The organism is Niallia sp. Marseille-Q9988 (assembly GCF_976954375.1).
Genome location: NZ_CDRJSZ010000003.1, coordinates 115,343 through 173,013, shown reverse-complemented (window position 1 = coordinate 173,013; position 57,671 = coordinate 115,343). Strand labels below are relative to the sequence as shown.

Below are 57,671 nucleotides of genomic sequence, written 5' to 3'. Positions count from 1 at the left end.
CCAACTCGTTTTACTTGTATAACAAGTTATACTAATTATACTTATAAATAATTCCCTTGTCAATAATTATTTGAGTAGGCCGACATTCAAAGAGAGTTTTCTTCTCACTCGGCAGCCTTCTAATCTGAGTTATATTTCTATATCAATCTCAACATCCGATTTGAATTCAACGGTGAGTTTATCATCAAAAACTGTTACCTTTTCAATAAGCCGCCTTACTAATTGCTCATCATATTCCTCCAACTCGCAGGATTGCTCATTCAAGAAATCAGTCATTTCAGCGATTCGTTGCCTTTTTCCTTCTCGCTCTGCATTTTCAACAAGTGCTTTTTGCTTTAATTCTTGAAGTCGGTAAATTTCATCAGCAACATCTTCATAGTCATTCTTGGACTTTGCTTGGACAAGAAGCTGTTGTTGTAATTCTTCCAATTTGCTATCAATGTCATCAGTGATATTATCTTTTTCTTCATTAAATACAGTAGCTATGTTTTTCTGTAGCGCCTGGATGAAGGGTTCTTTGTTAGCCAAAAGTTCGTTAATAGCCTTAACCACTGCTGTCTGCAATGTTTCCTCGTTTATGGTAGGGGCAGTGCATTCAGACCCTTTTTCCTCCAAACGACTGACACATCTCCAAACAATAGACTTGTAACCTCGGTTATTCCAGTGTACTCGTCGGTAAATATCACCGCATTGCCCGCAGTAAACAATACTTGATAAGGCATACTTACTACTATAAACTCGCTTTTTACCGCCCTTGCCGCCGCGAAGATTTGCTCTTCGAACCATCTCTTCTTGAACCTGCATAAAAAATTCACGTGGGATGATAGGCTCATGGCTGTTTTCTACGTAATACTGGGGAACGATGCCGTTATTCTTGACCCGCTTTTTAGAAAGGAAATCAACTGTGTATGTCTTTTGTAGTAGGGCATCACCGATATACTTTTCATTCTGCAGTATCTTTTTCAGTGTTTCCGGTCTCCATTTTGCTTTGCCTGCTGCTGTAAGAATACCGTCTGCTTCAAGTCCTCTTGCTATCTGCAAAAGGCTGGCTCCCTCTAGGTACTCCCTATAAATCCGTTTAACAACTTTAGCACCCTCTGGATCAATCACTAATTGCTTGTTTTCATCCTTAGTGTAACCAAGGAAACGCTTGTGGTTGACTTGAACCTCACCTTGCTGATATCGATACTGAATACCTAGCTTAACGTTCTGGCTTAAGGACTGGCTCTCCTGCTGGGCAAGTGATGCCATAATGGTAAGTAGGACTTCACCCTTAGAATCCATGGTGTTGATATTCTCTTTCTCGAAGAACACAGCAATGTTTTTATCCTTTAACTGCCGGATGTACTTAAGACAATCCAACGTGTTTCTGGCAAATCGGCTTATTGATTTTGTGATGACCATGTCAATATTGCCTGCCATACACTCCTCAATCATGCGGTTAAATTCATCACGCTTTTTCGTATTGGTACCAGTGATACCGTCATCCGCAAAAATACCTGCCAATTCCCATTCCTTGTTCCTCTTAATATAGTTTGTATAATGCTCAATCTGAATTTCGTAACTTGAGGCCTGCTCATCACTATCTGTTGAAACTCGGCAATAAGCTGCCACTCGTATTTTGGGTTTACTCTCACTATTTTTATTATTTCCGATTCGTTTAATTGCTGGAATTACTGTTACATTCCTGCTAACTGCCACTGGTTACACCTCACTTTCTATCAAACTGTAAGCATATTCTGCCTGCTTATATGGATCGTCATATTTTTGTACCAGAGGTTTTGCTTTGAACTTTACAGGATAAGTCGTTTCCGGCACATCTTTGGGCTCCCATATCCTTCCGAGCTTTTCTGCTCGCTTTCGTTTTTCTAACCTTGCTTTTTCAAATGTCTCCTCATCAATAATTGGAGGGTAGAATTCATCGCCAAGGTAATGCTTGTTCTGCAACATCTTACTTACTGTGGCATGGTAGCAGTCTATCCCAGCTTGTTTAGCAGCATCCTTCAAAGAAAGTCCTGCCAAATATCCTGAATATAATTCTTTTACCTGCTCTGATGATTTTTCATCCACAACAGCCTTTCCATCTTCAATTCTATATCCATAGGGTGTGTGCCCCATCTAATTCACCAACCTTTCCTTCAATGTGATTCCACATTTTAATTCAAATCCGACTTCCTCTCGTGAAAGGACAATAATCTTCTCTACGTATTCTTCAAACAGCTCATCCCCATAGGATGTGAGCATTTTGGACTTAGTGGCAAACTTAAGTAAATGGTCAACCTCGTCTACTTTTGCAAAATTGCCATTGACAGAACGAGTAAGTTGATCCTTTTCAGCAAGAAGTCTTTCTCTTTCTGCTTCCAGTGAATTCTTTTCTTTATTAAAAAGAGCAGGTTCCAGATATCCTTTGGCCATTAAACCCGTCAACATCTGGCTCTGCTCCATGTTATTTTCAATCTTAGTCTCCAACTCTTCAATTCTGCGAAAACTTGCCGCATTGTTCTGGTTACGTAACCCATTCAAAAGTGGTCTTAATATGAATTTCTGACCGAAAATGAGTTTATTCATCATCGTGACAAATGCAGTCTTTATATCTTCATCTCGTATGAACTGCATGGAACATTCCGTTATATTGCTTATATGCTTACTGCAACACCAAGCAATGTATTTTCTTCCAGATGAATGAATCCGTCTTTTAAAGGTACTGCCACATTCCGAGCAGATGATTTTACTGGAGAAAGAATATCGGTTTAAATATTTGCTGTTGCGCTTTTCGATGCTTTTTTCCTTTGCTCTCTGATTGAGAACGGCATCTACAGCTTCAAAATCTTCATGGCTGATAATTGCCTCATGATGGTTTTCTACTAGATACATATCTTTCTCACCATAATTGGTGTGCCTATTAAAATGGCTGTCCGTATAAGTCTTTTGCAAAATAACATCACCAGTATATTTTTCATTAGTCAGAATCCCTCTAATCGTAGTAGCTGTCCAACGACCACCTCTTTTTGATGGGATACCCTTTTGATTAAGATCATTTGCAACTTTCTGTGTGCCTTTGCCCGATAATACCTCTGCAAAAATATACTTCACAACTTCAGCCTGCTTGGGGTTTACTATCATTTGACCGTCATTATTTTGATAACCATATGGCGGGTAGGAAATTTTAAAGGTTCCGTTTTGAAATCGTCTTTGAATGGCCCACTTCGTATTTTCTGAAATGGAAATTGACTCACTTTCTGCAAGCCCACTTAAAATGGAGAGCATCAACTCGCTTTCCATTGAACCCGTATTGATATTTTCCTTCTCAAAATAGATATGAACCCCAAGGCCTATCAGTTTTCGAACCATCTCCAAGCAGTCTGTAGTATTTCTCGCAAATCGGCTGATGGACTTTGTAATAATTAAGTCAATCCTTCCAGTTTCACAGTCTGATAACATTCTAAGCAGGTCAGAGCGGTTTTCCTTTTTCGTGCCACTGATTCCCTCGTCATAATATAAGCCTGCATATTCCCATTCTGGATTCGCCTTTATATAAGTCTCATAATGAGCCTTTTGCGCTTGCAAGCTGACTAGCTGTTCATTACTATCTGTTGAAACTCGGCAGTAGGCAACCACTCGTGTTTTTGGCTTAATAAAAGAGTTGGCTAGATTCCCTTCTATTTTCGTTATCTTTTTCATCCTCTCACCTCCTTCTTGGTAGGTCACATATTACCTCTGAAACCCTTATATATCAACGATTTCATGGCATTATCTCTGCTAAAAAAGGGGAGAAAGTTTGGCGATTTAGTGCGTCTATCTTGTGGAATTCTATTTCAGTTATTAAGCCTTTTCCGAGCATCTTTCTAAGTAATTTTTCTGCCTGGATATAATCAAACTCACGCTGTAGCTGTTCCTGTGATACTTTCTTTAATTCAACGCTTTTGTCTATAATCTCATCTGAAATCTTTGTAATTTTTTTATCCTCGTGCTGATTCACTAGGAATCACCTCCTACCTAATAGCCGTGGGAACAGGTCGAAGTTGAGGATTTGTAAGAATTAATTTGAATCAGAGCATAAAAAAAGAGCCTGCAAGGGAAGAACCCCCACAGGCTAGATAAATTAATTGTTTAATAATTTATTTAGGAATCTCGATGATTTTTAACTCGCTCAATTTGTTAATCATACTTAATAAATGCATCCGTAAAGCCTGCCTTTTTAGCCTTGGCAAGCTGTGCCTCAGCATTTGCTTTATCCGAATATGCACCGATCTGCACACGGTAATATTTCTTTTTCACTGGTTCTGCTGGCTTATTTTCTGTGATTAGTAATTTCTTCACATCCGCTCGAAAGGTGTCCATACTCTTCCCATGTTTAGGGAACCAGTGCATCACATCCCCATGGTTACTGGCAATGCCTCGTTTATAACCTTCGCTGTGACAGATGATATCTTTTTCGCTAAATCCATAGAGTTTGCAAAGATGTACACAAAGCTCCACAGCTTCCTTGTAAACAGCAGAAAAATACGAGGCATCGGTCAATCCGTCCTCGCAAATTTCAAATCCAATATGAGTATTGTTCGCAGCTCCGCCAGCATGCCAACCTCGGTGATTCCAAAGTAATGTTTGATAGGTAGCAATGGAACCATCTGCTAATTTACCAATGAAGGCATGGACACAGACTTCACGCCCTCCAGGTTTGTCTTGATTCCAATGGTTGTTATACTGGTTCTTTCCTAGCAAGCCATCGTCTGGGCCAACGTAGCGCTTCAACCATGGGTTGTTTGCACCAGTCGAGTGAACCATAATACCCTTTGGCGTTATGATTTTACCCGCTTTATAGCAGGCATTGTTCGTAAGTAATAGTTTGCGTAACTTCATTAAAATCACCTCTAATCAAATATTAAGTCAATCATCTTCCACCACCAGGCTTAGGCGGTTCCCCATCACGTCCATGTAGTTGCTGTAAAACCGATTTTAGGTTTTCTGGAATAGGCAGTCCAATATGTCCAGCGTTCTCTAAAATGGATACTCCTTCATTACTTAGGTAGAAAAAGATTACTGCTGTTCGTAAAATGCCACTATTTTCTCCAATACTAACCAAAATTTGTGTATCGATAATATGAGCGATGCCTACCATTATAAAGATGAGTACCTTTTTGAAAATCCCCTTAGCACCGATTTCGCTACACAGTTTTTTGTTTGCAATTGCACAAAAGACACCTGTCAGGTAGTCAATGATCACAAAGGCTACCAGTGCATAGAGAAATCCGTCATAACCGCCGAGAAACCACCCAAGAAATCCACCGACTGCGGCAATAGCCAGCTGTATCCAATTCCAAATTTCTTTCATTAAAGACACCTCCGTTTCGTGTATTTCCATATAGAAAAGCACCCCTGCAAATGACAAGAGCGCTGAATTTTATTTTTACATTATTTTTATTAGGTCATGAATTTGTTGCATCACATCTGCCCTAGGCCTTCCTGTACCAATAGGTAGCCATGTGACAGATGGTATATCGAACGCATGGGAAGAATCAAAACTATTAATTATCATAATAATCGCATCAATAGCTTTACGCATTTCAACGATATGGAATGGCCAATTCTTAACAGTGGTCTTTCTTGCGATGATCTCCTCTTTCCAAGTTGCAGGGGACATATTGTAATAGCTACGTACCCTGTTTATAGCAGTTCGAAGCGTCTTAATATGCGCTGCCTTTACATGTGTCACATTAGCGGTGATGATTTCAAAAGGTAATGCTAAAATCGTGAAGGTACGAACAACTTCTGTGCTTGCTGACTCGATATCACTGTCAAGGCAACGAAAAGTAACCGTATGATTTCCTACAGAAAGCGGTTCAGCTTGGTAAATTGTCTTGACCCCATTACCAAGATAGCCGCTTACAGAAAACCGCTCAGGATTGTCTACGCTGTTTTGCCATGAACCAGAGTCAATCCTTACCTCCACTATTTGTGTTTGTCCATCTGGTTCAATTCCTGTTGTGATCATAAAACGTGGTGTAGCATTATAAGTAAAATTGCCAGACATTGGACAGTCCACTATCGGTGCTACAGGCGGGCTGTTTTTCTTTACCGCGTTACTAACAACATAGGCAGACACTGCATCAAGTGCATCTGTGACGCTGATTCGATAACGAGTATATCTACCGGCAACCTGTGAGGCATTTACCTGAAGAGTGCCTGAAGTCGCATTGGAAATAACTGTCGTCAGTGCTTCATAAGCAGACCAATTTAGTCCATCTATCGAAGTGGCCTGTTGAATAACATATTGCTTGATGGAGCTGGTTCCAGGTACCGTTCCACTCCACGAAAGGTTTATTGTATTTACTTCATAGATAGGAGGGTTTGCGGCAAAAATAGTCGGCGGTATTGGTAGTATGTTTTTACGAACAGTATTACTGGTAATAGTCCAGCCTGAGTAAAAATCCTCTCCAGCTGTACCACGGGTTCTTATTCGGAACCGACGATAATGACCACGTGTAGCAGGTGGACTGACATTTAAAATACTGCTTGTTGCAGAAGTATTGACTATCGCCAATGCCAACCAAGCACCCCAATTGCTATTATCTGGCGAATCACTATATTGTATTTCGTAGGAAGTGATGGGATTACCTGCGCCACCAGCTGCTCCACTCCACGAAAGAGTAACGTTTCCTTCAGATAATGTTGCACTTACCGTGCAGGCAGTCGGTGCTGCACAGGCAGTGATGTTGCAATAAATGCTATTACTGATTTTCTCTATTGAGTAAACATCAAATGTGTCAATTGTCCAAATACCAAATTGTGTATATGTTCCTGGGGTCCTCGATACAATTGGATTATAGCTACCACCGCTTGCTGCCAATGTCAACATGGTCAACACATTCCACGCACTCCATGTGCTGTTATCCGTGGATGTGCGACTGGCAATTTGATACCCCTTAATTGGACTGGTACCGCTAGACGCTCCGCTCCAAGTAAGTGTGATAGTCTCATTACTATATGCCGCAGGGGAGGCAACAGCAGTCGTTGCTGGCTTTGGTACCGTATTCCTGCGGACGCTGTTTGTGGATACTTTCCAGCTAGAGTAATAACTAGCTCCTGCTGTACCACGGGTTCGTACACGAAATCTTCGGTAATTACCTCGCGTTGAGGGCGGTGCTACTGATACACTGCCACTTGATGCTGTGGTGGTCACAGTTGTCAGAGCAGTCCATGCTCCCCATGTGATGTTATCGGCAGAATCACTATATTGAATCTCATAACTAGAAATCGTATTATTGATGCCCCCAGAAGCACCACTCCAAGAAAGAGTCACATCCCCTTCCGCAAGTGTCGGGGAAACCGTACAAGATGTCGGGGCTCCACAAGCCGTAGTAAGCAATGGAGCACTTAGTACCGTATAGCTTGAATTGGTAATCACACCAGAGGATAATGGTAATCGTCCATCAGATACCACTTTGAATGTGACTGGCTGGGTTGCATTACCTGTAGTAGAAGCACAGGTCACCGAAACATATCTAATCCTTGGTGTGGTCCCTTCCCAGTTATCTCCGTCTGCCGCTTTAATACGCACTTGTGAAGAAGATCCATTTACAGTCATAGTGCAAAGCAATGCATAACCACTACGAATAAAGGAACCTGATGAACCTAACGCAGCGGATATGGTGAAGTTGTATGTCATCTGGCTATTATTAGGTCGGCTTTTAGTATAAGTAATCGTGTAATAAACGGTCGGGCTGGAACCCGCCTGCAGAGTGATTACACAAAAGAAAAGCTGTGGAGATTTGACTCCCCCTACCGGGTTCCCCAACGGTCTCCATCTCTTGCCGTGATTGCAGAGTGGCAAGGAGTACAAAGAGCCATCAGATTACTTCTATCGTGAGTCCCTCCTCTTGCAAGAGGAAGAATGTGATGGACTTCATTTGCTGGGGTTAGCTTTCCTTGTCGTTTACATTCCTCACAAAGAGGATGAGCTGCAATGTAGCGGTCACGTATTCTTTTCCAAGCACGACCATAACGCTTACGGGTTGCTGGGTCACGGTCATACTTTTCATACCGTGCGGCTTCCTTCTTGCTATGCTCTTCACAAAAGCGCTTGTCGGTTAGCTCTGGGCAACCAGGGTAAGAGCACGGTCGCTTAGGTTTCTTTGGCATACTGCACCTCCTTTTGCCCATAGAAAAAGCCCTCGCAGGAGAAATGCTCCCGTGAAGGCTTCTGTTTATTAATATTCCATACTACCATTATATAACTTTCACTACGGACAAACAGTGTCATCGTATGCCAAACTGTGCCAAAGTGTGCCAACTTTATATGGGTATTCGGATTATCTTATGGAACTATTACTTTACTGGTAATAGAAACACAAAAATGCTTTTTTTGAATTCAAGCATTTTTGTGAAAATTAGTTATTCGAATGTAACTTTAACAATATCTGGTTCTCTTCCTTGCTTAGTAAAAACGATATCAGCCTCGTAGTCATCCTTCCATTTCACAGATATTTTGTCGGGCAATTTTGTTTTCACAACGCTTTTATTATCATATTTAATTCTAATTGTAGGGTCGGGGAAGTCCTCTATTCTAACAACCTCAATTGTGTTTATATTGTTAGGCGAATGACTGACCGTTAATTGAGTCTCTTTGGGTTGCGTAAAAAATAACCATGCTGGTATTATAACAACTATAAGTCCTATTATAATTACAGCAAAGAAACAACCAATTCCAGTTAAAAATTTCGTTTTTTGTGCATTCACAAGATGATCGTCATTTTCATTACACATCCGTTCTATCTCCCTATTAATTTTTGTGTCCTTCTATATAATCAGATATAGTTAGTTGATTCTCTCCACCACCATCATAATTGGAAAAACCATATTTATTGTTGGGAGTATATTTATTATATTCTATATCTAAATCGTGAAGAATTCGATGGATATATACAACGGGGGTTGAGTCATAATTCTTTAAACTGATTTCAGCTAATTGTATAATTCGTTCAAAATCTAATCCCATAGAAGGAGGATAGGAATCTTGATTATTTAAAAATTGTTCAATTTCACTCGACATACTTTCCTTGGTTGATTTCATATTATCCCAATCTATATTTTTGTATTTCTCATTAGACGTTATTCCATTAAAAACTTCATGATATTTTACAATAAAATTCGATAACTCCTTATTTGAAATTTTTCTAGGGTCTTCATCATCATGTATCTTATTGTCTTTCTCATTGTAACTACTTACTTCTTGATTTCCATCTGTATTTGTTATATTTCTTGAGTCTTTTCCTTCTGTATCGCTAGAGTGCTCCATACCATCTTCTTGTTCCAAGGCACTATTTTCATTAGTTATGTCGTCTAATTGATTACTACCTCCCATATAGCTTTTAGTAGTAGCAAAATCTTCTTTACTTTCTGTGATTTTTTCAAGTTCAGTTTGATCCCTGACTAATTTAGTATCATCAGATGGATTGCTACATGACGATATTCCAATTATTAAAATAATTGCAAGGGTTGCGACAATAAAAAATCTACTTTTTTTCATTAGTACAACTCCATTCTTTTTAATGTGCTATTAATTTCATTTTATCACAGTGATTAAAAACTCTTTATCTAATTTAAAATTTGTTAGAAATTTATTTGAACAATATATGGAATTAGATTATTGGGGAACAAATATTAAATAAATATTGCTACAAGGACTAGCAAATAAAGTTATCCGCTAGTCCCTTTGCAATCGAACCAAGTAAAAAGTAGAAATTTGGGTATGAACTTTTAATCCCTTTCCACACTATTCTCCGACTATCCTTTTTTATTTCGGCACCTTTAAATGTTGCAAAGCGGATGAATGGAGTCTATGCACGGTTCTCATAGAAACATTAAGATTGACACAGATTTCTTCCCAGTTAAGAAAGTTAATGTATCGGTAGCGAAGAATCAGCTTCTCATCCACATTTTCCATCTGGTTAATTGCTTCACGAATATCTGATTTCAGCTTTATTAATCGTTCCACCTCTTGTTGTATCTGTTGCTCCAAATCTACTATTCTAATCACATATTTTTCAAAAGGTGGATCAGTACTTTTTGTTTTACTGACTTTTTCCTCAAGAACAGGAGATGAAACACTTCTTGAGAGTTCCCTTAGATTTTGCAACTCCTCAAGATCGGAATTAATTAGCTCATTTAAGCGATAAGCTTGTTTCAAGAATTCCTTTGCCGTCATCGCACCACCTCCTCATGTAGCTTTTGAATTAGCATCTCAGGATCGAGGGATGTCAGGGTAGTGAAATACCCGGAATGAAAGAAACGCTCAATCTCACCTTTCGTATATCTAGCAGAATCATTGCGAGGGTATTTTGCTAGTCTTTTCAGAGCAAAACGATAATCCTTGACCGCCTGTAGAATAATGGCATTTGCCAGTTTATCAAATGCATCCATCATACAACACCCCTCGCTTTCCCCAGATTTGCTTTGACAGCGTTAATAAGATCGGACTGTGTCTTTTCCTTTCGTTTCAAGGCCCTCATCACATCTTCATCAATCGTGCCTTTTGTAATAATGTGATGGATAACTACGGTTTCATTTTGACCTTGTCTCCAAAGTCTCGCGTTTGTTTGCTGATAGAGTTCCAGACTCCAAGTAAGTCCAAACCAGATAAGCGTTGAACCACCACTTTGTAAGTTAAGGCCGTGTCCCGCAGATGCAGGATGGATAACCCCCACAGAAATATCGCCGTTGTTCCAATCCTTGATATCCTTGGAAGTCTTAATTTCTCTGACATTGAATCTTGTCTTAATACGCTCTAAATCGTGATTATACCAATAGGCAATAAGCACAGGTTTGCCGTTAGCACCTTCAATTAAATCCTCAAGAGCATCTAGCTTGCGGTCGTGGATAATATGAGAGTTTTTATCATCATCATAGATAGCACCATTTGCCATTTGCAGGAGTTTGCCAGAAAGGACGGCTGCATTCATGGCATCTATTTCTTCATCAGCAAATTCAAGAACCATCTCTTCACGAAAGTGATCATATACGGATTGTTCCTTGCCATTCAGATACACGGGCACTTCATTGATAACGCACTCTGGCATTTTCAGAAAATCGACTGATTTCATGGAAATGGTGATATCCGAAATGAGCCGATATATGGCATCTTCAGCACCTGGCAATGGTTTATATGAAAATACGATTTGCTGATTACGTTTATCCGGTGTAAAAAAGGAATTGCGGTAGTGAGTTATGTATCTGCCGAGTCTTTTACCCATGTCAAGAATACGAAACTCTGCCCACAAATCCATTAACCCATTACTGGAGGGTGTACCCGTAAGACCCACGATCCGTTTTGCCCTCGGCCTTACTTTTAGTAAACTTTTAAATCTTTTTGCACCATAGGATTTAAAGGATGATAGCTCATCTATTACCACCATGTCATAGTCAAAAGGGATGCCACTTTTGTTTACCAACCAGTCCACATTTTCTCTATTTATAAGATAGACACTTGCAGGTTTTCTAAGAGCCGCCAATCGCTCCTGTTTTGTGCCGATGGCTACCGAAAACTCCAGTCCTTTTAAATGCTCCCACTTATTTATCTCAGCTGGCCAAGTATCCCTTGCTACTCGAAGTGGGGCAATGACCAGAACCTTTCCAATTTCAAAACTATCAAGACATAAATCAAATATAGCCGTTAGAGTAATGACGCTTTTGCCAAGACCCATTTCTAAAAACACCGCAGCGATGGGATGCTTAAGTATGAAGTTCGTTGCATAGGTCTGATATTTATGAGGATTGTATTTCACCAAGTATCCCTCCAATCTGCTTAACATCATCAATGACATAGCAGGTAAAGCCTAACTTCTGTAATTGCTTTATTCTTCTAATCTGTAACAGGCGAGGTTTCTTTCCGGGAGCCTTTAATTCCACAAAAGCCATCTTCCCATATGGTAAAAGCACTAGGCGGTCTGGCATCCCATCTAAACCCGGACTAACAAACTTCGCCGCAATGCCTTCCATCTTTTTTACCTCAGCCACCAGTTTCTTTTCTATATTTTTTTCAAGCATAAATACCTCCCATATAAAAAGGCTCGGAACAAGAAAACAACTTTGACCCAATTTTCCTATACGCGCGCGTATGCGTGTATGCACAGGCTACTATTACTTCTTTTTACTATTTATAAATAAATAGGATACTTCTTGTTCCACTTGTTCCGAACCGTTGATTTTCCTTATCATTACTAACTTTAGGGAAAGAACCAGTATGGGAACAAGGTAAGGTACAACTTAGCGTTGTTCCTCGACTCGGGAATAAGCTCGTTGCTTTCCGTAGACAGGAAACGTCACAACACCATTCTTGTTCCCAGTGTACTTGTTCCACTCACTGATCTTTCTCATAATGGCACCGATGGCATAGGAATCTGATGGTTTTAGCATTGATGCCTCTTTACCGAAACACTCACACCAAATTTCCATATTGCAAACAAGGGTTCTTTTTACTGTTCCAACACGGGTGCCGCCGCCAAATTCGCTACCGCCGAGGAAATTTCTACGCTCGTACAAAGACATTGTGTCCCAATCATCCGGTAAGAGCGTATCCAAGTAGGTACGAACCAGTCCTTCTCGTTCATCTGTTTCCATAGCATCTGCCTGTTCACTGGTTGCCATGGTTACATCATCACCTTCAAGGTAGAGTTTTTCGCCCTTCTCATAAAGAACTAGAGCCTCTGCCCAAATCTGCTGTACTTCCTCTTTGGTCATCTGCCAAGCTTTCTTTCTACTGTTACCGCTAATGCGGACTGGCCAAAATCTGCGGTTACCCGTAATATCCCGAAGAAATCCGCTTTCTGCATTGGTAGAACCCACAATTACGCATTGACGGGGATGGCTTTCGACGTTGACCCCATAACTGGCACGGTACTTATCATCCGCCCTCGAAATAAAGGACTTCACAATCTCCACATCCGTCTTACGCATTCCTGCAAGCTCACCGAGTTCCAACAACCAATATCCTTGAAGTTTTTCAGCACCTGATTTATCTTTCATATCCGTAATGGTCAAACTGTCTGAAAACCAATCTCCGGCAAGCTTAGCAAAGAAGGTTGACTTACCGATACCTTGAGGACCGTTTAAGATTAGAACACTATCAAACTTTGTACCTGGTCTATAAATACGGGCTACCGCCGCAACCATCGTTTTGCGAATAGTTGCCTTTGTGTAGGAATTATCCGTTGCACCGAAATAATCAATTAGTAGATTATCTACTCGACTAATTCCATCCCATTTTGGCAGGGAGTCCAGATACTCCTTAACAGGATGGTAGGCTCGTTCAGCCGCTACCGCTAACACAGCATCCTTGGTCTTGGTAGGAGAATAAACTCCGTATTTGCTGCTTAAGTACACCTTAAGAAGGGCATTGTCCGAATCATTCCAACCAGCCTTGATCTGTTCCCAAGGCAGACCACCTTTGGCATCTATACCATCACGGTGGCAGTTGAAAGCGATATGCTGTAAATCTTCATCATGACGAATAATCAAGACGATGTTACCCAGTGTGTCTTTTATCCGACCTTGCTTATCTAGTTCCAAACCTGTCTGCCAATCCTCATCACTAAACTCTTCTTCAGCCTGAGCCTTTCTTTCCTTTGCAAACTCAGCTTTTACCGCTTCATCTTTTATAGCAAACTCGCACATTGCCACAAAAGACGGCATCCTGCCAGGAGCCGTAGTAGTGGAAGCTCTATCATCTAAAGAGCCGAATTTATGAATACGAACGAGATCAAAAGCATTGAGGAGCAGGCCGCTTGCTGGGTCGGTGGCATGGTGGCTGTAAGCGAATTTATCATCATAAATTATTACACCCGCACTACTGTCAGCTGGAATATAGTCATAGCGCCCTTCCATAGCAGATGCTTCATAAACTGTACCTAAGAATTTCTCTATTGCTTCACGAACGGAATAGGCGCGACAGAAAGTTCCTACCACACCTTCCTTTAAAAGAGGATCTGCTTGTTCTTTAAGACTGCGATTAATAACTTCAGACTGCCTGCTTGATACGGGCCAAGTTGTTGTATCTCGCCAGTTTTGATATTTTGAAAGATAAATATCTGGGTCAAGTAATGCTCCATCCTGCTCTTCGTAGACAAATTGACCGTTAGAGGAAGTGGATGGCCAATACATAAGGCGATGGGCTTCATATGTCGTATCATCGAAAAGGTCAATACCGATTTCTTTTGCCACCATACGTCCAACAGCTGCATATTCTTCTTCGCTGATCTCACGAGCAAGGGGAACAATAAGCCTGAGTCTTGGATTTTCCGGTGTGTGCTTATGGGTGGAGTAAACGCAACATTTGAAATCAAAAAGCATACTGATTTGTTCCCAAATATCTGGTCTACCGTAATCCATATCAAGGGTAAGCAAAGAACGGCAGATAACATTGCCCTTCTTTCGCCTTCCTTCTTTTAAATGTCCTCCGACAAAGCCGCCCACGTCTTTGATATCATCTTGTTGACCCTTTTTTAACTTCCGATATTCTTCTACTGTTTCCGTGGTGCGTTGCGTCGTCTTTACACGGGAGCAAAAATCCTCCCAGGAGATATCTTTGTTTTTCCATTTTCTATCCATCCGGCTATTGCCCACTGCAATTTTCATAAGCTTTCAACCTCCTCATGCTCCGGGTTAAAATATCTGACCGTTTGTCTGCGTTTCTTGGCAACTTCAATCTCCCTTGCCATACCGGTTGAGATGGTATTGCCCAGCACCCACACCTCGGAGCATTTGCCCATGAGCACAATGTCCATGAATATGGCAAGCTCCCGTTCCTCTGGGTTTTCATCATCCATAAACTGAGGAAACATAAGATGGGGAGCAATCGGGATACAGTTTTGGTCTAGAGCAAACCTGCAAAAACTGCGAGCCTTTTCAACGTTTCCTTCTACATCACCGGAATAGGGAGAACAGATATATACAAGCGGCTTAAAGGCAGATTTTTTCTCTGCCTTTTCCTTTTTCATTATGTTGGTCAGTGCTTCATGGGGAGTTGGATCATGGTATCCTTCATGATTGAATTTGTTGATTCCCATTACACACCCTCCATTTCTATCTGTGGCAAAATACCGTCTGCCTTCATCAGTTCGTAAATGAAGAGTCTGCCTTTTTGAGTCCAGTATGTATGGACCTTTGTATGCTGTTGCCCGTTACTGCCAAGATAGCTATGTGTCTTGGTGCTGGTGTAACCTTTTTCCGCATACTTCTGATATAAAAGCCAGATGCCGCCTTGTTTAAACTGGACACCCTTTTTATTAAGATAGCGATTCATCCAAATAGCTGACTTGCCGTAATCTTTGGCAATTGCTGAGGTGGAAATGAGGTCTTTGCAATTTAAAACTACATCGTAATAGGAGGCTTTCGGTTTCATTTCTGCAATTTGCTGATTCTGAACGGCAATCGTACCTTCAAGCACTTTATTTTGTTTCCTTACTTGAGTTAGTTGTTGATTAGCAATCTGAAGTGCCCTTGCCATGATTGCTTCTGGGGAATTCCATCTTCTTTCTATTTCAAGAAAGTATTGGCGACACTCTTTCCCTTTTGGAGTACGCTGTATCATACATAGCTCTTTTGCCATATCAATTGTTAACTGATGGTCTATGCTTGGTCTGCCTCCAGTACTTTCGCTCAAAAATGAGCTAAAGTCTGACCCTTCCTCAAATCCGTACTCACACATTCTTGGAAACCAATCTTTATAAGCGGTCTTTACTTCCAAGGCTTCATGTAAATCACGACCGAGTACGGTTGGTCGTTGATTTTCATAATTGATTTTTACTAATTCGTCCATACGAATTACCTCCTGCAATATAGTCAGAGAGGAAACCCCTCTACCTAATAGCCACAGTAGGTAATGAATGTTGAGGATTTTGAAAAAATAAATTTGGAATTCTGATTATCGTGCGGAATTTGCATATGTTAAAATGGATTTAAAGATGATTCAGCAGTTTTTTACTTCAACAAATGGACAGTTGAAAAAAGTTTACTGAACTTTTTAGCTAGAAGAGAGGGTAATTATGAATCAATTATTTTCGTCATTGAATAAAGCAGGGTTGATGTTTAAACGGCGTATAGACCAAGAAGTTGAGGTTTTTATTCTTCTTGAAACTAACGACAATGGAACAACTGAAGTGGATGTTAATACATTCGAAGCGCTTTTTGAAGATGTAAAAGGGAATCCAACATATGAAGCCTTGTCTGGTTCTCATACTTTTAAATTGGAAGAAACGCAATATACTATGACTGCTGAAGAAATGGGCTATCAAAAGTATTTTGACCAATGGAAAGAGCGAGGATTATTTAATTTTTAATCGACAAACGGGCCAGATTCTTGAATAAGAGAAGGAATTATTAGAGAATAAATCGAAGCCTTAAGCTATTCAATTAACGGGGAGTTAGTTGTACAAGGTCATAAGGTGCTATTAAATTGAGGTGTTATTAATGATATTAGTGAGTTCTTGTTTAGCAGGGTTAGAGGTAAGATATAACGGTACGCATAGTTTAGATCATAAGATCAGTAAACTAATAGAAGAGAAAAAGGCAATACCTGTATGCCCGGAATTGCTTGGTGGATTTTCAACCCCCAGAGAACCTGCTGAAATAATAGGTGGTAACGGGGAAGATGTATTGGATGGGAAAGCTAAAGTAGTCGAGAAGTCAGGTAGAGACGTTACGGAACTATACATAAAAGGAGCATACACTACTTTAAAAAAAGCTAAAGATGTTAATGCAACAGTAGTTGTTCTTAAGGAGTATAGTCCATCCTGTGGAAGTTCAATGATTTATAATGGTGAATTTATAGGGGAGAAAATTGCTGGGAATGGAGTTACAACTGCTTTATTAAAAAGAAACGGTTTACGAGTAATTTCAGAAGAACAGTTTGCCGATAATTTCGATAAGATAATATAATTTATCTTCAATTAATAAGCGCATTACTTCAATTTTAAATTGACACAATAAAAGCAATATTGTTAGGAGAGACCAAATTATGAAGATAGGGTTAGCACAAACTAGGTTTCCTGAATCTGCAACAAATGGAATAAAGATAGTTAAGCAAATGATAAATGAAGCTAGTCAAAAGGATTGTAATCTTATTTGTTTTCCTGAATCCATTATTCCGGGATTACGAGGGGTTGGCTATAAAGTTGAGGATTACAATCACGGTTTTCAAAGTGAAGCTTTAAAGGAAATCTGTGATTTTGCTAAACAATTAAAAATCGCAGTTATTTTACCCATGGAATGGAAAAATCAGCACGGATTTCATTTGGTTGCCTTTGTGATTGCAGAAAATGGTGAAATACTTGGCTATCAGACAAAAAATCAGATTGACCCTGAAGAAGACATTTTCGGTTACGTTCCAGGTGAGAGTCGTAAAATGTTTGAGATAAATAATGTGAAATTTGGTATTGTAATTTGCCATGAAGGTTGGAGATATCCGGAGACTGTTCGATGGGCTGCTCGACAGGAAGCGAGTATTGTTTTTCATCCCCAGTTTACGGGTGACGTAAACAATCCTGAATTTTTCAATAATGCCATGGTATGTAGAAGTTTAGAAAATAATATATATTTTGCTAGTGTTAATTATGCTTTAAAAAATCAGCAGAGTACATCTTCTTTAATCTCACCTTCAGGAGAACGTTTGGTTGTGGCTAAATCAGGTACTGAGGAGTTGTTAGTATACGATATTGATCCAAATCAAGCCAATCTGTTACTGGCAAAAAGATTCAATCCCAATTTATTTTAAATTCTAAAAGATTTTGACCAACGGTGCGTTAGTATAATATGTGAGCAATAATTATGATCTTCAACAAACGGGCGCTTTTGTGGAACAAACAAGATAGCACGTACTAATCATTAAATAAGTGCTATCTTGTTTTCTTTGTTAAAAAATTGAAGGTATTTTAACATCTTTCCACACGATAATCCGAATACCCAATAATTTAATCTTTTTGATAAAACTGACACTCATAGCCATCAGCGCTAAGTAACAGACCATTTGCCCATGTTGGTGTCCTAGCCATCTGTTCACAGATAGCGGAAAGTGACATTCCCATATCTGCCTCGATGATAATTTCATCGTGTACATGAGCCACAATAGAACAATTCTTTAATGTCTGCATGGCATGACACAAAATGTCACGACTGATTGCCTGAACAATATTCTCTACAAATTTGGGTCCATAGCTATCGATTCTTTTCCATTTCTTCGTCCCACCGACCCCTTCGTAAGTAACCGACTCACTGCCAAACATATTCTCTCCCATACGAGGTTTCACATAGGCAAGCCGTCTACCAGAGGGGAGGACAATAAAGAGCATTCCACTTTGATAGATAAATTTAATGCCGTGTGTCTCTGTAGGAGTTTTTTGCTTAACACAAGTTTTTACTGCACGGTCAACATCCCACCAAAGTTTTGTGATATTGGGATTGGATTGTCTCCAAGCCGTTACAAGGGGCTGAAGTTCCTCTTCTTCAATTCCCATCTCCAAAGCACCCATTGATTTTAATGCTCCAACAGATCCACCATAACCGAGGGCAAGTTCGGCTATTTTCCCTTTCTGACGAAGGTGACCGTTCACACCATGCTTTTCAACAGGTACATTAAACATCTGAGAGGCACTGGCACAGTAGATGTCACCGCCGTTTTGGAATACATCTATTCTCCATTTTTCACTTGCAAGCCAAGCAATGACGCGAGCCTCAATCGCTGAAAAATCTGCCACAATGAACTTCATACCTTCTCGCGGTATAAAAGCAGTACGGATAAGTTCCGACAGTACCTCTAGGATTGAATCATAGAGTAAAGTAAGAGCATCAAAGTTTCCGCTTCGAACTAAAGCACGAGCCTGTTCCAAATCGGGCATATGGTTTTGGGGGAGATTTTGCAGTTGAATCAGCCTGCCAGAGAATCTTCCAGTTCTGTTGGCTCCGTAAAACTGAAACATTCCTCTTGCGCGGCCGTCACTACATACTGCGTTCTCCATTGCTGTGTATTTTTTCACCGATGATTTTGCAAGTTGCTGACGAAGTTCTAAAACAGTGCCTAGTGGTTTAGTTGCTGACTTTAACATCTCAGCAACTGCTTTTTTACCAAGAGTATCTGTTTTTAGCCCATTGTCGGCAAGCCAATCTTTCATTTGTTGCACAGAGTTTGGATTCTCTAAATTGGTTATATCCTGCATTAAAGTCATTAGCTTTTCACGGGAATGTTCATCCATCTCGACAGCCTGTTTTACAAAAGTCATGTCAATGGCAATGCCGCGATCATTGATTTTCTGGTCGAAATGATATTCCTCCCAGATGGCCTCCGGTACTGGAAACTTAGATAACTTCTGCTGTATTGACATTTCGGCTTCTACATCACGAAGGTTGTATGCTTTAAAACGCTCCCATTTATCCACGTCATGTTCCGGCAGATTACGAATTCGGCCACCATTTGATTTAGTAGGGGAGCAAGGTGTACAGAAATATTTAATAAGGTCTTTGCCCTCTGTCAATTTTTGCTTTTCTAAACCTAAAACTGCACCGACCCCCTCTAGCGAAAGCGGAAGTCCCATATATGCCGACCAGATCATGGAGCATTTCCAAGATGTAGGATCAAGATAATTTGTAAGGTTAAGCCATTTTGATAGACACACACGTTCAAACATTGCATTAAAAGCCCACTTGGTGACAGAATTATCCATAAGTGCGTTTATAATTTCATCTGGGATTTCCTCCCCACTGGCAAGGTCAACCACCTGCACTTCGCCGCCATCCACCGAATACCCAAATAGTAGAATTTCAAAATCATCACACTCGGCATAACGGTAAACTCCAGACTTTTGAAGGTTGGCACTACTAAATGTTTCAATATCAATAGAAATAGAATTCATATATTACCGCCCTTTCCAATGCAAACGAGGTGGCAGAAGAACAACCTCCACCACCTCGTCTGTATTTATTCCTTATGCTAGAAAATCATCATCATCAATAGTTGTGAAGTCATCAGCTGCATTGGTTCTTCCGCCTAAAGGCTCTCCATCGCTTATCTTCTGGATGTTGCCAAGTCCACATGCTACACCCTTATTGCCATTAGAGTTAAAAGCATAGAAATTTAGGGATACTCTTGCATAACAACCGCTGTAAACCTCGTTGCGATCCAAGATAGGTCTGACTGCTTTATCTACTATTTGGGGTGGAGTCTTGCTGTTGGCATTTACAAAATAATGCCCTTTATAAGCCTCATCATCACGTTCTACATCACCATCACGAAGTGGTAGTTTAATAGCCGCCTTATTCGGCTTTTTACCACCAAACTTTGCAATGCCCTCTTCAATGGCTGCATCTACTGCAGCATTGATAGCATTGATAGTTTCCTTATCTGTCTTGGGAATCAATACAGATACGCTGTACTTTTCCGCACCGCCATTGATGGATACCGGTTCCCAACCGTGAAAATAGCTAAGACGTGTGTTGACGCTTGTAACAACCTTTGTTCTGTTTTGATTATTCATATTCCAATTCCTCCGTTATCTCGTTAAATTCGTTTTTTACGTTTGATATATTCATAGCTGACCGCTTATCCGAAAGCGGAACCAGCGTTGGCTTACCTGGTGGCTTATGTATGAGACCACCGAGGATTTCTTGAAATTTCGATTTACCCATCAGCTTCTGCATTTCCGTAAGGGTAATAAGACTCTGACGATAGATATTCTTATAGCCATTTGCCTTGGCTGCTTCAGCCACAGCCTCTTCGTCCTTATATTTACGAATAGACCTGCCCTCGACTACCTTAAAGCCGTGCCACTCTTTCCCGTGATTAACAGCAGCATCCGTCGCATAAGCAATGATTTCATTTGCCCACTTTGTAAGGTCGGACAATTTTGAAAGAACTTCTTCAATTTCAGAGTCCGTAAGTAGTGGTGGCAATTTAAACTCCATCTGTGCTAATTTCATCTTTTCTTCTGCTCTTGCACGGCATTTAACAGCCGCTCGACAGAATGTACATCATTCACCTGGAAGGTAGTTACCTTCACCTTCATAAGCCTTCTTCGCCTTTGGTCTAAGCTCGTTTTCTGCCCAGTCTTTTAATTCATTTACCGGGATTGTCCATGTGCTGACATTTTCCCTGCGGGGTTGGAAGATGGTCATGGAAACCTCCTCGATATCGTACAAGCTATAGTAGATTTCCAAAGCACCAAGGGCATACAATTTCATCTGCGGATTATCTACCGCATCTACCAACACACCCATGCCATACTTAAAATCGATAATGTGAAGCTTTTTGTCACCAATGATGATGCAGTCACCAGTTCCGAACCCCTGGGGTACATAGCAAGAAAAATCAAGACGTTGTTCAATAAGTATTAATGGGTCCGTACAGCTTTGCCTTGCCAGTTCAAGCTGCTCCATTACAAAGTCCACATAAGCATCGCTGTGTTCTTCCATCTCATCCGTGTTATAAGCCGAGACTGGACGTTTACTTCTCATGTGAAGTGCTTTTTTAAGTTTATGTTCACAGAGGGCATGGGCGGCGGTACCTTCAGCGGCTGCATTGGATTCAATATTTTCAAATTCCAGTTCCAATCTCGCAGACGGAAGGCAATTAAGCCATCTATGGGACCCCGATGCTGAAAGTACTGCGTGATCACCCATTACCTAGTACCTCCGTATCTTTCAACATATCTGCATAATGTTTTGGGTCAACTTCGCTTAATTTAGAGCCACCGTATTTTGGGATAATTTCCCTCACTTGGGCAGTAAGACCGACTTGACTCTTTTCAGCGAGTTTTGCCCTGACTTCCTCCAGAGCGATCTCCTTTTTCTTTGGCGCAGGTTCTTTTACAGGTGTAGTCGGTTCTTTTGCTTCGACAGGTTCATTGCTCGCCATCGCATCAGCAACCGCTTGTATGCTGTCTGCCAAAGAGCGCATATCAGAAACCACATCAAGAAGAAGTTTGATTTTGCTCATGGTTTAATCCTCCCTCCTTAATCTCACTAATGGCGAGTTCCTTTACGGTGTCACCCGGGACAAGGATAGTCAGTTTCTGCTTATCACCAAGTAAGAAACGTAGGAAACGCTCCCTTATAGTGACATTACGACAGGAGACAATCCCGCCAGACTGTGGAGTTTTTGAAACACTGATTTTCAAGTTGTGTTTCATGTTCTTCACCTCTTTCTTGAGAGCGTTTATGTACTGCCCTCTATCTATTAGCCGTGGCAAGAGGGAAAAGTTGAGGATTCTGGAAAAACTTTTTTGAAATTCTTCTTGGCTGTATCTAAACGGTGTGAAATGGCACTTTTACTAACACCCTCACGCTCTGCATACTCTGTTACAGAAACACCATCTAGGAATATAGCAATCAGTAACTCTGCTTGTTTTTCCTTGAGGGTCTTGCGGATAATTTCACAGAGATATTCATACTCTTCTTGTTTCTCCCGAGTCACTTCATCGGTGTTATCAGGGAAATAGTCCATATGATCCGTTGCATCCTCGGATTCATCATCTTTGCGGAATGGTTTCTTTGGCATCCCTCTGTGTCTATCAAATTTATGCCAGTTATTGTACTCGGGCTTGTTAAAACGCTCGTCCATAATCTCCTGTGGCAAACGGCGAGTCACGGTTTCCTTATCTTCGGCACAGGATAGCCTGTCCTCGTAATCTGTATCAATCATTAAGGTGAAGTCCTCGTCTGGTACCTCTAGATAGATAGATTTGTTTTCGTGCTGAATTCTAATTTTCATTTTGCATCCTTTCCGCCGGACTGCATTGGCGGCAAAGGATACAAAAATAGGTCTGTGCCTCGAAGTACACAGACCCTTTGTCCTGAAAATGAGCGCAACAAGGTAAGGTACTTCTATTGCAACGCATAACAATCCTAAACGGACTGAAACGTTACAATATGTATCCTTTGCCTTATTGCAAATCAGGCATTTGATATTTTTTTGTAGACGAGGAATGGTCTAATTCTTGCTAACTACGAAGGACCTTTCCTTCATCTATCATTATTGTAGGTGAGAATTGGACAGCCTTGGCGGACACCTCATGCCCGTTAATTTCAGGCTCAAAATGACGCTTTTCCCAACAAAAACACCTAAAAACAACAAAAAAAAGCCATACACAAACCCTTAAAAGGATTCATGTATGGCTCACATATTTTGCAACTAAAAAACGGACATCCCGTGTCCGCTTTTTCAAAATATATTAAACTTTTATAATGGCTCTGCCCCATGTATTTGTAAAAATGCTCTAATCTCATCCATCGATTTTGCATATAGGTGAGTCAATGCAAAGTTATACCAAATATGACTATTGTTATTGAAGTTCAATGAAAATGGTGAGTTGCGAATTATATGACTGCTAATATTTGGCGGTAGATGAAGTCCAAGGCAAATCAATACAATGGAATTAATAGATCCCGGTTCCTCACCATTAACGATACGTCTTATGGTACGCTCGTTGACCAATATTTTCTCTGCTAATTCTTTATAAGTTACTTTTTTCCACTCACGTACTATTTTGAGAGAGCTGGTATAGCTATTTGGCAATTCATTATAGATTCGCATTTCTTCAGCTATCGTTTCGGCTAGTAATTGAGCCTTCTTTTCTGGAGCCGCATACTCAAAACCATTACAATACTTTATATCAAAATCTATATTTGATGTCTTATCACGGTTGAGGAAACATTCAGTATAGTATCTTTCCCTACACCCGGATTTGACTGATAACTCGAAAACCAAGCAGCACTCTTCCATATGGGTTCGTGCGTAGTCTGTAAGTACCGTTTGTCCGAATATATCCTGTGTTAAATATTTTGGATGGTTTAGCACAAAGTGAGAATCTACATATATATAACTTCCGTCTCTAACTAGAGCGGCCATTTCTGGATTGGTTATGCTTTGGATAGCAGCATCCTCTGCACCTATAGAAAAGGTCTGATTTCTTTCAAGCGCACCCTTCTTAAATCTATGCGGCTTGACGTAGCGACCATCTATATAAGTAAAAGTTCCGATTGCTTCCTCATATCCAGCATCAATCATTCGGATTTTAGCTGCTGCCCGAGATACGCTGAAGAACGTTGCTAAGGCGTCAATAACTGGCTCCATTACATCTATAAGTTCAGATGTTCCCAGTTCTGAACTGAATTGCTTAATAAATTTGAACGCTTGGGTTTTAAACATGGCAAGTGGCATTTGTATCTTTGGAGCGAGGGCATTCGCCTGCCATTCCATCCAGTCAGTTGCATCTCTTGTATTGTCTTTTATACCCCCGACTACCTGACACTTGATTCGTGTGGCACTACTATTATATAACCGCTCCAATTCAAATGCTTTTCTATGTTGATCCCAATGAACACACTCATGCACAATAGTGTTATTGACTGATCCTAGATTACGAAGAAAGTAAGCTTTAGGGTCCACGATTATTGTGCGGCCACTCACACGGGTCTGTACCATTTCATCGCTATCTTCATCATAAAAATCCGCATCACAGTCGTGAAAGTATATCTGCCCAAAAACAGAGAAATCCTTTGTAATCTCTCTCATTTCTACTGTAAGGTCCATTTTTTCTGCCAACACCTGTGGCTCAACTGCCATTGGTTTTTTTAATGCTTCAGGATAATGTCTTCTAAGGAAGTCTGTGGCAACAGATTCTAGTTGTTCCTTATGGATGATAGGGACAAGGGAGTCTGACATAGGTTTCGGCTGCTTATTTTTGCTAGTATACTCAGTTATATTGGAGATTGTAAAGTCATCCAAATTGCAATCTAAATCTCCTGAGCATTCCAGCATAAACCATTGCCGACAATTTTCTGATTCATCATAACGATGATTTGATTCACGGACTTCGAATTCAGCTTCAACAGCAACATCAAATTCTATTTTCATGTCCGGTAAGTCATTAACAGATACGAACTTTACTTCTATATCTGATAACTCAATGCCGCCGATGTTTTGAACTCTGTATAGCCGTAAGTCTAAGACATCGTAGTTTTCTTCGGTGAAATCCTGTATGGCAGCAAACATTTTATTATAGAATCTTTCTGCCACATATTCTTTAAATTAACGATTACCTGCCATACTCCCCCACATCCCCTTTATAAATGAAGTAGCCCTATATCCATTTTTTCATTAGCTAAATAGTGCGAGTACATCAATTCTGCGGGCAACAGTCTTATTTGTATATTCTGTAACCCAAGAGCATCTAACATTTCTATATTGACGTATCCCTTGTCAATAACGCTATGTTGTTCGGTTGGCATCAAAAAGCAGTTCTTCACATCTTGAATCCCGTGGTCATTAACAAACTTTCTATAGGCCAACTGATAGAGATACTGCTTTGTAATATCGCCAATACCGGGTTGTCCCCGTAGTTCTTTTCCTTGCTCAAGTTGAATATTATAATACTTAGCATCAAATATGATGAACTGATGTAAGTTATTCATCTTATGGATCGACACAAGGTCTGGAATGAGGGTTTCCTTGGCTATCTTTTGAAATTCAGAACCATCTTGCTTATAACCATTCCACTTTGGTTTTTCTACTAGTGAAATGAGCAAGTCATTAGGATTGTACCCATTAGTTAAAGAGATTTGGAGTGAGCCGAGTGGGGTCTGTAATTGATTGTCCAGCACTTCCGCACACACCTTTTCCCATACTAGATTAAAACTATTTGTACCAAACATTGTGAAACAATCAATATCCGCAAGGGTGCTACTGTGTGCAACATAGGCATATAACGTCTTCAGTAACAGCTGCTTCCTTGTATTAAACTGCAAATTCAATTCATTTTGTATACGATAAAGTATATAGTCAGTTTCCCCGAAATCATCTAGTTCTTCATCAGAAACTTCAACTGGCAATATGTCAAACAAATCCAGTAAGTCTGCATCTTGTAGTTCTTTTGAGCAAATACTTACAATAGATTCGTGGAGTCGTTTAAAGTAATCGAAATCATCATTAATACGTTTTTGTGTAAACAGTTCCGTGTAATATGGTCGATTATTACTGAGATAAGTAAATGTCTCATTAATTGTCTTGTCCCACAGTATTTCACCAGAACCATTAGTTTCAATTATATCTTGTGTATTCGTATATGCACCGTTTTCGTAGTAGTCATGCATCAAGAAGATCATAACACCCAGTAAGTTGAAAGCACTGCTTTCACTGTTATCATTATACATACGAATGATTTGCTCTTTGGCATTATACCTTTCAAGGACTTTTATGATTTGCTTTAATTCTATTTTGGGAGCAACATTACTTATATATTTCGGATAGCATTTTAAGACGCAACCGGAAACCGTGATAACACCCACAAATGTGAAAACATAAAGAAACTCATTTTCTCCAATCTCAACATCGATTATTTCGATATCTTCATCGATTAGGTCAGTCATGTCCTTCTGCACATCAGTTGCTTTTACAGCTTTCAAGACACCGTATTCCTTCATTTTTTTTATGATAGCGACTGTCTTTTCGGATGTATAATCAAAAATGTTTCGCAAGTTTTCCTGTGTATATCGTTTCTGTTCACGCACAAACCTGGATTTCATTATTTATACTCCTCTGGAGATTCAGCAACTGTCGCTATAGCCCTTGGAAATTTATCTCTAATCTCCTTACAGAAAATTTCCACACCCCGCTTATCAAATTCCTCGCAAATAGAAGAATATTTAGTTGTGTCCATACATCCATCAAATAGAGAGGCTCTTTTCTGTTTTGCAGCGTCATCAAATAAATACATTAGAACTTTACTCTTGAAGGCAGAAATAAATATATTAGTATTAATTTCATTACCCGCATTTGGAACTACAATTTTTCTTGAAAGGAAATAAGGGCCTAATAGCTTATCTTCATTAATTTTATAAGAGGAAAGTGTATTATTGATTGCCTTACGCAGTTCATTCCATTCTATAGCTCGATGATAGACCCCACTACCCATTGAAACAAAATTCCCCTTAATGTCATTCTCATTATGATTTATACCAAGGTAGTCAAAATTCCATCTACGCTTGAAGGCCGTATCCATGGGGAATACTCCTTGGTCAGCACTATTCATAGTTGCCCATATAAACATATTATCTGGTATTTTGATTTCAGAGTACTCTTGTGGCTTACCACCTAATTCTTTTGATAGATATTTTTTAATATCCTCAGATGCTTGAATAGCATATTCACTAACATTATCCTCATCACGGTCTAACAACTGGAATACATCACCAAACACAGCTGCAACATTTGCTCTATTGATTTCTTCAACCATTAACAAATATGGCTTAGGATTATCTGTCTGAGCATTTTTAATTGCTTTAACGTACGTCCTCATAAATGGGCCAGGAACGTATTCATAAGCAATTTCACTAGCAGACCTTTTATTTGATATCAGATTCACATATGGCCTAATCGCTCGACCATGATTTCGTTCAACGCTATTATCACCACTAGCATCAGAGCCATCTTTTTTCTTAGTTTTAAACTTGTCATCATTATATAACCCTAGTAAAAGTGGCAGACGAGTTAAATCGCCATCTTTAAACTTGTCATATAGCAAATCATATTTTTCTTGAGCCGTCTTATCATCCAATAGGACAGATAAAACACCCTTCTCATCTTCGTTTGCAATCAGATCATTTCCTGAATCCAACATCGTAGGCTTGTAAGTTCCCACAAAGTTAGCATACGAATAGTCGGGATGGAAAGTCACACGCTCGTACTCACCTCCATTTTTAAGTAAGGTATCCTTATCTTGATTTAAATCATAACTTTTACCTGTTCCTGGAGCACCAAAGATAATTCTATTATGATGGAAATCAGACTCTATGCCTGTCTTGTAATTAATCTCTTCGTTTTCAACCGGCATGACTTCATCAGAATTCCCCTCTGCATTTGCCACATAATTTACATGGAGCTCAATATTTATTAGTATCCCGTTATCGTCGTCTCTTGAAAAAACAATATCCGTTAGTTTGGGTAATGCAATCTTTCTAAACAAGGTTTTAAAAACAGATTCTTCTGCACGTACGTAGTACCGAGAAGAATCTGTATGCTTAAGTAAAACACAAAAGAAATCATTTTCAGCCATTGCTTGAACTTCATTATAATTGCTGTCCCAAAGTTCCAAATCAACTTCTTTATATTTATGAATTGATTGATAGGAATACTCTATCTTCACTTGTTCCAAGTATTCTAACAAATTATTCTTATCAAATTTATACTTAACATCTTGATTATCAAATGCAAAAAAATCATTATAAAGTTGTTCATTTCGAGTAGGTCCAACGAAAAGTTTTGCCTCACCTGAACCTCTTTCATGAACCAGTTTTAATCTTCTGCTCACAAAACTACTAGGTAAAGCTTTTACAACTATAGGATCATACATCTCATTTTTCCTCCTGAATTAATGTGGGGTAACTATCTATAATTTTCCCCATAATTTCCATTAAAACATCTACAACTATAGAATTACCTGCCTGTTGGTACATCGAAGTATCTGATACAACAATGTCGAAACTATCGCAAAAACCCATCAAACGTAAACATTCTCTAGGTGTCAATTTGCGCAGTCTCCCTTCCGTAGTAACATAATTATCCACACCAGCACGATGCATTTTATGCATAGTAGTTAGTAAAGGTCTAGCTATTTCCAAATCTGTTTGAGGCTTAGAATAGAAACTCTTGGTTCCCGTTGCCATCACATATTTCCGTACTTTTTCCGATAAAAAATATTTTTCCAAATCCTGCATTGTTTTCTCTTTGTCATGGTTTTCTTCGACAAAAACAAAATCGCCATGCCAATTAAACTGTTGATTTTTCTTCTGACATAACTGGACGGTACCATCAATCTGAGTAAAGCGTTTAGTAAGATTTTTATCTTTTGTAACAAAATCAACACCTTTTGTAGGTAAATAATACTTACCTGATACATTATCTAAAAGAAAATCTTGCATAGTTTTTTCTAATTCAATAGGCTCAGGAAACGAAAATTTTTCTTCTAATTTCAAATCATTCCTAAATCCAACCACAAACACTCTTTCACGATTCTGCGGAATACCATAATCTTTTGCATTTAGTACATCCTGATACCAAGTATAATCTAAATCAGCGAAAACTTGTTGCATAGTTTCCCATGTTCTACCATTATCATTGGTAAGTAGGGCTTTTACATTTTCATAAATAAACACTTTAGGCTTGATTTCTTTAACTAATCTAGCATACTCGTAAAACAAAGTACCTCTTGTATCTTCAAGTCCTCTTTGTTTTCCAACTAGACTGAAAGATTGACAGGGGCTACCGCCAACAAATAAATCCACTTGATTCGTATACTGTGTTCCATCAAGAAATGAAACATTCCAATGGAAATCTTTTTCATCAATATCATAATTAGCCATATAACTTTGTTTCACTTTATTTTGACTTTCTTTACCAGCATATAGATTATCAACATATTTTTTCTTCTCTTCATAATCTTCAATGCTATCTAACTCTTTAGTTATATGGAATGTATTAATACGCTCATGCAACATCGAAAGGCTCTCTGCAATTGCTTTTATTCGCTTAAAGACTTTTTTAAATTCCCTTTCCTCTGACACTAGATACAATTTAACTAATTCTTCATATACTGAATGCCAGGATATATTATCCTTACTTTCAAGCAAGACTTCCTGGTCCAATTCTTTCAGCAGTTCTACGGGATTATCTTTTGTAAAATCGCTAATAATTTTTATACCATATCTTATTGCTATAAAAGTTCTATCAACACCAACTCGTTGTTCAAGTTGTTGTAAAAACTGATTGTACTCTTTTAGCCTTGTTTTTTTCACTTTTTCATCTTCGCAAATTCTGAGTAATATTGTCTTTTCTAGTTGAAGAAATGATGTATCAACATGAGTAAAGAGTTCACTTTCTTTATCAAACTTTATAACTACTTTATTATAATCATGAACAAGTTCTTTAACATAATCCTCATCTTCAGAACTTTTTATATTTATTTTTCCTATTGTATCTTTTAGAGAGATTATCTCACGTTCGATACTATTTATGTCTATATCAACAGACTGAGATAATATGTCCACATCGCCGTTATCACATGCAAAAACAATTTTATGGTCTAAATTCATTCTTTCTAATGCATGTTCTATTGCACCAATTCCGCTAAAACTTGTTGCTAATCTTATCATGTTTGTTCTCCTCATTTGTACTAATCTCTACCACATCACCAATATCACATTGGAGCACTTTACATACTTTTACGATGGTCTCGATAGAAACAGTTTCATTTTTCCCCATTTTAGCTATTGCATTGCTACTAATTTTTGCAGCATCTTTAAGTTGAGTTTTATTCATATCTTTATCGATCAATAACTTCCAAAGCTTATTATAATTGACTGCCATTTAACTATCACCTCTCAATTTAAAACAACGGGTACAACGAAAACATATACTCTAGATAATACAATAAATTCTTTATTTTATCAAAAAAATATTTATAGTTATCAAGATTTCATAAATAAAAGTTGATGATAAAAACTAGAGAAAAAGTGCCTGTCTCTCAGTATGTTAAAGCAACACTGCACCGGGGGTCAGCACTTCTCATAGAAGTATAACTTCAATCCTATAGAGTCTATATATAAAAGCATAATAGCCCTTACTAGCATTTATCTGTATTAATTAAATGAACTACTAGGAATCTTATTTTTAATAAAAACAATTTATTTCTCCCATTGATTGTAATCTACTAGAAAATATATAATAAAATGGTTTCTATTTATAAAAGAGGAGAGAGTGTATGTATATAGTTAATGCAGTGGATAGTTTTTGTGATATGAAACTTACTTCAACACGTGGGAATGGCGAAAAAAAATTATATCTTTCTCAAGCCGACTCACTAGATTTTGCTCAAAACTACTTAGGAATAAACATTGCAAATGGAATCAACTTCTACAGCTATAATGACGAAGTACGTGCAAGAACTATAGGTTATAGAGGTTATATTAAAAGGTCTAATTTACAAGATGTATTCAATAGGTCTTCTACGGAATATCTAAACACTTCTAAGTATAGAACTAACTTAAGCGCACTTAGAGCTTCAAATCAAAACTTTCTAAACTCTATGGCCAATACGGCATATTTTCAAATTGATTGTAGTATTTCTCAAGGACGTATTTACATTGGATCACAAGACCCAAATTGGTTTGCAATACCATCATTCTGTATTCCTCGAGAAAGCCAAGTTAGAATTATTAATCTTAATAATTCTAATGAAGTTGAATTTAATATTCTTTATTAATTTTGAAGAGGCTGGAACAGTTTTCAGCAACTAAAAAGACCGAACTATTATTAAAAATGCTAACACTGCGTTCTATAATAGTTCGGCTTTCTGTATTTAGAAAGTAAAAAAGTGAATTGAACTTTCCGCCTTTGGACACAGATAGATTAGTTATATCCACAAACCCCACGAATAATTAAACCAGTTAACTCACCCCATCACCTTAAGGACAGTTGATACATAATTACATCCACTCTATCTCCGCACCCCTACACACATTTTTTCAGTCGATATGTTTCCTCCATAAATAAAAACAAGGATTTTCAAGGTTAAAAACCACTGCCAGTCATCGGGCAGAAAATACTCCAATCTTGAAGAACATTTATTTATAGGCTTATACCTCTATTTTTCAATCAGTGACATCAAGGCAACACATTCAACATGCGCCGTATGCGGAAACATATCCACCGGCTGCAAATACTCTACCTTATAATCCTTGGATAAATAATCAATATCCTTCGCCAAAGTAGATGGGTTACAAGAAACATACACAAACTTCTTCGGTTTAACCTTTTTAATCGCATCTAATAACTTACGATCACAGCCTGTTCTCGGTGGATCGACTACAACCACATCAGGACGCCACCCTTCTTCTACCCACTTCGGCAGCCAGTGTTCTGCTGTTCCTGTTACATAGGTTGCGTTTTCGATACCGTGTTTATCTGCATTTTTTTGTGCATCTGTAATCGCAGCTTCGATCGTATCCATCCCTCGGACTTCGCTTGCGCCATCTGCTAGCCATAAGCCTATTGTTCCAACTCCGCAATACGCATCGGCAATCTTTTCTTTCCCTGTTAAAGCAGCTGCTTTTTTGACTTCATCATACAGCTTTACTGTTTGCATAGGATTCAATTGGAAGAACGCTCTTGCAGACAGCTCGAAGTTTAAATCTCCTAGTGTTTCTTGGATAACCTCTTCCCCACTTAAGTGAATTGTTTTTTCTCCAAAAATAAGGGAAGTTTTGTTGCCGTTTATGTTTTGGACTAATGATTTCACTTCTGGTAATCTTTTTTTGATTTCGGCCATCACTAGTTTTTTTCTTGGCATTTCTTTTTGCGTTGTAATCAGTACAACTTGAACCTCTCCAGATTCAAAGCCAGCACGCGTAACAATCGTACGAACGATTCCCTTTTGCTTGCGTTCGTCATAGATTGAAATTTGGAATTCTTCTAAGATTTTGCGAACTTCTTCTGATACTTTGTTCGTTAACGGATGTTGTACCATGCAATTCTGAATTGGAATTAGACGATGGGAATCAAGTCCGTATAGACCTGCAATGATTGCGCCATTTTTTTGCTGTCCCACTTGGAATTGGCTCTTATTGCGATAGTTCCATGGATCTTCCATTCCGATGGTTGGGCGAATATCTAATTTATCGATTTTCAGCTTTGTATGACGTTCTAATGATTGGATAACGATATCCCTTTTTTCCTGTAGCTGCTGGTCATAGGCTAAATGCTGAAGCTGGCATCCACCGCATTGCTCGTAAATGGGACATGGTGCCTGTACGCGAAAGGGGGAAGATTTTCTTATCTTCTTTACCTTTCCTTCCGAAAACTTAGGCTGAACCTTTGTTGCCTCCACTACTACTTCTTCTCCTGGAAGAGCACCTGGCACAAATACAACCTGTCTTTTAAAATAGCCGACTCCTTCGCCATTTATGCCTAATCGCTTGATTGTTAATGGAAAGGTTTGTCCTACCTTCAACTTTGCCATCGTGTTTTGCTGTTTATCTTTCATCTATAATAACTCCTATTATCTTCTATTAAAAATTTACTATTATCTTTCTTCATTCTGTCTTCTTCATATACTAATGCTTCTGCGATAAAATATCCAGTTTCTATTATGAGTAGATGTTGAAATAAATTCCCATCTAATAGAAAAAATACATTCCTTAGGTAAATAGCACTGCAAATAATTACATGATTTAGCACTGAGTTAATAGTAGGTTAATAATACTTTTGTAGACTAGGGTAGTACGAAAAATTACTTTGTTGAGGTGATTCTTTTGAATTTTAAAAAGTTAACATTTGGAATGATGACCGCTTTACTTTTCACAGGAATGTTAGTTGGCTGTTCTGACCAAAATGATGATCAAACAGAAGATAGGGAAACTGAAACACCAGCAGAGAATGAAACAGAAGAATAAGTAAAGAAATATAAAAAACGCAAAGAAGCTGATTTACCATTCCAGTTTCTTTGCGTTTTCTATTTGGATATTAATTGACTTGATAAATAGAAACGATAGAATACTCAGCAGAATAACACACAAATTCAATCTTCATCTGAACTTGTTTTTTGTTTCATGGCAAAATAGTCTTTTAGCATCACCTGATTTTCCGCTATATCTGCAAGTGTGTATTGGTCCAATACTTTGAAAAATTGTTCTAATGCATTGTTCAGGACATGTTTTAACGAACATACCGGCGTAATCACACATGCATTTTTATCCTCAAAGCATTCAACCAAATAAAAATTCTCTTCCGTTTTGCGAATAAGTTCTCCTATATTGATGTCAGCTGGATCCTTTGCTAAGCGAAAGCCACCGCTTCTGCCTCTAATTGTTTCGATATATCCTAGTTTTCCGAGATTGAAAATAATCTTCATTAAGTGATTTTTTGATATCTGATAAACTTCGGATATTTCTTTTATATTTGTAAGTTTGGACGTTTCTTGTGTTGCCAAATAGATTAATACTCTCAAAGAGTAATCAGAATAATTAGTTAACCGCATAACTCTATCTCCTTTTGTTATTTTTACGGTTTTGATAGTGAAAATGTGAACATTTTGTTAAACATGTTAAAAACAGTGAAAAAGATGTATTTAAAATCTTGCTTTTATGTTGACAGACTTTTATCATAAAAGATGTATTTAAAATATTACTTTAAAAGAAGGTTATAAAAATGCTATCACAAAAAACAATGGAGATTATTAAATCTACTGTACCAGTATTACAAGTCCATGGTACACAAATAACTACTGTTTTCTACAAAAATATGTTTTCGGCTCATCCTGAACTTCTGAATATTTTCAACCATGCTAATCAAGCAAAGGGACGTCAACAAACCGCTCTCGCTAATACCGTATTAGCAGCAGCACAAAATATTGATCGACTCGAGACCATTATACCAGTTGTCAAACAAATCGCCCACAAACACCGCAGTTTAATGATTAAAGCAGAGCATTATCCAATTGTTGGTGAATTTCTATTAAAAGCAATCAAGGAAGTTCTAGGGGATGCTGCTACTGATGAGATTATCCAAGCTTGGGCTGATGCATATGGTGCAATTGCACAAGTATTTATTGATATTGAAAAACAAATGTATGAAGAAAGTGCTACTAAAAGTGGTGGTTGGTCTGATTATAAGGAATTTAAAATTATCAAAAAGGTAAAAGAAAGTGATGTGATTACTTCCTTTTACCTAGCTCCAGCAGACGGAAGCTCTTTACCAGCCTATGAAGCAGGTCAATATATTACAATCCGTTTATCAATTCCTGGAGAGAAATTCTTATTTAATCGCCAATATAGCTTATCAAGTGCAAGTAATAAAGAATATTTCCGAATCTCTGTCAAAAAAGAAGCGTCAGTAGAAAATCCGGATGGAAAAGTATCTAATTATCTACATAGTGATATAAATGTAGATGATACGTTAGAAGTTACTGTACCTGCTGGCGATTTTACGCTAATAAAAGAAGAAAGCCCTATTGTTTTTATCAGTGGTGGTGTTGGTATTACACCATTTATGAGTATGGTAGCAACAATTGCCGAAGAGCAGCCAAATAGAAAGGTAAACTTTATCCATTCTGCAAGAAACGGCGCTATCCAAGCATTTAATGAGGAGTTAATCAGTATAAAAGATAGAATCACTAACTTCCAGCTTTCTTATATTTACGAAAATCCAACAGAGAAGGATAAATTAAATCCTTTCTTTAAGAAGGCTGGCTACATTGACTCAGAATGGCTAAAAGAAAGTGCAATCGTTGCAGAAGGGGATTACTATGTTTGTGGACCAGTTCCATTTTTACAGACAGTAGTAAAAGGCTTGAAAGACAATGGTATCGATGATGCGCATATTCATTATGAATTCTTTGGACCATCATTAAAATTATAAGCTAGTTCATATAAAAGCGAATGTGTTTTAATTAAAAACGCAAAAAAGGAAAGCCGAGTTTTTTTCACAACTAGCTTTCCTTTTCTATTAATGAATATCCCGTTTTTTAAAGTTTCCGCCCTTTACTTCTGAAACATCGTAAATAGCGACAAACGCTTTAGGATCTAATTCATGTATTATTTCCTTCATTTTTCTTTCTTCCATGCGGCTGACTACACAGGTGATTTCTTTAAATTGTTCGTTAGAATATCCGCCTTCCGCAAGCGTATAGGTAGCACTACGTCCTAAGCGATCACGAATCGTTTCTACCATTATTTCCGGCTCTTCTGTAATAATTTTAAATGTCTTTGATCCACTTAAACCTTCTTCTACAATATGGATTACTTTAGAGGCAATGAAGTATGCGATAGCGGATAAAATAGCTCCTTGGAGGCCAAATACCGTAGACACGAAAATAAAAACAAACATATTTAAAAATAAGATTAAATCACTTGTTCCAAATGGTAATTTTCTTGAAAGCAATACAGCTAACATATCAATTCCATCTAATGCCCCACCGTTACGTAAGGCTAAACCCATTCCAAAACCAATGATAATCCCACCAACAACCGTTATCAGAAGGGTATCTCCTTCAATTATTGTTGGAACATGATGCATTAAACTTGTACTGACAGCTAAAGATAGTATGCCGATAACGGAATATACAGCAAAACTTTTCCCTATCTGTTTATATCCTAAAAATATAAAGGGAATATTTAATATTCCAATTAAAATCCCGAGGGGAAATCCAGTTAACTGAGAACCAACGATACTTAAACCTGTAACTCCTCCATCAGAGACTGCATTTGGAATAAGGACTGCTTCTAGTCCATACCCTGTGATAATTCCACCAATTATCACTAATAGTGCTCGTGAAGCCATAAGAAGCTTCTTTTGTTTTTTCTGTGTTTTCTTCTGCAATTTACTTTCCTCGTTTCAAACTATTTAAATAATCAGCTTATTTAGCTTATATTTTACCATAATTACTATTATTAAACGACTAAAGGAAATTCACTCCCTATTCAATACTTCTCCACAAATAAAGGGAAGCATAGCTTAAATATGGATGCCATTTTGGAAGCATTGCCTCCATTTCCTCTTTTGTTGGTTTTTGTTCTAATTTTAAGAGTTTCTTGATGGCATTTTGAATACCGATATCTGCTAGGGGAAAAAGATTATTTCTCCCTAAACCAAATAGCAATACATTCTGAATTGTCCATTGACCAATACCCCGATAACGTAGGAGTTCTGCCATAATTTCTTCATCCGACTTTTCATATAGGCTGTCTATATGTAAATTACCCTTCTGAATTTCTTTTGATAGATCTATAATATACGCTGCTTTTCTCGTACTAAATTGAAGGGCTCGCAACTCTTCCACCGTCAATTTTGCCACCGTTTCAGGCAATGGATAAAACCAAACACCATTTTTTTCAATCCCATAAGCAGTAACAAATCTTTGTGTTAAAGTAAATGCGAATTTAAGGTTTAATTGTTGATGAATGATACATTTCACAAGACTATTATATGGGTGAAAATCCAACACAATTGGCGTGCCATAATGTGTTTCAAAAATTTGCTTTAAATTTGTTTTTTGAAAATGTTCATGAATGGCATGCAAGGATAAATCCCACCTGAAAATTCTACAGATTTCCTTCTTAATGAGCTCATGTATGGATGTGTCCACCTCATCAAGCTCTACCAGAAAGGTTGGGTTATCCGTTGTTCCAGTTGCTTGTACTTTCACTACAATCGGTTTTTTATGTATACGAATTGGTACTTTGACCCATCTTTCTTCCTTGTTCAGGACATGCAATGGGTCCAATGCTAGCCGACTTAATACCAAATCAAAATTATATGGTCCTGGAATGTTAATTGTATGCAAATAGCATCACCTGTTCTCATTTTACTTTTATTATAGCATAATTAGAGGTGTACAAATCCATTGAAAAGCCCAAATGGAGGGGAGCTCTATTCGGGCGGGGAAACACTATTTAATGGAATATTCCTTCATCCATTTCTCTTTTCATTGTTAAATCATCTAAGCTTTTAAACGTATAGCCTCTTTTTTTCAAGTCCTTAATTGCTTGTTCCAATGCATCTGCATTATCTTTCGAGACAGTATGAAGCAATAAAATACAGCCCGGATGAACTTGTTTCATAATATTATCATAGCTATATTGCCAGCCTTTTTGCTGATCTGTCTTCCAATCCACAAAAGCAAGGGACCAGAATACTTGCGTGTAGCCAAGTTCTTTCGCAAGCTTTAATGTTCTCTCACTAAAAATCCCACGGGGAGGTCGTAAATAGGTCATCCCTTTTTTCCCTGTTAGTGCCTCTGTCTCTGTTACCACTGATTCAAGCTCCTGTTTTAGCTTTTCATCACTTACTTGTGTAAAATCTGGGTGATGGTAAGAATGGTTGCCAATAATATGTCCTTCTGCTGCCATTCTTTTTACAAGATCAGGAGCACTTTTCAAATAATGACCTGTTACAAAAAAGGTTGCTGGCACTTTTTCCTTTTTTAATATATCTAGTATCTTACCTGTATAACCATTTTCATAACCATTATCAAAGGTTAAGTAAAGTACCTTCTTTTCGCTTGTATCTTTATAGTAAGCACCATATTTTTCAAGTAATTCATCTAATTCCTTTCCCGCTTCTGCCGGCTGCTCATTTACCCCTTTTTTAAATCCCCAGCTTAGCGGTTTATTGGATACATTCGCTAAAACAGGAAGTGACATGAAACAAAGAGCAGAAAAGAAAATAAACGTTTTGATGGCCAATTTCAATGAAATTCCTCCTTTGCCTTACATTCCTTTTGTTATTTTCTGTAGGCTGGAGGAATTCATTCTTGGTAATAAAAAACAACGAAATGGTAGAGAAAAAACGGCTAATATACAGCAGTTTTTCTCAAAATTTATTTATATACACGCTCTTTAAATTGTGCTAATTTTTCTAAGGAAGACATTTCAATATCTTTATGCAGTGAATTGCCATGGGCATCCATAGTAACTACGGCTTTAAATCCTTCTACCTTTAAATGCCACATTGCTTCTGGTATGCCAAATTGCATAAGATCTACCCCTTCTACTGACTTGATGCAATCTGCATAGTATTGAGCCGCTCCTCCAATGGCATTTAAATAGACGCCGCCATGTTCTTCTAACGCCTTTAATGTTTTTGCCCCCATACCGCCTTTTCCGATAACGGCTCGTATGCCAAATTTTTTCATGATGTCCCCTTGATAAGGCTCTTCTCGAATACTCGTTGTCGGTCCAGCTGCTTTAACCTGCCAATTTCCATCCTTATCTTTTAGCATTACTGGTCCACAATGGTATATAATTTGCCCATTTAAATCAATTGGCGCATCATTTGTACTTAAATACTTATGAATAGCATCTCTGCCTGTATACATCATGCCCGTAATTTCAACTACGTCTCCAACTTTCAATTGACGGATAGCCTCTTCACTGATTGGTGCCTGGAGTGTAATAACTTCCTCTGTAGCAGCTGCTTCATCCTGCTCATCAGCTTCTGCCTTAAAGTTAATTTTATCCCCTTCTTGGTATTGCCATTCCTTGATTTCACCTGTATCAGGACTTACAGAAATCGCTAATCTGCGGAATGCCCAGCAATTATAAGCAACAGATACAAAGAAACTTGCAGGAATCCGGTTCATCACACCAATTTTACAGCCTAAAAGTGTTGTTTCCCCGCCAAATCCCATTGTACCTATTCCTAATTTATTGGCATTTTCCATTATATAGTCTTCAAGTTCTGCTAATTCTGGGATATCGTTTGTATCATCTACCGAGCGAAAAAGCTGCTCCTTCGCTAAATCATAGCCAGCAGAGCGGTCTCCACCAATTCCCACACCAATGAAACCAGCACTGCATCCTTGCCCTTGTGCCTGATAAACTGAATGTAGAATACATTTACGGATTCCGTCTAAATCGCGTCCGGCTCGACCTAAACCTTCTAATTCACTAGGAAGACTGTATTGAATATTTTTATTTTCACAGCCGCCACCTTTTAAAATTAAACGAATATCGATATAATCCTTTTCCCATTGTTCAAATTTAATGACAGGTGTACCTGCCCCTAAATTATTTCCACTATTCTCCCCTGTAAGAGAATCAACAGAATTCGGTCTAAGCTTACCATTTTTTGTGGCAAGTTCCATGCTTTCGTAAATAGCTGCTTTTATTTCCAGCTGATTGACAGCAATTGGTGTCTTAATTTTAAAAGTTGGCAACCCTGTATCCTGGCATATAGGTGAGACTTCCTTATCTGCCATACCAATGTTTTGCGTAATCGTTGCTAAGCTCATCGCAGAACGCGTTCCAGCATTTTCTGACGCTGTAGCTTTCGCAATTGCCCGTCGTACATCTTTCGGAAGATTGGTCGATGTTTCTACAATTAAATCGTAAATGCTCTTCTTAAGATTTTCAAAATACATGCTTCTCCCCCTCATTTGAAAAATGCAAGGAATCCTTGCAAATTTTATTATTGCATTCAAATAACTCCCTATTAAAAATTATACTCTTCTCTCCTTCGTTAGAGAAGTGATTTGCAATCGTTTACAGAAATATCCCAAAAATCTCTATTAAAAATGCTTGGATGAATTTTTCACCCAAGCAGCTCTTTATTACATATCTCTATGTTTAAATTCATTACATTTCGATTCAATTTCGTCTATCATTTCAATTAAACGATCAATATCTTCTAATTCTGCTTCTTCTGGATCAATCGCATCTAGTACATCCATAAACATATTTAATCTTGTCTTTAAAAAAGTAACTTGCTCATTTTTATCATTAATAGAACTCCCCAATGTATTCTCTCCTTTCAAAACTTCCTAATAATCGTATCGAATTTTCTCCAATTCGGCAACCTTCCTTATTATAGCTTTACACATGTGTTATCTTTTTACCCCCTTATTCCATTGTTTTACTAGTTGACTGCAATTGAAATAACGACTAAAAGGAGCATCTAGCAATACAATCTAGATGCTCCTTTCCCCATATACGCTATTCCATGTTGCCTTATGAAAGTACCGTATCTGTTTTCATCACTTCTCTATCTGCTGTAGCAGGAAGCTGTGGCTTTTCTTCTAAATCGGATGATTCAATAATTTGATCTTTTGTCATGATGATTTTTTTTGTAATCCGTTTATACTGGTTCATTGTTTGAAAATAAAGCTGTTTGAAATCATCTGAAATCTCTTTTAAATCCTTTGATCGTTCTTTTAAGGTAGATTGAATCTGCTTGTACAATCCTTGGGTCTCTGTCGCAATTTCCTTTATTGTATCAGCAGAAATACTCATTCTATCCTTACAATTACTCTTGAACTCATCAGGATTTTCTTTATAGCTTTGAACAAAACGAGTGCCTGTGTCCTTAACATGTTCTACCTTCTGGATTGTTCTTCTTCTTGTGGCTGGATCAATAAGAGAAACCGTGACACCAATGACACTTCCAATTACTAAGCCTGTTACTATTTTATTTCCTTGCTTTGTTGCATTAGACATATCATCCATCTCCCTTCTTCTCATTATTTGTTTCTTTTCCCCTACAAGCATCATTTAAAACAGCTGTTTTCTAAAAGATTTCAATAGGAAAAAAGAATTAGTTGAAAAAAATTAGCAGCCGAAATACGCGTAGTCTCCTATGGAATATACGCAAGCCCCATGGAAGGCGAAGTGTTTTTCGGCGGCGAGCGATAGCAACAAACTTTTCAATAAAAGCCTAAAACAAAAACATTTGACAGATAGGATTTTTCCTTTAATAATGACAAGGGGCCATTTCGTGGCATGATAATGATAAAAATTGCATTCTATACCTTAATTGTACATAGATATAGTTTAACTATTCTTTTAAAGGAGCTTAAAATGATTACAGAAAAAAATATAATTACTCCAAGCATTGACCCTTGGGAAGCTTATATGGATATGGAACAGCATGGAAAATTAACTTTATCCAATATTGAATTCACCACAACCACCTTATGTAATATGCGCTGTGAACATTGCGCTGTTGGTTATACGCTCCAGCCCAAAGATCCGAATGCCTTGCCAATTGATTTATTGTTGAAAAAACTGGATGAAATTCCTCATTTGCGCTCTCTTAGTATTACAGGCGGAGAACCAATGATGAGTAGAAAATCTGTGGAAAATTATGTCGTGCCGCTTTTTAAATATGCACACAGTCGCGGCGTAAAGACACAGTTAAATTCCAATCTAACACTAGGACTTGATCGTTATGTACCAGTAATTCCTTACTTAGATGTATTGCATATCTCCCACAACTGGGGAACAGAAGGGGAATTTGCAGAACGCGGCTTTGCCATGATGGCACGAAAACCAACGTATGAGCAAAGAGGCAAACTATTTAACAACATTATTACAAACAGTAGAGCATTAGTAGAAGCAGGAGTCGTAGTTTCTGCAGAGACGATGCTTAATAAACGTACCCTCCCTTATTTAGAAGATATCCACCGACAAATTGTCGAAGAAATGAAATGTCAAAGGCACGAGATTCACCCAATGTACCCATCAGATTTTGCTTCTGCTCTAGAAACTTTGTCTTTAGATGAAATTAGAGACAGCATCAACCATCTTTTAGATATTCGTGATGAAAATGTGTGGATGCTATTTGGTACACTTCCATTTTATCCTTGTAACAAGAAGGAAGAAGACTTACAGCTCTTAAATCGCCTTTATTCTAGCAAAAATGTTACGGTTCGCAATGATCCAGACGGACGTTCTCGCTTAAATGTAAATATTTTTACCGGCGACGTTATTGTGACAGACTTCGGCGATACGCCAGCACTTGGAAATATCCAACAAGATAATTTAGAGGATATTTTTCAAAAATGGCTGTCTACTGATTTAGCCAGCTCATTAAATTGCCATTGCCCTGCTGTCAAATGCCTCGGTCCAAACGTACTTGTAAAAAATAGCTATTATCAAGATGTTGATTTTACTACGAGAAAAGCATTAATTAGTAGATAAAGGAAATCAGTGCTCATTTTTGAAAGAATGGGCACTTTTTTAATTAGTTTTGAGTATGTAACAGCTTTTTGAAAACTACTCTCTGCTCTTCCTGTTGCTTTTTTGGCGTTCTTCCTCCATCAAAACTACTTCCCCCCCACCATTCATTCCAAAATCTCCCCCCCCATAAAAAAAGACTGACAACCAATAGTCAGCCTTTCCTTTCCCTATTTATTTCGGTCTTTCGCTCGCCAAAAATCCAAAGGAAACATGATCCTGTACTGGAATCCATGCACCAATTCCTTGAGAAGTTACATTCTTAACGACTATTGATTTCTTGCTTCCTTTAAGCATGATATAAACTTCTCCATATGTCACTTTCCCTTTTTCATTGACAGCAGGAGCATATCCATATAAATATCCCAGTCTTTTAGGAGGAATATTATAAACTTGATCCTTCTTAGTCCCTGTACCAATTACTGTTTCAAAAGCAAGAGATAATCCTGAATTCTGTGTTGCTTTCACAAGCATCATTTTCTTTACTTGCTCCGCATTAGGCACCTTGGCAGTTAATCCACCTCTTATTGTTTTCTGTGATTCTTGTACATAATGGATTTGATATGGGGACTTGCCACCACGGTTATCGTAAAAATTAGTATTTATTTTTTGATACTCCCAATTCGGTGCTGTCTCTGTTGATTCATAGTTAAGGGGCCATTGTCCTAAATATACAATCGCTTTATAGCCGAGAGCAAATGGCGTACTATTCACCGTGGACTCATTCAGCATCCGGATTAAATCTGGATTGTCGATTTTCACCTTAGAAGAATTAATAAGTTTTTGCGTTAATTCACTAGGCTGTAGCTTAGGCACATCCTGAGTCGGATTAGGATACGTATTTTCCTTTGTTATATTCATAACAGAATTGGGTATGGTAATAATTTTGGATTTCGATAGACTTTCCTCTTTTTCTTTCTCTTTTGCTTTTTCCGCATAAGTTAACATTGGAAGCATTAAGAAAAAAGATAAAAGCACAATCATAATTTTCTTATACATAGCAAGTGAACTCCCTTCAAATAATCATCCATAACTATGATTATTTTTTTCGGAGTTCGCCTAGATTATCCATTATTACATTATTTTTTTTCTAACTTCTATTTCACTACAAATTTCCCTGTTAATTTTGAGCAATAATGATGGAAAAATTGGATGGAAGGACCGAGTCCAAAAGCAATAATGAGGGTACCAAGTCCAATTGGGCCATTTACTAAAAAGGCTAACAATAACGCAAGTATTTCTCCAATTAACTTGGCTGTCATAAGATTTACGCCAAATCTTTCTTGAATAGTAACCATAAAATGATCGATTGGATTTAATGGAAATTCCGATTGTAAATAGAGAGCTATGCCTAAACCAATAATAATTAATCCTGTAATAAGTAAAAGTAATTGGCTCGCAAATATAAAATAATGAAGCTGATTGACGAGATGTGCCATCCAGAAATCAACAAAAAAACCTAAAATAAATACCGTTGCAAGTGATAATAAATTGGGCTTTTTGCGTAAAAGAAAAGCATTAACGAATATAAGGACGATTCCTACAATAACAATCCAGCTTCCTATAGTAAGTCCCACTAGATGAGATAGTCCTACATTGAGTGCATCCCAAGGACCTGCTCCTAGGTTTGCCTTAATAGTCAACGTAGCCCCAAATGCTAATATAAAAAGCCCACCAACATAGATAGTGCTTCGAAAAAACCATGACATTCCCCTTTTTACTCCTTCCTCATACATGCTTTTATCGTTACTTTCATACATATGCATAAGAAATAAGAAACTTGTCCAAAATTCGCAAAATAAAATAATCAGAATATTTACATTTCTCTATTTTCACGGTATAATAAAGGCATCAAATAAAAGGAGGGTAGCTATTAGGATCGCTTGTATTTTAGTAAAGGAGGAAAATAAAAACCTTTGAATATTCATCAATCAGAATTTTATTCAACAATAAAAGGAAAAGAGGTTGGTGATCCGATGGAAGCGACATGATAGATTCCCTATACATCATTTAAATCTACAAATACTTAAAAAAGACTAATATGTATAAATAAGAGGTGAAATTTACACAAGAAAGCCTAGCTGCTGTAAAGAAAGCGGCTAGGCCTCGTTATTTCTCCTACTTTAAAGCAAATAAAATCCTATTCCCATAATCGCATAAGCAGCTAATAATGTTGCTCCCTCAAACCAGTTCGTTTCTCCGTCATTCGAAATACTCACCATTAATAACACCGCTGTTACCATACTAATAAGTTCTGGCAGGGTAAATACTAGTGACATTCCGCTCGGGAAAAATAAAGAGATCAGCACTAATAATGGAGCAACAAACATGGCAATTTGCAGCGTCGATCCTATTGCGATTTCCACAGCAATATCCATTTTGTTCTTATAAGCCATTACAACCGCTGAAGCATGTTCTGCTGCATTTCCAACGATAGCAACAATGATAATTCCGATAAATAACTCTGACCATCCAAAGGACTCTGCTACTACTTCAAAGGTATGTACTAAGTTTTCGGACACATAAGCAACAGCAAGTGTTGCGATTGCTAAAATGGTGATGCTTTTTTTCACAGACCATTCTGGAGTTTCCTCATGACCATGCTCCGTTTCACCATTCTTTTCAACTTGATAAACTCCACGATGGGTTACAAGTTTAAAGAATAATGCACCTAAATATAATAAAATCAAAATAATAGCTATTCCAATACTCAAAGAAAGTGTTTTTCCTTCATTCATATTCATCGTAAATACTTCTGGAATAACAAATGCAACGATTACCGCAAAAATTAATAGACCAGAATTGTGACGAGCGTCAAAAACGTTAAATTGCTGTCTCTTATACTTTAATCCCCCGATAAAGAAGGACAAGCCTGCTACAAGCAATAAATTCCCTAAAACGGATCCAGTTAAGGATGCCAACACTACTTCTGTTAAACCTTCACGTAATGCAAATATAGCAATGATTAATTCTACTGCATTACCAAAGGTTGCATTTAATAATCCGCCAATTCGAGGACCAGCAACAATCGCTAAGCTTTCTGTCGCTCTTCCCATAAAACTAGATAAAGCAATAATTGTAAGACAGTAAATAACAAACATAACAATGCTTGACCAATGGAGTAACGTACCAATAATCGATAATGGAACCCCAATAAAAGCTGCAATCGTAAATATTTTATTAACCATTTTTTCGCTTCCTTTCTTCTATCACTTTCATATAATTTCCCATCTAACTGGTGGCTAAACTTATTATACAGCTACTTTGCCCAAATATAACCAATTCTCTTGAAAATGTTTCTTCCTTTCTTTTCGCAATTACCTTTCTTATTCCCCAAAAAAAATCTATTGCAATCCTGTTCAATCCCATTTAACATCTTTTAGGGAGACTAAATATTAACAACAGGTAAATCATGGGGAGAATAATATGAACAGTAAAAAATTTGCAGTACTAATTAGCATTGTCAGTATTTCTGGATTTAGTCAAGGAATGCTGCTTCCATTAATAGCAGTCATTTTTGAAAATGATGGTCTTTCTTCTAGTTTAAATGGCTTAAATGCAGTGGGACTCTATATAGGGATTCTTCTGATTTCTCCGTTTATGGAATATCCATTGCGTAAATATGGCTATAAACCTGTAATTGTTTTCGGCGGCTTGATTGTCATCCTTTCATTAGCCCTTTTTCCACTATGGAAGGCCTTTTGGTTTTGGTTCCTCCTTCGTTTATGTATCGGAATTGGTGATCACGCCCTTCATTTCGCTACACAAACATGGATAACGACTGCGTCACCTAAAGAAAAACGGGGACGAAATATTTCTCTATATGGGGTTTTCTTTGGTATTGGATTCGCAGTGGGACCATTATTAACACCATTAATCAAAATTAATGAATCCCTACCTTTCATTCTTTCATCCATTATGTGCTTTATCGCTTGGATCTTTATTTTATGGATTAAAAATGATTTTCCAGAGCAAACGGTAGAAACTAATTCCTTTATCGATACGATGAAACGCTTTTCCAGTGCTATGAAGTATGCTTGGATCGCCTTTCTTCCACCGCTTGCCTATGGATTTTTGGAATCAAGCTTAAATTCAAGTTTTCCAGTGTATGGTTTGAGAATCGAATTAACAGTTGTCCAAATTTCCTTTTTACTTACTGCCTTTTCCATCGGTGCAATAGTCTTTCAGCTTCCTTTAGGAATGATTAGCGATAAGTTCGGCAGAAGACAGACACTTATAACCATTTTATTTATCGGCACTGTCTGCTTTTCTTTTGCCAGCGTCCTGGAGACTTATTTAATCGGGTTAATTATCTGTCTTTTCCTTGCTGGAATGTCAGTTGGGTCTACCTTCTCTTTAGGAATTAGCTATATGACTGACTTAGTTCCATCCAATCTACTACCTACTGGAAATCTTCTATGTGGTATGGCCTTTAGTGTCGGTAGTTTAATTGGCCCTTATTTAGGAGGAGTATTTATTCAATATTTCCAGCATATTAGCTATTTTGTAGTGATAGCTACCATCTTAATAGCTGTTTGCTTGGTCATTTTTATCTTTGGAAAAAAAGAAAGAAAAAACCATCGTTTGGCAGAAGCAAAATGATGTTCAGCACATACAATATGTGGTAGTATAAACACATACACTAAATATCAAAAAATTATTTCTATTTGTTTTTTCTGCTGTCACCTTTTTAGGTGGCAGCTTTCGTGTTTTTTAAGGGTATTGAACTTGATTCTCTCTCTCAATAAGAATATTGAAATCAAAAAAATCTAGTTACTAAAGGAGGAAATGAGAATGTCCACAGAAACTGAATTAAAATCTTTCGTACAATCAACTTTAGAAGTGAAGCCATCTTTGTTTGCAAAACTAGCTCCCCATCTCGAGCTTATTGCTGCGGGAATAAGTGGAATTTTTATTTTGATCGGATGGATCTTAAACCACTTGGATTATTCGCATCTATCTATCTCTTTATACTTGCTCGCTTTTGTGATTGGTGGTTATGCCAAAGCAAAGGAAGGTATCGAAGAGACAATTGCAAATAAAGAATTAAATGTGGAAATGCTAATGATCTTTGCAGCGATTGGCTCATGCCTTATCGGCTATTGGGCAGAAGGAGCCATACTAATCTTTATCTTTGCTGTAAGCGGTGCGTTAGAGACATATACAATGAATAAAAGCAACAAGGAAATATCTGCGCTCATGAATTTACAGCCTGAGGAAGCAGTAAAAATACATCCTGATGGTCGCGAAGAAATAGTTCCTGTTTCCTCTCTTACCGTCTCAGACACTATTTTAATTAAACCAGGTGAAAGAATCCCGGTTGATGGTAAAATTGCGAAAGGAACAACTGCCATAGATGAAGCAGCCATTACAGGCGAATCGATTCCGTTAACAAAGGAAATAAATGATGAGGTGTTTGCAGGTACGGTAAATTTAAGTGGATCTATTACTGTGATACTTACAAAACATGCAGATGAAACACTATTCCAAAAGATTATTACATTAATTCAATCTGCTCAAAGTGAAAAGTCGCCTTCTCAAGCATTTATCGAAAAATTTGAAGGCGCCTATGTCAAAATAGTGTTGTCAATTGTTGTCCTACTTACGTTCCTTCCTCATTTTTTTCTAGGTTGGTCTTGGAATGAAACGTTCTACCGAGCAATGATTTTCTTAGTTGTAGCATCACCTTGTGCATTAGTGGCAAGCATTATGCCAGCTACCCTTGCTGCGATATCAAACGGAGCAAGAGCAGGAATCCTTTTTAAAGGTGGGGTTCATCTAGAAAATCTTGGCCATGTAAGAGCAATCGCTTTTGATAAAACAGGAACGTTAACAAAAGGGATGCCTGTCGTAACAAATGTGATTGTTCATGACGAATATTCAGAAAAAGAAATTATCCAATTAACAGCTAGCATTGAAAGCCATTCGAACCACCCTTTAGCAAAAGCAATTGTTCGATACGCTGAGCAGAAATATAAAGAACCTTTAAAACAGCCTGAAAGCATTCAGGATAATTCCGGCTGGGGTGTTACTGCAAAAATGGATAATGCAGAATGGCGAATAGGGAAAGCTGCTTTTGTAGGAGAAAAAGAAGCAAAAAATTTCCAGAATGAAATATTTAATCAGTTATCAGAAGAAGGAAAAACCGCTGTATTTGTCCAGCGAAATGACGAAATAATAGCGTTGATTGCCTTAAAGGATATAGTCCGAAAAGAGTCGAAAAAAGCAATTGAACACTTAAAGCAAAACGGTATTTATACTGTTATGATTACAGGAGATAGCGAAAAAACGGCCAAAGCCATTTCCAACGAAAGCAATGTTAATGAATATATTGCTGAATGCCTACCAGAAAAGAAGGTAACTTCCATTAAAGAGTTGAAAGAGAAATATGGTATCGTTGCAATGGTAGGAGATGGAATTAATGATGCGCCAGCGCTTGCAACAGCAAATGTAGGGATTGCGATGGGAGAAGGAACAGATGTTGCCTTAGAGACCGCAGATGTCGTATTAATGAAAAATGATTTACCACGTATTGCAGAAGCGATTCATCTATCCAAACGAATGAATCGAATTATTAAACAGAATATTATCTTCTCTATCTCTGTTATCATGCTTCTTATCGTTTCGAACTTCTTACAAGTCGTTGCCCTTCCTTTTGGAGTGATTGGACATGAAGGAAGTACAATCTTGGTTATTTTGAATAGCTTGCGGTTGTTAAAAAGTTAATACAAACAGCTCTAAAGAGACGAATTTCAATATGGATTCGATGGAGCAAAATTCATCAGAACGATACCCTTAAGGCTCTTCTTATAATACTTTAAAGAAAAGTTCCGCCTGTTAATCTAAAAGAACTCCCATCATAGTGAATACTATAATGGGAGTTCTTTTAGTTAGTGATAGCCGTTTTGCCCGTTGGCAGATCCAGATGTTTTATGCTTCGGCTTGCTTTTTCCTTTTTGTTTAGTACCGCCATCTTTTTTTGTATGCTTTGTCATTCTAAGTTCCCCCTTATTTAATGTTTTCCCCTCTAATAGTTTGTTCCGATTGCCTCCTTTTATAAAGGTAAAAAACGGATACCATTAACAAGGCTCTTTCTTTCTCTCGGTGAAGTAGGCATTAATTTCGCCACCTAATATAATGATGATTCCTGTTATATAAAACCAAATCATTAGAACAATAATCGTTCCAATACTTCCATATGTCGCCGAATAATTACTAAAGTTACCTACATAATAGGAAAACGCTAAAGAAGCAAGAACCCAACCAATCGCTGCGAAAATGGCTCCGGGAATAGCAGAAATACATCTAAGTCTCTTATTGGGAGCAACCCAATAAAGAGCAAGAAACACAATAAATAAAATGATTGGAGAAGCAAGAAACCTTAATGTGTTCCACATCGATAAGAATTCTTCTGTTAAGTCAAATTGGGAAAATAAAAACATCCCTATTTGTTCTCCAAACACAGGTAACAGTAAAGCTACTACCACTACTGCAATCATCCCAAGCGTCAATAAAATAGACATTCCCCTTGCAACAATAAAAGATCTAGTTTCTTCGACATCATAGGCTTTATTTAGTGCCTTTACGATAGCATTTAATCCATTAGAAGCAGACCATATTGTTGCAATAATACCGAATGATAAAAGACTAACATTTCTACTCAACACTTGATCGATATTTGTTTCAATCGTATCCATGATATCTCCAGGTGCAAAACCATCGACTACTCCTAATAAGTCTTCCTTTGATATCGGTAGATAGGGTAGGAGCGTCATAACAAAAATAAGTAACGGAAAAATAGATAAGAGAAAATAATAGGATAACTGTGCTGCAAGATCAAATACACTATCTTGTTGGATTTTCTTGATGAGAACCTTTATAAATGGAATGACCTCTCCCATACAAAATCACCGTCCTAACAGTTCTTTTATGTATGTCTATTGCCCTTTAGAGCCCTATTAAAACATATGGCACATATAAAAAAAGGCATCTACTAAGGAGAAAAGGATGAAAAAACTGCGCAAACATACAGGCCTAAATGATAGATTGAAATAGCGATTTCCATATCATTTAGGCACATTTAAACCTTTTCCCTCGAGTATTACTCCCCTTATATTTTAGTAACAAATGCTAGGAGAATAATTCTCTAAAAAGTTATCTTCTTTCTGATCCTGTCTCAGGTATATATTGTATGCTAGAAACAAGCTTCCTTTCCTGATTTCTCGAGTCACCATTGAAAAAAGCTTCCTTCGTATCGTGAATGATGCTTGCTACCACTGGTGTTATCCCTTTTAATTCCTCCAATTGCTTCTTTACAAAAACTGCATCATCCGAAATTTTCACCGCTGTTCTTTTTATTTTTTCCGCAGTACTATTAAGGCTAGTTGTCATATGCTCATAATCCGTTACCACTTCTTTTGCATGCTGCATATTCGTTACGGCATTTTGCCTTGTATGCTTGTCCAATAGACTTATGGCTGTTCCAATAAGGCTCCCGATAAAAAGTCCTTTTGATATACTCATTTTCATCCACTAGTTCCACCCTTCTTTTTTTATCAATGAAGGATGGAAATGATTTGATTACAAGCCATACTTATTTTTTATATCTTGTAACAAACCTTCACAGCCATCCTTCACTAACGCAAAAACTTCTTCAAAATTGCCAGTATAATACGGATCTGGTACTTCTTTTCCCACAGCATGGTGCGTATAATCCATTAAAAGTCGAACCTTCGTATCATCCAACATTTCATTTAGCTTTCTAATGTTTGCAATATTACTGTTATCCATTGCAATGAGATAATCATAATCTTCTAAATCCTTTTCCTCTAATTGACGAGCAAATATGCCCGTATCCTTAATTTTATTTACTTTTAAAATATCTCTTGTTCCATGATGAGGCGGATTTCCAATATGCCATCCACCTGTACCAGCTGAATCGCAAACAATCTTTTCTTGCAATCCTTCTTTTTCCACTAAATCACGAAATACAGCCTCAGCCATTGGGGAACGACAAATATTTCCTAAGCAAATAAATAAAACATGTACTTTCATTTTTATTTTCCTCCATTTTTGTATTTACATACTTGATTACTTTTAAAGTAATTATAACCAATCTATTTGGGCGATTAATACTCTATATTGACATTTCTATGTTTGCATGAAAAGATGAATAGAACAACTTTATTGTCCAAGAAAGGGGAAAAGGTATGAATTTAGATAATAAAACGACAGAAAACGTAAATTTCATGATTGAAAAAATAAAAGAAAAGCTAAAGGTTCTAAACATCGGTGCCATTAAATCCACACATTTTGATGAAGATCTTTATGATGACATTAAAGAAATTTATGAACATGTCATGAAAAGAGATTCTTTTAGTCCAAATGAAATGCAGGCAATTGCTGAAGAATTAGGAAACTTGCGTAAGCAATAATTTACCTATAAATAAAACAATAATCAGTGGACGCATCTCACTGATTATTGTTTTTTGCCGGTTCAATTTAAACTTACAAGAGAGCAACAATTGTTTTTTGCCTTCTCATATATAGCTTATACAGATCAAGCATCTTGATCTGTAAGTATCACAGGTCCTTCTTTTGTAATGGCAATCGTATGTTCATATTGTGCAGAGTGCTTGCCATCCATCGTTCTTGCTGTCCAACCATTGTTATCCATTTTCATTTTATAATCACCAACATTAACCATAGGTTCGATTGTGAATACCATGCCTTCTTTTATACGTGGCCCTTTTCCCGCTAACCCAAAATGAGGAACTTCTGGTTTTTCATGAATTACTTTTCCAATGCCATGGCCGATAAAGTCTCGTACAACAGAAAATCCTTGTTCCTCTACATACTGTTGAATTGCGAATCCAATATCTCCGATTCGATTTCCTGGTTTTGCTTGTTCAATCCCTATATACAACGCCTTTTTTGTTACATCCATTAATTTCTGCAGCTCTGCTGATACTTCTCCAACCGCATATGTCCATGCGGAATCGGCCAATGCTCCATTATAATTAACAACCATGTCAATTGTTACAATATCCCCTTTTTTCAGTGGTTCTTTCCTTGGAAAGCCATGACAAATCTCGTCATTTATACTTGCACAAGTTGCATATGCATAATCACGATACCCTTTTTGTTCGGGTGTTGCCCCTTTTTCCGCTAAATATTCTTCTACCTTTTGATCAATTTCAAAAGTAGTAATTCCTGGTCTTATCAGCTTAGCAATCATTTTATGACAACCAACCAGAATCTCGCCTGCCTTCTTCATTTGCTCTATTTCCCGTTTCGATTTTAAAACAATCATTTTCAATCCTTCTTTCTATCTAAAGTTAACACTAGGGATTAAAAGTTAGGGTTTTATCTATTTCCCCTAATATATCCTCTTCCTATTTGCGGTTTTATTAAGCATGCTACTTATAAGTGAGAATGTAATTTACTGCAAAGGAGACAAAAGTACAATGGTTCTCCTTAAGGTTAACACAAAAAAAGAGCCTATACCTACTCCAACTCATGATAAAAGATTATATTCTCCCTATCATGAAAAGGTGTACGTATAGACCCTGCCTATCTTACTTTCCTTATTTATTTAAAAGCTTTAGAGACTCTCTAGTAAATGCTGGTATATCCTCTGGCGTTCTACTTGTCACTAATTGATCGCCACACACGACTACTTCTTCATCCTTAAAGGTTGCACCTGCATACTCCATGTCCACTTTAATGGATTTATAGCCAGTAGCATTTCTACCCTCTAACGTTTTTGCTGTAATAAGCAATTGTGGGCCATGACAGATTGCAAAGACTGGTTTCTTTGCATCCATAAACGCTTTAGTAAAGGCCACTACTTGATCATCTGCCCGAAGCTGATCAGGAGAAAAGCCACCTGGGATAAATAAAGCATCGAATTCATCTGGAGTCACATCTGCAATCCCCTTATCAATTTTTACCGTCGCTTCTTTTTGTTTTCCTTCTACTGTTTTACCAGCTTCCAATTCAATTGTTACTACTTCATGTCCAGCTTCCTTATATGCCTTAGCTGGTTCTGTGTACTCAGAATCCTCAAACATATCAGTAATTAAAGTAGCAATTTTCTTACTCATATATAGCATCTCCTTTTCTTATTTTCTATATGTAACGTTCCCCATAGATAGAAAATAAAACATGCTATCGTTCTTTTTATGCTTCATTTCTCCTTGCAAAATCAACAAAGCGAAACTTATCTGGTCGATGTCGAGACTCTGTAAATTGAAATAAAGTGGCATTTTCAAAATAGATATAGTTTTTTACAACAACAATGGAATGAAATCCTTCTAAATCAAGCAAATTATAGTCCTCTTCTGTCGGTTCTTCCACTGTAAATTCCTTTTTAGCAAAACTAATTTTTAAGTTCAATTCCTTCTCTATATAATCAAAAATAGAGTTTCTACATATTTCTTCCGTTAATCCTGGCACATACTTCCGAACGATATAATCCTTATCTAGAATAATCCGTTCCTGATTAATTTCTCTAACTCGAAAAACTTCCCATATCGAATCTTCTTTCTTAAGCTGCATTTCTTTTTGTAAAAGCGAGGATGGCTGTGTATTCATAAAACGCTCAATAATCGTTACAGAGGAATGTCCCATTTTATCAGCCAATTCCTTAAAGCTAACCAATCCTGAAATGGGAAATTGTAATTTTTCTAAATCAAGAACTAAGGAACCCTTCCCTCTGAGCTTTTGGATATATCCTTTTTGAGATAAAATATTTAAAGCCTTACGAATGGTTTCTCTAGATGTATTATATTGCTCTGCTAATTCATTTTCAGATGGTAAAATAGTATCTGGCGGGTACTTCCCATTTCTTATCGCAGCTTCAAGCTCCTCAAATATCACATAATATTTATTCAACACGTAATTCACCAACATTTTCAAATTATTCGTTACCATTCTACTCTTTTTCAGACAAATTGTCTAAAAAGGATTGAAAAACAACTAAAAAAATGTTTCATTTTATGTAGGAAAGGGTAAATACTAATGAGACATTTCAATATTATGAACAAAAAATGAAATTCATCTCTCTATTTAAGCATAGTGGATAGAACAATTCGTTCTTTATATGGAACTTTTCATCTATAAATGCTATGATAAATATACATACCGTTAAGAGTGAAAGTGAGTGAGCGTATGATTGGGGATCGTGTTAAGCAGCTACGTTTAGAGAAAAGAATGTCCTTATCGGAATTAGCAGAACAAGCAGGAGTGGCAAAATCATATTTAAGTTCTTTAGAAAGAAATTTACAATCCAATCCATCGATTCAATTTTTAGAAAAAATTGCAGCTGTTTTCAATATACCAGTTGATCATTTGATAAATGACCATCAAAACAAGGATGACTTAGATTCAGAATGGTTAAAAATTGTAAAAGAAGCTATGGATTCTGGTGTATCCAAAAAAGAATTTCGTGAGTTTTTGGAATTTAATAGATGGAGACTGGAACAAAAAAATAATTCCATGCCTAAATATGATATAAAGACATAAAAATTCGAAAGAGATTTTTCTACATTGAATTTCTCATAATTAGCTCATCATACTAATTGTGAGAAATTCAACGTAGACATTCTTTTTTGCCTTTAACATTATAAATCTACTTTTATACAAATGACTATTTCGGATTTTCTGAATTAAGTAATCCTTCTCACTTCGCAGAAATGCTCTTACTTCTTGCAAATTCATTCCAATATTTTTGGCTTCATTAATTAATTGAATCCATTCTGAATCCAATTCTTCGGTAAAAAGTTGACTATTAATCACTTAATTCTTCCTCCCCAAAAATACATTTGTATTTTGGCAGTCCGGCCATCATTGTATAAAACATTAGATCCGTGACTTTGCGTCCCAAACTTTCGTATTGGTTTGCCCTTAACATCATAATGGTTTCACTTGTCCTTTACTGTTTTATCATTATAGCGTTTTTTACATTTAAAAGATGCAGTAATTTGTCATAAAATTAGGACAAATTACTAAAAGATTTCTTGCTGTTTCTACAAAAAAAGTTATCTCCCGCGAATTTTATCGAAATAATCCTACAAACGCATTATTTACTTCTTTTTATATGCCTGCATTACTAGTTAATGTGACTTTCTATTATAGTATTGTGTTGTATAGCTTTTTATCACTTTTTTAAACGAATAATTAATATGAATTTGTTCATATGTAATCGCGTCAAAAAAAGGATATTCCGTTAAATCATTTTGACATATAGGACAAATCCAATTTCCTAGTTCACTACTACTAAATGACGGTCTAAAGCATTTATCACAATTTTTCCTATACATTTTTCACCCTCTTTATTTATTTAGCTTTATAAGTGAAACTTCCATCACTGGAGTTTTGCCACCATCCCCTACTGAAGGTTAGTAGAACAATCGGACTTTACGGACCGTTATAACGAACTCCTTACATCATTGTGTTGTAGTATAATCGATTAGTTCTATAAACATCTAAACCGTTCTTAGTAAAGAACTTTTTTTATTAGTATAGTGCAAATCTATCATTTTCAAAAATTCCAAAAACAGCCATTATTTCTCTTTAACGAACAAAAATCGTTCGTTTTCTCAAAATTACTCTCGTTTTCTAGCTTTTTTGTATTTTTTATTGAACGATACGTTCGTTATAATGAAATTATACTTCTATATGTGGTAAGGAGAATATTCATGTTGGTTGGAATAAAGATAAAGAAGCTAAGATTAAAAAGAGGTTATTCTATCAATGAACTTTCCGATAGATCCGGTGTCTCGAAATCCTACTTAAGTTATATTGAAAGGGGCATTCAAAAAAACCCCTCCCTTCAAGTGCTTACGAAACTCGCCCACACCCTTGATACCAATGTAGAAGAACTACTAGACAATAACAATACAGTAATTGACGGAATAGATGAAGACTGGATGAGTTTAGTAGAAGAAGCTATAGAGGATGGGGTTACCAAAGAAGATTTTGCCGGTATTCTTGAATACGTTAAGTTCAAAAAAAGACAAAAAGACTAGTAACGCGAAATGCGCAATGGAATAAGCGCAGGTACCACACAGAATGGGCTTCGGCTTTCTAGAAGAAGAAGCTCATTTCTAATAAAGTGCAACTAACCAACATGGGACATTTTATACTTTCCTCACTATTGATTAGTGGCACCGTTCGGAAATGGGTGAATCTCCACCTATCTTCCTCGTATTCTATTAAGCAATCGGTGGAGAGTCTTACTGGGGTGTAAATACGGGATAAAAATAGACTAGTTAAAGCAGAATTAGCATCCGATTTTAGGCGGCATTCTACTTTAACTAGTCCTTGTATTATTTATTTAACTCGACTGCTATTCTAGAACCAACTTCTGCGTTATTTTTAACTAATGCAATATTAGCTACTAAGCTTGTACCTTCTGTTAGCTCTTTTACTCTACTTAATAGAAATGGAGTTACCCTTTTACCAGTAATATTATTCTCCTTCGCCTCTTGTAATGCTTTTTCAATAATATCCGTAATATATTTTTCCTCAAGCGCATCTTTTTCTGGAATTGGATTAGCAATTACAACCCCGCCATCTAGTCCTAACTCCCATTTTGTTTGAATCATATCTGCTGCTTCCTTTGCAGTTTCTACAGAAAAATTCACTTCAAATGGACTAGTTCTTGTATAAAAGGCTGGAAGAGATTTTGATCCATAACCAACAACCGGGACACCATATGTTTCTAGATATTCTAACGTTAAACCAATATCTAAAATTGATTTTGCACCAGCACACACAACTGCTACACTTGTTTTAGCAAGCTCTTGTAAGTCTGCAGAAATATCCATTGTTTGTTCAGCTTCTCTGTGAACACCACCAATTCCGCCTGTTACAAACACTTTGATTCCTGCAAGTTCTGCGCAAATCATCGTAGCAGCAACCGTTGTTGCACCATTTTTCTTGCCAGCAATCAGATAAGGTAAATCGCGTCTGCTTGCTTTTTCAATATTGTCACTTTTAGCTAAAAATTCAATCTCATCCTCTGATAAACCAATTTTAATTTTTCCTTCTATAATGGCGATTGTTGCAGGTACTGCTCCATTTTTACGAATAATATCTTCTACTTCTTTAGCTGTTTCTACGTTTTGAGGATA

At 37.5% G+C, this 57,671-nt stretch carries 59 protein-coding genes, 1 pseudogene and 1 riboswitch (1 of these 61 cut by a window edge); of the genes and pseudogenes, 12 read left to right on the top strand and 48 right to left on the bottom strand.

Annotated elements, in window-relative coordinates; genetic code table 11:
* Positions 1 to 129: 129 nt before the first annotated feature.
* The 17 genes from ACWNMZ_RS05040 to ACWNMZ_RS04960 all read right to left on the bottom strand — a co-directional run bounded on the left by ACWNMZ_RS05040 (position 130) and on the right by ACWNMZ_RS04960 (position 15,811).
* Positions 130 to 1,701 carry a recombinase family protein gene (locus ACWNMZ_RS05040; protein WP_031536853.1) on the bottom strand — a complete coding sequence of 524 codons (1,572 nt, stop codon included), beginning with the start codon at positions 1,699 to 1,701 and terminating at the stop codon, positions 130 to 132.
* A 3-nt stretch (positions 1,702 to 1,704) separates the two neighbouring features.
* Entirely contained in the window at positions 1,705 to 2,118 is a 414-nt protein-coding gene (locus ACWNMZ_RS05035) for a recombinase family protein (protein ID WP_031536854.1), read from the bottom strand.
* Positions 2,119 to 3,681, bottom strand: a complete 1,563-nt coding sequence (locus tag ACWNMZ_RS05030) for a recombinase family protein (RefSeq protein WP_031536855.1) — start codon at positions 3,679 to 3,681, stop codon at positions 2,119 to 2,121.
* 61 nt (positions 3,682 to 3,742) lie between these two features.
* Positions 3,743 to 3,979, bottom strand: coding sequence for an SHOCT domain-containing protein (locus ACWNMZ_RS05025; protein ID WP_368975747.1), 237 nt, complete (start codon positions 3,977 to 3,979; stop codon positions 3,743 to 3,745).
* A 179-nt stretch (positions 3,980 to 4,158) separates the two neighbouring features.
* Entirely contained in the window at positions 4,159 to 4,860 is a 702-nt protein-coding gene (locus ACWNMZ_RS05020; RefSeq protein ID WP_031536857.1) for an N-acetylmuramoyl-L-alanine amidase, read from the bottom strand.
* Positions 4,861 to 4,891: 31 nt separating this feature from the next.
* Positions 4,892 to 5,332 (bottom strand): phage holin family protein, encoded by a 441-nt coding sequence (locus ACWNMZ_RS05015; protein ID WP_027625352.1) that lies wholly within the window; start codon positions 5,330 to 5,332, stop codon positions 4,892 to 4,894.
* A gap of 75 nt (positions 5,333 to 5,407) precedes the next feature.
* A complete protein-coding gene (locus ACWNMZ_RS05010; protein ID WP_231512531.1) occupies positions 5,408 to 7,558 on the bottom strand; it encodes a phage tail protein in 2,151 nt (716 codons plus the stop codon).
* 221 nt (positions 7,559 to 7,779) lie between these two features.
* The gene (locus ACWNMZ_RS05005; protein WP_031536860.1) at positions 7,780 to 8,139 is read right to left on the bottom strand and encodes an HNH endonuclease; all 360 of its coding nucleotides are present in this window, start codon (positions 8,137 to 8,139) and stop codon (positions 7,780 to 7,782) included.
* A 252-nt stretch (positions 8,140 to 8,391) separates the two neighbouring features.
* Positions 8,392 to 8,763, bottom strand: coding sequence for a hypothetical protein (locus tag ACWNMZ_RS05000; RefSeq protein WP_031536861.1), 372 nt, complete (start codon positions 8,761 to 8,763; stop codon positions 8,392 to 8,394).
* 16 nt (positions 8,764 to 8,779) lie between these two features.
* Positions 8,780 to 9,526: a hypothetical protein gene (locus tag ACWNMZ_RS04995; RefSeq protein WP_031536862.1), complete on the bottom strand. Its 747-nt coding sequence runs from the start codon at positions 9,524 to 9,526 to the stop codon at positions 8,780 to 8,782.
* A gap of 267 nt (positions 9,527 to 9,793) precedes the next feature.
* Positions 9,794 to 10,204, bottom strand: a complete 411-nt coding sequence (locus tag ACWNMZ_RS04990; RefSeq protein ID WP_031536863.1) for a DUF1492 domain-containing protein — start codon at positions 10,202 to 10,204, stop codon at positions 9,794 to 9,796.
* Positions 10,201 to 10,419 (bottom strand): hypothetical protein, encoded by a 219-nt coding sequence (locus tag ACWNMZ_RS04985; protein WP_035416316.1) that lies wholly within the window; start codon positions 10,417 to 10,419, stop codon positions 10,201 to 10,203. The genes ACWNMZ_RS04990 and ACWNMZ_RS04985 overlap by 4 nt, the downstream gene beginning before the upstream one ends.
* On the bottom strand, positions 10,419 to 11,780 hold the full coding sequence (locus ACWNMZ_RS04980) for a DEAD/DEAH box helicase (protein WP_031536865.1): 1,362 nt from the start codon (positions 11,778 to 11,780) through the stop codon (positions 10,419 to 10,421). The genes ACWNMZ_RS04985 and ACWNMZ_RS04980 overlap by 1 nt, the downstream gene beginning before the upstream one ends.
* Positions 11,761 to 12,042: a VRR-NUC domain-containing protein gene (locus ACWNMZ_RS04975; protein ID WP_031536866.1), complete on the bottom strand. Its 282-nt coding sequence runs from the start codon at positions 12,040 to 12,042 to the stop codon at positions 11,761 to 11,763. The genes ACWNMZ_RS04980 and ACWNMZ_RS04975 overlap by 20 nt, the downstream gene beginning before the upstream one ends.
* A 219-nt stretch (positions 12,043 to 12,261) precedes the next feature.
* Positions 12,262 to 14,628: a VapE domain-containing protein gene (locus ACWNMZ_RS04970; protein ID WP_449598316.1), complete on the bottom strand. Its 2,367-nt coding sequence runs from the start codon at positions 14,626 to 14,628 to the stop codon at positions 12,262 to 12,264.
* Complete coding sequence (locus tag ACWNMZ_RS04965) at positions 14,625 to 15,059, bottom strand: DUF7768 domain-containing protein (RefSeq protein ID WP_325947051.1); 435 nt, start codon at positions 15,057 to 15,059, stop codon at positions 14,625 to 14,627. Before ACWNMZ_RS04965 ends, ACWNMZ_RS04970 begins: the two co-directional genes overlap by 4 nt.
* Positions 15,059 to 15,811, bottom strand: a complete 753-nt coding sequence (locus ACWNMZ_RS04960; RefSeq protein WP_449598315.1) for a phage antirepressor KilAC domain-containing protein — start codon at positions 15,809 to 15,811, stop codon at positions 15,059 to 15,061. The genes ACWNMZ_RS04965 and ACWNMZ_RS04960 overlap by 1 nt, the downstream gene beginning before the upstream one ends.
* Before the next feature lie 226 nt (positions 15,812 to 16,037).
* Between ACWNMZ_RS04960 and ACWNMZ_RS04955 the strand changes: the two genes are divergently transcribed.
* The 3 genes from ACWNMZ_RS04955 to ACWNMZ_RS04945 all read left to right on the top strand — a co-directional run bounded on the left by ACWNMZ_RS04955 (position 16,038) and on the right by ACWNMZ_RS04945 (position 17,764).
* Positions 16,038 to 16,331: a hypothetical protein gene (locus tag ACWNMZ_RS04955; protein ID WP_035197506.1), complete on the top strand. Its 294-nt coding sequence runs from the start codon at positions 16,038 to 16,040 to the stop codon at positions 16,329 to 16,331.
* A gap of 130 nt (positions 16,332 to 16,461) precedes the next feature.
* A complete protein-coding gene (locus tag ACWNMZ_RS04950) occupies positions 16,462 to 16,929 on the top strand; it encodes a DUF523 domain-containing protein (protein ID WP_449598314.1) in 468 nt (155 codons plus the stop codon).
* 79 nt (positions 16,930 to 17,008) lie between these two features.
* Positions 17,009 to 17,764 (top strand): carbon-nitrogen hydrolase family protein, encoded by a 756-nt coding sequence (locus tag ACWNMZ_RS04945; RefSeq protein ID WP_449598312.1) that lies wholly within the window; start codon positions 17,009 to 17,011, stop codon positions 17,762 to 17,764.
* Positions 17,765 to 17,960: 196 nt separating this feature from the next.
* Here ACWNMZ_RS04945 and ACWNMZ_RS04940 read toward each other — a convergent pair whose 3' ends face one another.
* From ACWNMZ_RS04940 to ACWNMZ_RS04895, 10 genes and pseudogenes are all read right to left on the bottom strand, one after another.
* The gene (locus tag ACWNMZ_RS04940; RefSeq protein ID WP_449598311.1) at positions 17,961 to 19,895 is read right to left on the bottom strand and encodes a DNA polymerase; all 1,935 of its coding nucleotides are present in this window, start codon (positions 19,893 to 19,895) and stop codon (positions 17,961 to 17,963) included.
* Positions 19,896 to 19,967: 72 nt separating this feature from the next.
* Entirely contained in the window at positions 19,968 to 20,516 is a 549-nt protein-coding gene (locus tag ACWNMZ_RS04935; RefSeq protein ID WP_449598310.1) for a DUF2815 family protein, read from the bottom strand.
* Positions 20,509 to 21,657 (bottom strand): annotated as a pseudogene (locus ACWNMZ_RS04930) (DUF2800 domain-containing protein). The gene ACWNMZ_RS04935 and the pseudogene ACWNMZ_RS04930 overlap by 8 nt, the downstream one beginning before the upstream one ends.
* Complete coding sequence (locus tag ACWNMZ_RS04925; RefSeq protein WP_449598309.1) at positions 21,650 to 21,973, bottom strand: rRNA biogenesis protein rrp5; 324 nt, start codon at positions 21,971 to 21,973, stop codon at positions 21,650 to 21,652. Before ACWNMZ_RS04925 ends, ACWNMZ_RS04930 begins: the two are co-directional and overlap by 8 nt.
* Positions 21,974 to 22,213: 240 nt before the next feature.
* On the bottom strand, positions 22,214 to 22,747 hold the full coding sequence (locus ACWNMZ_RS04920) for an ECF-type sigma factor (RefSeq protein ID WP_244648266.1): 534 nt from the start codon (positions 22,745 to 22,747) through the stop codon (positions 22,214 to 22,216).
* A gap of 468 nt (positions 22,748 to 23,215) precedes the next feature.
* Positions 23,216 to 25,054, bottom strand: coding sequence for a transcriptional regulator (locus ACWNMZ_RS04915; protein ID WP_449598308.1), 1,839 nt, complete (start codon positions 25,052 to 25,054; stop codon positions 23,216 to 23,218).
* Between the two features lie 47 nt (positions 25,055 to 25,101).
* Positions 25,102 to 26,559 carry an LlaJI family restriction endonuclease gene (locus ACWNMZ_RS04910; protein WP_449598307.1) on the bottom strand — a complete coding sequence of 486 codons (1,458 nt, stop codon included), beginning with the start codon at positions 26,557 to 26,559 and terminating at the stop codon, positions 25,102 to 25,104.
* Complete coding sequence (locus ACWNMZ_RS04905) at positions 26,559 to 28,385, bottom strand: hypothetical protein (protein WP_449598306.1); 1,827 nt, start codon at positions 28,383 to 28,385, stop codon at positions 26,559 to 26,561. Before ACWNMZ_RS04905 ends, ACWNMZ_RS04910 begins: the two co-directional genes overlap by 1 nt.
* A gap of 1 nt (position 28,386) precedes the next feature.
* Positions 28,387 to 30,183: a DNA cytosine methyltransferase gene (locus tag ACWNMZ_RS04900; protein WP_449598305.1), complete on the bottom strand. Its 1,797-nt coding sequence runs from the start codon at positions 30,181 to 30,183 to the stop codon at positions 28,387 to 28,389.
* Positions 30,158 to 30,397 carry a helix-turn-helix domain-containing protein gene (locus ACWNMZ_RS04895; RefSeq protein ID WP_449598304.1) on the bottom strand — a complete coding sequence of 80 codons (240 nt, stop codon included), beginning with the start codon at positions 30,395 to 30,397 and terminating at the stop codon, positions 30,158 to 30,160. Before ACWNMZ_RS04895 ends, ACWNMZ_RS04900 begins: the two co-directional genes overlap by 26 nt.
* Positions 30,398 to 30,791: 394 nt before the next feature.
* On the opposite strand from ACWNMZ_RS04895, the gene ACWNMZ_RS04890 reads away from it, so the two are divergent.
* Positions 30,792 to 31,292, top strand: coding sequence for a hypothetical protein (locus ACWNMZ_RS04890; protein WP_449598303.1), 501 nt, complete (start codon positions 30,792 to 30,794; stop codon positions 31,290 to 31,292).
* A 381-nt stretch (positions 31,293 to 31,673) separates the two neighbouring features.
* Here the strand turns inward: ACWNMZ_RS04890 and rlmD are convergent, their stop codons facing one another.
* Together rlmD and ACWNMZ_RS04880 are read right to left on the bottom strand one after the other, a co-directional pair.
* Positions 31,674 to 33,071, bottom strand: coding sequence for a 23S rRNA (uracil(1939)-C(5))-methyltransferase RlmD (gene rlmD, locus ACWNMZ_RS04885; protein ID WP_449598302.1), 1,398 nt, complete (start codon positions 33,069 to 33,071; stop codon positions 31,674 to 31,676).
* Positions 33,068 to 33,265 (bottom strand): hypothetical protein, encoded by a 198-nt coding sequence (locus tag ACWNMZ_RS04880; RefSeq protein WP_449598301.1) that lies wholly within the window; start codon positions 33,263 to 33,265, stop codon positions 33,068 to 33,070. Before ACWNMZ_RS04880 ends, rlmD begins: the two co-directional genes overlap by 4 nt.
* Before the next feature lie 74 nt (positions 33,266 to 33,339).
* On the opposite strand from ACWNMZ_RS04880, the gene ACWNMZ_RS04875 reads away from it, so the two are divergent.
* Positions 33,340 to 33,480 carry a hypothetical protein gene (locus tag ACWNMZ_RS04875; RefSeq protein ID WP_155986746.1) on the top strand — a complete coding sequence of 47 codons (141 nt, stop codon included), beginning with the start codon at positions 33,340 to 33,342 and terminating at the stop codon, positions 33,478 to 33,480.
* A gap of 125 nt (positions 33,481 to 33,605) precedes the next feature.
* Here the strand turns inward: ACWNMZ_RS04875 and ACWNMZ_RS04870 are convergent, their stop codons facing one another.
* Positions 33,606 to 34,064 (bottom strand): RrF2 family transcriptional regulator, encoded by a 459-nt coding sequence (locus ACWNMZ_RS04870; protein ID WP_031537450.1) that lies wholly within the window; start codon positions 34,062 to 34,064, stop codon positions 33,606 to 33,608.
* A gap of 170 nt (positions 34,065 to 34,234) precedes the next feature.
* Here ACWNMZ_RS04870 and hmpA point away from each other — a divergent pair, with 170 nt between their 5' ends.
* Complete coding sequence (hmpA, locus tag ACWNMZ_RS04865; protein ID WP_031537449.1) at positions 34,235 to 35,443, top strand: NO-inducible flavohemoprotein; 1,209 nt, start codon at positions 34,235 to 34,237, stop codon at positions 35,441 to 35,443.
* A gap of 87 nt (positions 35,444 to 35,530) precedes the next feature.
* Here the strand turns inward: hmpA and ACWNMZ_RS04860 are convergent, their stop codons facing one another.
* From ACWNMZ_RS04860 to ACWNMZ_RS04835, 6 genes are all read right to left on the bottom strand, one after another.
* Positions 35,531 to 36,364 carry a YitT family protein gene (locus ACWNMZ_RS04860; protein WP_048718026.1) on the bottom strand — a complete coding sequence of 278 codons (834 nt, stop codon included), beginning with the start codon at positions 36,362 to 36,364 and terminating at the stop codon, positions 35,531 to 35,533.
* Between the two features lie 136 nt (positions 36,365 to 36,500).
* Positions 36,501 to 37,367, bottom strand: a complete 867-nt coding sequence (locus ACWNMZ_RS04855; protein WP_235248637.1) for a DNA-3-methyladenine glycosylase family protein — start codon at positions 37,365 to 37,367, stop codon at positions 36,501 to 36,503.
* A gap of 109 nt (positions 37,368 to 37,476) precedes the next feature.
* Entirely contained in the window at positions 37,477 to 38,226 is a 750-nt protein-coding gene (gene pdaA, locus ACWNMZ_RS04850; RefSeq protein WP_081836630.1) for a delta-lactam-biosynthetic de-N-acetylase, read from the bottom strand.
* Positions 38,227 to 38,402: 176 nt separating this feature from the next.
* Entirely contained in the window at positions 38,403 to 39,944 is a 1,542-nt protein-coding gene (locus ACWNMZ_RS04845; protein ID WP_031537443.1) for a fumarate hydratase, read from the bottom strand.
* Between the two features lie 189 nt (positions 39,945 to 40,133).
* Entirely contained in the window at positions 40,134 to 40,319 is a 186-nt protein-coding gene (locus tag ACWNMZ_RS04840) for an SE1561 family protein (protein WP_031537442.1), read from the bottom strand.
* A gap of 211 nt (positions 40,320 to 40,530) precedes the next feature.
* Complete coding sequence (locus ACWNMZ_RS04835; protein WP_449598300.1) at positions 40,531 to 41,070, bottom strand: hypothetical protein; 540 nt, start codon at positions 41,068 to 41,070, stop codon at positions 40,531 to 40,533.
* A gap of 306 nt (positions 41,071 to 41,376) precedes the next feature.
* On the opposite strand from ACWNMZ_RS04835, the gene yfkAB reads away from it, so the two are divergent.
* Positions 41,377 to 42,498: a radical SAM/CxCxxxxC motif protein YfkAB gene (gene yfkAB, locus ACWNMZ_RS04830; protein ID WP_235248648.1), complete on the top strand. Its 1,122-nt coding sequence runs from the start codon at positions 41,377 to 41,379 to the stop codon at positions 42,496 to 42,498.
* Between the two features lie 210 nt (positions 42,499 to 42,708).
* Here yfkAB and ACWNMZ_RS04825 read toward each other — a convergent pair whose 3' ends face one another.
* The 3 genes from ACWNMZ_RS04825 to cax form a co-directional block, all read right to left on the bottom strand.
* Positions 42,709 to 43,533, bottom strand: coding sequence for a YfkD famly protein (locus ACWNMZ_RS04825; RefSeq protein ID WP_048717963.1), 825 nt, complete (start codon positions 43,531 to 43,533; stop codon positions 42,709 to 42,711).
* 98 nt (positions 43,534 to 43,631) lie between these two features.
* Positions 43,632 to 44,243 carry a YczE/YyaS/YitT family protein gene (locus ACWNMZ_RS04820; RefSeq protein WP_048717961.1) on the bottom strand — a complete coding sequence of 204 codons (612 nt, stop codon included), beginning with the start codon at positions 44,241 to 44,243 and terminating at the stop codon, positions 43,632 to 43,634.
* Positions 44,244 to 44,657: 414 nt separating this feature from the next.
* Positions 44,658 to 45,722, bottom strand: a complete 1,065-nt coding sequence (gene cax, locus ACWNMZ_RS04815) for a calcium/proton exchanger (protein WP_048717959.1) — start codon at positions 45,720 to 45,722, stop codon at positions 44,658 to 44,660.
* 238 nt (positions 45,723 to 45,960) lie between these two features.
* Between cax and ACWNMZ_RS04810 the strand changes: the two genes are divergently transcribed.
* Entirely contained in the window at positions 45,961 to 47,136 is a 1,176-nt protein-coding gene (locus ACWNMZ_RS04810) for an MFS transporter (protein WP_251627698.1), read from the top strand.
* A gap of 192 nt (positions 47,137 to 47,328) precedes the next feature.
* On the top strand, positions 47,329 to 49,260 hold the full coding sequence (locus ACWNMZ_RS04805) for a heavy metal translocating P-type ATPase (RefSeq protein ID WP_251627699.1): 1,932 nt from the start codon (positions 47,329 to 47,331) through the stop codon (positions 49,258 to 49,260).
* 353 nt (positions 49,261 to 49,613) lie between these two features.
* On the opposite strand, the gene ACWNMZ_RS04800 is transcribed toward ACWNMZ_RS04805, so the two are convergent.
* The 3 genes from ACWNMZ_RS04800 to ACWNMZ_RS04790 form a co-directional block, all read right to left on the bottom strand.
* On the bottom strand, positions 49,614 to 50,435 hold the full coding sequence (locus ACWNMZ_RS04800; protein WP_031537430.1) for a YihY/virulence factor BrkB family protein: 822 nt from the start codon (positions 50,433 to 50,435) through the stop codon (positions 49,614 to 49,616).
* 253 nt (positions 50,436 to 50,688) lie between these two features.
* Entirely contained in the window at positions 50,689 to 51,063 is a 375-nt protein-coding gene (locus ACWNMZ_RS04795; RefSeq protein ID WP_235248658.1) for a YtxH domain-containing protein, read from the bottom strand.
* Between the two features lie 51 nt (positions 51,064 to 51,114).
* Positions 51,115 to 51,588, bottom strand: a complete 474-nt coding sequence (locus ACWNMZ_RS04790; RefSeq protein WP_235248671.1) for a low molecular weight protein-tyrosine-phosphatase — start codon at positions 51,586 to 51,588, stop codon at positions 51,115 to 51,117.
* A 155-nt stretch (positions 51,589 to 51,743) separates the two neighbouring features.
* Between ACWNMZ_RS04790 and ACWNMZ_RS04785 the strand changes: the two genes are divergently transcribed.
* Positions 51,744 to 51,968 (top strand): DUF1128 domain-containing protein, encoded by a 225-nt coding sequence (locus ACWNMZ_RS04785; protein WP_235248673.1) that lies wholly within the window; start codon positions 51,744 to 51,746, stop codon positions 51,966 to 51,968.
* Positions 51,969 to 52,093: 125 nt separating this feature from the next.
* Here the strand turns inward: ACWNMZ_RS04785 and map are convergent, their stop codons facing one another.
* The 3 genes from map to treR all read right to left on the bottom strand — a co-directional run bounded on the left by map (position 52,094) and on the right by treR (position 54,432).
* Entirely contained in the window at positions 52,094 to 52,846 is a 753-nt protein-coding gene (map, locus tag ACWNMZ_RS04780; RefSeq protein ID WP_235248686.1) for a type I methionyl aminopeptidase, read from the bottom strand.
* 274 nt (positions 52,847 to 53,120) lie between these two features.
* Entirely contained in the window at positions 53,121 to 53,639 is a 519-nt protein-coding gene (locus ACWNMZ_RS04775) for a type 1 glutamine amidotransferase domain-containing protein (RefSeq protein WP_048717951.1), read from the bottom strand.
* 76 nt (positions 53,640 to 53,715) lie between these two features.
* Positions 53,716 to 54,432: a trehalose operon repressor gene (gene treR / locus ACWNMZ_RS04770; RefSeq protein ID WP_031537423.1), complete on the bottom strand. Its 717-nt coding sequence runs from the start codon at positions 54,430 to 54,432 to the stop codon at positions 53,716 to 53,718.
* A 273-nt stretch (positions 54,433 to 54,705) separates the two neighbouring features.
* Between treR and ACWNMZ_RS04765 the strand changes: the two genes are divergently transcribed.
* Positions 54,706 to 55,059: a helix-turn-helix domain-containing protein gene (locus ACWNMZ_RS04765; RefSeq protein ID WP_449598485.1), complete on the top strand. Its 354-nt coding sequence runs from the start codon at positions 54,706 to 54,708 to the stop codon at positions 55,057 to 55,059.
* 39 nt (positions 55,060 to 55,098) lie between these two features.
* On the opposite strand, the gene ACWNMZ_RS04760 is transcribed toward ACWNMZ_RS04765, so the two are convergent.
* Entirely contained in the window at positions 55,099 to 55,332 is a 234-nt protein-coding gene (locus tag ACWNMZ_RS04760; RefSeq protein WP_449598299.1) for an anti-repressor SinI family protein, read from the bottom strand.
* A gap of 32 nt (positions 55,333 to 55,364) precedes the next feature.
* Positions 55,365 to 55,449, bottom strand: a riboswitch (cyclic di-GMP riboswitch).
* Between the two features lie 200 nt (positions 55,450 to 55,649).
* Positions 55,650 to 55,856, bottom strand: coding sequence for a hypothetical protein (locus ACWNMZ_RS04755; protein ID WP_449598298.1), 207 nt, complete (start codon positions 55,854 to 55,856; stop codon positions 55,650 to 55,652).
* 378 nt (positions 55,857 to 56,234) lie between these two features.
* Between ACWNMZ_RS04755 and ACWNMZ_RS04750 the strand changes: the two genes are divergently transcribed.
* On the top strand, positions 56,235 to 56,564 hold the full coding sequence (locus ACWNMZ_RS04750) for a helix-turn-helix domain-containing protein (RefSeq protein WP_081836628.1): 330 nt from the start codon (positions 56,235 to 56,237) through the stop codon (positions 56,562 to 56,564).
* A gap of 300 nt (positions 56,565 to 56,864) precedes the next feature.
* Here ACWNMZ_RS04750 and ACWNMZ_RS04745 read toward each other — a convergent pair whose 3' ends face one another.
* Positions 56,865 to 57,671: the 3' portion of a pseudouridine-5'-phosphate glycosidase gene (locus tag ACWNMZ_RS04745; protein WP_031537417.1), read on the bottom strand. Its footprint extends 105 nt past the window's final position; only the last 807 of its 912 coding nucleotides appear in the window; its start codon lies beyond the right edge, outside the window; the stop codon is at positions 56,865 to 56,867.

Coding starts and splice junctions, on each gene's coding strand:
- ACWNMZ_RS05035 (WP_031536854.1), bottom strand. CDS start 2,118: ATGGGGCACACACCCTATGGATATAGAATTGAAGATGGAAAGGCTGTT.
- ACWNMZ_RS05030 (WP_031536855.1), bottom strand. CDS start 3,681: ATGAAAAAGATAACGAAAATAGAAGGGAATCTAGCCAACTCTTTTATT.
- ACWNMZ_RS05020 (WP_031536857.1), bottom strand. CDS start 4,860: ATGAAGTTACGCAAACTATTACTTACGAACAATGCCTGCTATAAAGCG.
- ACWNMZ_RS05015 (WP_027625352.1), bottom strand. CDS start 5,332: ATGAAAGAAATTTGGAATTGGATACAGCTGGCTATTGCCGCAGTCGGT.
- ACWNMZ_RS05005 (WP_031536860.1), bottom strand. CDS start 8,139: ATGCCAAAGAAACCTAAGCGACCGTGCTCTTACCCTGGTTGCCCAGAG.
- ACWNMZ_RS05000 (WP_031536861.1), bottom strand. CDS start 8,763: ATGTGTAATGAAAATGACGATCATCTTGTGAATGCACAAAAAACGAAA.
- ACWNMZ_RS04995 (WP_031536862.1), bottom strand. CDS start 9,526: ATGAAAAAAAGTAGATTTTTTATTGTCGCAACCCTTGCAATTATTTTA.
- ACWNMZ_RS04990 (WP_031536863.1), bottom strand. CDS start 10,204: ATGACGGCAAAGGAATTCTTGAAACAAGCTTATCGCTTAAATGAGCTA.
- ACWNMZ_RS04985 (WP_035416316.1), bottom strand. CDS start 10,419: ATGGATGCATTTGATAAACTGGCAAATGCCATTATTCTACAGGCGGTC.
- ACWNMZ_RS04975 (WP_031536866.1), bottom strand. CDS start 12,042: ATGCTTGAAAAAAATATAGAAAAGAAACTGGTGGCTGAGGTAAAAAAG.
- ACWNMZ_RS04970 (WP_449598316.1), bottom strand. CDS start 14,628: ATGAAAATTGCAGTGGGCAATAGCCGGATGGATAGAAAATGGAAAAAC.
- ACWNMZ_RS04965 (WP_325947051.1), bottom strand. CDS start 15,059: ATGGGAATCAACAAATTCAATCATGAAGGATACCATGATCCAACTCCC.
- ACWNMZ_RS04960 (WP_449598315.1), bottom strand. CDS start 15,811: ATGGACGAATTAGTAAAAATCAATTATGAAAATCAACGACCAACCGTA.
- ACWNMZ_RS04955 (WP_035197506.1), top strand. CDS start 16,038: ATGAATCAATTATTTTCGTCATTGAATAAAGCAGGGTTGATGTTTAAA.
- ACWNMZ_RS04950 (WP_449598314.1), top strand. CDS start 16,462: ATGATATTAGTGAGTTCTTGTTTAGCAGGGTTAGAGGTAAGATATAAC.
- ACWNMZ_RS04945 (WP_449598312.1), top strand. CDS start 17,009: ATGAAGATAGGGTTAGCACAAACTAGGTTTCCTGAATCTGCAACAAAT.
- ACWNMZ_RS04940 (WP_449598311.1), bottom strand. CDS start 19,895: ATGAATTCTATTTCTATTGATATTGAAACATTTAGTAGTGCCAACCTT.
- ACWNMZ_RS04935 (WP_449598310.1), bottom strand. CDS start 20,516: ATGAATAATCAAAACAGAACAAAGGTTGTTACAAGCGTCAACACACGT.
- ACWNMZ_RS04925 (WP_449598309.1), bottom strand. CDS start 21,973: ATGAGCAAAATCAAACTTCTTCTTGATGTGGTTTCTGATATGCGCTCT.
- ACWNMZ_RS04920 (WP_244648266.1), bottom strand. CDS start 22,747: ATGAAAATTAGAATTCAGCACGAAAACAAATCTATCTATCTAGAGGTA.
- ACWNMZ_RS04910 (WP_449598307.1), bottom strand. CDS start 26,559: ATGAAATCCAGGTTTGTGCGTGAACAGAAACGATATACACAGGAAAAC.
- ACWNMZ_RS04905 (WP_449598306.1), bottom strand. CDS start 28,385: ATGTATGATCCTATAGTTGTAAAAGCTTTACCTAGTAGTTTTGTGAGC.
- ACWNMZ_RS04900 (WP_449598305.1), bottom strand. CDS start 30,183: ATGATAAGATTAGCAACAAGTTTTAGCGGAATTGGTGCAATAGAACAT.
- ACWNMZ_RS04895 (WP_449598304.1), bottom strand. CDS start 30,397: ATGGCAGTCAATTATAATAAGCTTTGGAAGTTATTGATCGATAAAGAT.
- ACWNMZ_RS04890 (WP_449598303.1), top strand. CDS start 30,792: ATGTATATAGTTAATGCAGTGGATAGTTTTTGTGATATGAAACTTACT.
- rlmD (WP_449598302.1), bottom strand. CDS start 33,071: ATGAAAGATAAACAGCAAAACACGATGGCAAAGTTGAAGGTAGGACAA.
- ACWNMZ_RS04870 (WP_031537450.1), bottom strand. CDS start 34,064: ATGCGGTTAACTAATTATTCTGATTACTCTTTGAGAGTATTAATCTAT.
- hmpA (WP_031537449.1), top strand. CDS start 34,235: ATGCTATCACAAAAAACAATGGAGATTATTAAATCTACTGTACCAGTA.
- ACWNMZ_RS04860 (WP_048718026.1), bottom strand. CDS start 36,364: ATGGCTTCACGAGCACTATTAGTGATAATTGGTGGAATTATCACAGGG.
- pdaA (WP_081836630.1), bottom strand. CDS start 38,226: ATGTCACTTCCTGTTTTAGCGAATGTATCCAATAAACCGCTAAGCTGG.
- ACWNMZ_RS04845 (WP_031537443.1), bottom strand. CDS start 39,944: ATGTATTTTGAAAATCTTAAGAAGAGCATTTACGATTTAATTGTAGAA.
- ACWNMZ_RS04835 (WP_449598300.1), bottom strand. CDS start 41,070: ATGATGCTTGTAGGGGAAAAGAAACAAATAATGAGAAGAAGGGAGATG.
- yfkAB (WP_235248648.1), top strand. CDS start 41,377: ATGATTACAGAAAAAAATATAATTACTCCAAGCATTGACCCTTGGGAA.
- ACWNMZ_RS04825 (WP_048717963.1), bottom strand. CDS start 43,533: ATGTATAAGAAAATTATGATTGTGCTTTTATCTTTTTTCTTAATGCTT.
- ACWNMZ_RS04820 (WP_048717961.1), bottom strand. CDS start 44,243: ATGTCATGGTTTTTTCGAAGCACTATCTATGTTGGTGGGCTTTTTATA.
- cax (WP_048717959.1), bottom strand. CDS start 45,722: ATGGTTAATAAAATATTTACGATTGCAGCTTTTATTGGGGTTCCATTA.
- ACWNMZ_RS04810 (WP_251627698.1), top strand. CDS start 45,961: ATGAACAGTAAAAAATTTGCAGTACTAATTAGCATTGTCAGTATTTCT.
- ACWNMZ_RS04805 (WP_251627699.1), top strand. CDS start 47,329: ATGTCCACAGAAACTGAATTAAAATCTTTCGTACAATCAACTTTAGAA.
- ACWNMZ_RS04800 (WP_031537430.1), bottom strand. CDS start 50,435: ATGGGAGAGGTCATTCCATTTATAAAGGTTCTCATCAAGAAAATCCAA.
- ACWNMZ_RS04795 (WP_235248658.1), bottom strand. CDS start 51,063: ATGAAAATGAGTATATCAAAAGGACTTTTTATCGGGAGCCTTATTGGA.
- ACWNMZ_RS04790 (WP_235248671.1), bottom strand. CDS start 51,588: ATGAAAGTACATGTTTTATTTATTTGCTTAGGAAATATTTGTCGTTCC.
- ACWNMZ_RS04785 (WP_235248673.1), top strand. CDS start 51,744: ATGAATTTAGATAATAAAACGACAGAAAACGTAAATTTCATGATTGAA.
- map (WP_235248686.1), bottom strand. CDS start 52,846: ATGATTGTTTTAAAATCGAAACGGGAAATAGAGCAAATGAAGAAGGCA.
- ACWNMZ_RS04775 (WP_048717951.1), bottom strand. CDS start 53,639: ATGAGTAAGAAAATTGCTACTTTAATTACTGATATGTTTGAGGATTCT.
- ACWNMZ_RS04765 (WP_449598485.1), top strand. CDS start 54,706: ATGATTGGGGATCGTGTTAAGCAGCTACGTTTAGAGAAAAGAATGTCC.
- ACWNMZ_RS04755 (WP_449598298.1), bottom strand. CDS start 55,856: ATGTATAGGAAAAATTGTGATAAATGCTTTAGACCGTCATTTAGTAGT.
- ACWNMZ_RS04750 (WP_081836628.1), top strand. CDS start 56,235: ATGTTGGTTGGAATAAAGATAAAGAAGCTAAGATTAAAAAGAGGTTAT.